Annotated in this window: 47 protein-coding genes and 1 riboswitch (2 of these 48 running past the window's edge); of the genes, 35 read left to right on the forward strand and 12 right to left on the reverse strand. The window is 67.1% G+C overall.

The annotated features are described in order from the left end of the window. From IAQ70_RS06820 to IAQ70_RS06885, 14 genes are all read left to right on the forward strand, one after another. On the forward strand, positions 1–2,027 hold the 3' portion of the coding sequence (locus IAQ70_RS06820; protein ID WP_190988560.1) for a transglutaminase family protein. The gene continues 541 nt to the left of window position 1, outside the view; the window shows 2,027 of its 2,568 coding nt (coding positions 542–2,568); its start codon lies off the left edge, out of view; the stop codon is at positions 2,025–2,027. Further along, the gene (locus IAQ70_RS06825; protein ID WP_190988561.1) at positions 2,024–3,559 is read left to right on the forward strand and encodes an RDD family protein; all 1,536 of its coding nucleotides are present in this window, start codon (positions 2,024–2,026) and stop codon (positions 3,557–3,559) included. Before IAQ70_RS06820 ends, IAQ70_RS06825 begins: the two co-directional genes overlap by 4 nt. Continuing rightward, positions 3,556–4,458: a PP2C family protein-serine/threonine phosphatase gene (locus IAQ70_RS06830; RefSeq protein WP_190988562.1), complete on the forward strand. Its 903-nt coding sequence runs from the start codon at positions 3,556–3,558 to the stop codon at positions 4,456–4,458. The genes IAQ70_RS06825 and IAQ70_RS06830 overlap by 4 nt, the downstream gene beginning before the upstream one ends. A 1-nt stretch (position 4,459) precedes the next feature. Beyond that, positions 4,460–6,019 carry an FHA domain-containing protein gene (locus IAQ70_RS06835; RefSeq protein WP_190988563.1) on the forward strand — a complete coding sequence of 520 codons (1,560 nt, stop codon included), beginning with the start codon at positions 4,460–4,462 and terminating at the stop codon, positions 6,017–6,019. Continuing rightward, positions 6,016–7,842, forward strand: a complete 1,827-nt coding sequence (locus IAQ70_RS06840) for a serine/threonine-protein kinase (protein ID WP_190988564.1) — start codon at positions 6,016–6,018, stop codon at positions 7,840–7,842. The genes IAQ70_RS06835 and IAQ70_RS06840 overlap by 4 nt, the downstream gene beginning before the upstream one ends. Before the next feature lie 64 nt (positions 7,843–7,906). Further along, the gene (locus IAQ70_RS06845) at positions 7,907–8,611 is read left to right on the forward strand and encodes a hypothetical protein (protein ID WP_190988565.1); all 705 of its coding nucleotides are present in this window, start codon (positions 7,907–7,909) and stop codon (positions 8,609–8,611) included. Beyond that, positions 8,608–13,053: an FtsK/SpoIIIE domain-containing protein gene (locus IAQ70_RS06850; RefSeq protein WP_190988566.1), complete on the forward strand. Its 4,446-nt coding sequence runs from the start codon at positions 8,608–8,610 to the stop codon at positions 13,051–13,053. The genes IAQ70_RS06845 and IAQ70_RS06850 overlap by 4 nt, the downstream gene beginning before the upstream one ends. A 122-nt stretch (positions 13,054–13,175) precedes the next feature. Next, positions 13,176–13,778, forward strand: a complete 603-nt coding sequence (locus IAQ70_RS06855) for a hypothetical protein (protein ID WP_190988567.1) — start codon at positions 13,176–13,178, stop codon at positions 13,776–13,778. Between the two features lie 175 nt (positions 13,779–13,953). Next, positions 13,954–14,217, forward strand: coding sequence for a WXG100 family type VII secretion target (locus IAQ70_RS06860; protein WP_190988568.1), 264 nt, complete (start codon positions 13,954–13,956; stop codon positions 14,215–14,217). A 138-nt stretch (positions 14,218–14,355) separates the two neighbouring features. Next, positions 14,356–16,689: an NAD-dependent DNA ligase LigA gene (gene ligA, locus IAQ70_RS06865; RefSeq protein ID WP_317983609.1), complete on the forward strand. Its 2,334-nt coding sequence runs from the start codon at positions 14,356–14,358 to the stop codon at positions 16,687–16,689. Next, complete coding sequence (locus IAQ70_RS06870) at positions 16,686–17,504, forward strand: inositol monophosphatase family protein (RefSeq protein WP_190988570.1); 819 nt, start codon at positions 16,686–16,688, stop codon at positions 17,502–17,504. The genes ligA and IAQ70_RS06870 overlap by 4 nt, the downstream gene beginning before the upstream one ends. Before the next feature lie 26 nt (positions 17,505–17,530). Next, positions 17,531–18,034 carry a GNAT family N-acetyltransferase gene (locus IAQ70_RS06875; protein ID WP_190988571.1) on the forward strand — a complete coding sequence of 168 codons (504 nt, stop codon included), beginning with the start codon at positions 17,531–17,533 and terminating at the stop codon, positions 18,032–18,034. 47 nt (positions 18,035–18,081) lie between these two features. Continuing rightward, complete coding sequence (locus IAQ70_RS06880; RefSeq protein ID WP_190988572.1) at positions 18,082–18,471, forward strand: RidA family protein; 390 nt, start codon at positions 18,082–18,084, stop codon at positions 18,469–18,471. Between the two features lie 125 nt (positions 18,472–18,596). Then, positions 18,597–20,330: an HNH endonuclease signature motif containing protein gene (locus tag IAQ70_RS06885; protein ID WP_190988573.1), complete on the forward strand. Its 1,734-nt coding sequence runs from the start codon at positions 18,597–18,599 to the stop codon at positions 20,328–20,330. A 21-nt stretch (positions 20,331–20,351) separates the two neighbouring features. Here the strand turns inward: IAQ70_RS06885 and IAQ70_RS06890 are convergent, their stop codons facing one another. Together IAQ70_RS06890 and IAQ70_RS06895 are read right to left on the reverse strand one after the other, a co-directional pair. Further along, positions 20,352–21,014 carry a response regulator gene (locus IAQ70_RS06890; RefSeq protein WP_190988574.1) on the reverse strand — a complete coding sequence of 221 codons (663 nt, stop codon included), beginning with the start codon at positions 21,012–21,014 and terminating at the stop codon, positions 20,352–20,354. Further along, positions 21,007–22,902, reverse strand: a complete 1,896-nt coding sequence (locus IAQ70_RS06895) for a sensor histidine kinase (protein ID WP_190988575.1) — start codon at positions 22,900–22,902, stop codon at positions 21,007–21,009. Before IAQ70_RS06895 ends, IAQ70_RS06890 begins: the two co-directional genes overlap by 8 nt. A 197-nt stretch (positions 22,903–23,099) precedes the next feature. On the opposite strand from IAQ70_RS06895, the gene IAQ70_RS06900 reads away from it, so the two are divergent. From IAQ70_RS06900 to IAQ70_RS06920, 5 genes are all read left to right on the forward strand, one after another. Beyond that, on the forward strand, positions 23,100–24,602 hold the full coding sequence (locus IAQ70_RS06900; protein ID WP_190988576.1) for a CitMHS family transporter: 1,503 nt from the start codon (positions 23,100–23,102) through the stop codon (positions 24,600–24,602). A 145-nt stretch (positions 24,603–24,747) separates the two neighbouring features. Next, positions 24,748–25,044 (forward strand): Asp-tRNA(Asn)/Glu-tRNA(Gln) amidotransferase subunit GatC, encoded by a 297-nt coding sequence (gene gatC / locus IAQ70_RS06905; RefSeq protein ID WP_190988577.1) that lies wholly within the window; start codon positions 24,748–24,750, stop codon positions 25,042–25,044. Positions 25,045–25,047: 3 nt separating this feature from the next. Then, complete coding sequence (gatA, locus tag IAQ70_RS06910) at positions 25,048–26,604, forward strand: Asp-tRNA(Asn)/Glu-tRNA(Gln) amidotransferase subunit GatA (protein ID WP_190988578.1); 1,557 nt, start codon at positions 25,048–25,050, stop codon at positions 26,602–26,604. Further along, the gene (gene gatB / locus IAQ70_RS06915) at positions 26,604–28,112 is read left to right on the forward strand and encodes an Asp-tRNA(Asn)/Glu-tRNA(Gln) amidotransferase subunit GatB (protein WP_190988579.1); all 1,509 of its coding nucleotides are present in this window, start codon (positions 26,604–26,606) and stop codon (positions 28,110–28,112) included. The genes gatA and gatB overlap by 1 nt, the downstream gene beginning before the upstream one ends. Before the next feature lie 194 nt (positions 28,113–28,306). After that, positions 28,307–28,942, forward strand: coding sequence for a hypothetical protein (locus IAQ70_RS06920; RefSeq protein ID WP_190988580.1), 636 nt, complete (start codon positions 28,307–28,309; stop codon positions 28,940–28,942). A 73-nt stretch (positions 28,943–29,015) separates the two neighbouring features. Here IAQ70_RS06920 and IAQ70_RS06925 read toward each other — a convergent pair whose 3' ends face one another. Beyond that, positions 29,016–29,927 (reverse strand): LysR family transcriptional regulator, encoded by a 912-nt coding sequence (locus tag IAQ70_RS06925; RefSeq protein ID WP_190988581.1) that lies wholly within the window; start codon positions 29,925–29,927, stop codon positions 29,016–29,018. A 138-nt stretch (positions 29,928–30,065) separates the two neighbouring features. Here IAQ70_RS06925 and tdh point away from each other — a divergent pair, with 138 nt between their 5' ends. The 5 genes from tdh (at position 30,066) to IAQ70_RS06950 (ending at position 35,758) form a co-directional block, all read left to right on the forward strand. Further along, positions 30,066–31,112, forward strand: coding sequence for an L-threonine 3-dehydrogenase (tdh, locus tag IAQ70_RS06930; protein WP_190988582.1), 1,047 nt, complete (start codon positions 30,066–30,068; stop codon positions 31,110–31,112). A gap of 8 nt (positions 31,113–31,120) precedes the next feature. Beyond that, positions 31,121–32,317 (forward strand): glycine C-acetyltransferase, encoded by a 1,197-nt coding sequence (locus IAQ70_RS06935; RefSeq protein ID WP_190988583.1) that lies wholly within the window; start codon positions 31,121–31,123, stop codon positions 32,315–32,317. Between the two features lie 44 nt (positions 32,318–32,361). After that, the gene (locus tag IAQ70_RS06940; RefSeq protein ID WP_190988584.1) at positions 32,362–33,606 is read left to right on the forward strand and encodes an NAD(P)/FAD-dependent oxidoreductase; all 1,245 of its coding nucleotides are present in this window, start codon (positions 32,362–32,364) and stop codon (positions 33,604–33,606) included. An 11-nt stretch (positions 33,607–33,617) separates the two neighbouring features. After that, the gene (gene hutI, locus IAQ70_RS06945) at positions 33,618–34,829 is read left to right on the forward strand and encodes an imidazolonepropionase (protein WP_190988585.1); all 1,212 of its coding nucleotides are present in this window, start codon (positions 33,618–33,620) and stop codon (positions 34,827–34,829) included. Between the two features lie 131 nt (positions 34,830–34,960). Further along, complete coding sequence (locus tag IAQ70_RS06950) at positions 34,961–35,758, forward strand: DeoR/GlpR family DNA-binding transcription regulator (RefSeq protein ID WP_190988586.1); 798 nt, start codon at positions 34,961–34,963, stop codon at positions 35,756–35,758. 37 nt (positions 35,759–35,795) lie between these two features. Here the strand turns inward: IAQ70_RS06950 and IAQ70_RS06955 are convergent, their stop codons facing one another. Next, positions 35,796–36,452, reverse strand: a complete 657-nt coding sequence (locus IAQ70_RS06955; RefSeq protein ID WP_190988587.1) for a histidine phosphatase family protein — start codon at positions 36,450–36,452, stop codon at positions 35,796–35,798. 218 nt (positions 36,453–36,670) lie between these two features. Between IAQ70_RS06955 and IAQ70_RS06960 the strand changes: the two genes are divergently transcribed. Then, on the forward strand, positions 36,671–37,450 hold the full coding sequence (locus tag IAQ70_RS06960; protein WP_190988588.1) for a CPBP family intramembrane glutamic endopeptidase: 780 nt from the start codon (positions 36,671–36,673) through the stop codon (positions 37,448–37,450). 115 nt (positions 37,451–37,565) lie between these two features. Here the strand turns inward: IAQ70_RS06960 and IAQ70_RS06965 are convergent, their stop codons facing one another. Next, positions 37,566–38,204, reverse strand: coding sequence for a VOC family protein (locus IAQ70_RS06965; RefSeq protein WP_190988589.1), 639 nt, complete (start codon positions 38,202–38,204; stop codon positions 37,566–37,568). A gap of 204 nt (positions 38,205–38,408) precedes the next feature. Here IAQ70_RS06965 and IAQ70_RS06970 point away from each other — a divergent pair, with 204 nt between their 5' ends. Next, complete coding sequence (locus IAQ70_RS06970) at positions 38,409–39,770, forward strand: bifunctional o-acetylhomoserine/o-acetylserine sulfhydrylase (protein WP_190988590.1); 1,362 nt, start codon at positions 38,409–38,411, stop codon at positions 39,768–39,770. A gap of 83 nt (positions 39,771–39,853) precedes the next feature. Beyond that, a riboswitch (SAM riboswitch) is annotated at positions 39,854–39,968 on the forward strand. A gap of 13 nt (positions 39,969–39,981) precedes the next feature. Continuing rightward, positions 39,982–41,097: a homoserine O-acetyltransferase MetX gene (gene metX / locus IAQ70_RS06975; RefSeq protein ID WP_190988591.1), complete on the forward strand. Its 1,116-nt coding sequence runs from the start codon at positions 39,982–39,984 to the stop codon at positions 41,095–41,097. Between the two features lie 199 nt (positions 41,098–41,296). Here the strand turns inward: metX and IAQ70_RS06980 are convergent, their stop codons facing one another. The 3 genes from IAQ70_RS06980 to IAQ70_RS06990 are packed head-to-tail and all read right to left on the reverse strand — an operon-like array spanning position 41,297 to position 44,145. Continuing rightward, complete coding sequence (locus tag IAQ70_RS06980; RefSeq protein ID WP_190988592.1) at positions 41,297–41,845, reverse strand: hypothetical protein; 549 nt, start codon at positions 41,843–41,845, stop codon at positions 41,297–41,299. A gap of 49 nt (positions 41,846–41,894) precedes the next feature. Then, complete coding sequence (locus IAQ70_RS06985) at positions 41,895–43,244, reverse strand: winged helix DNA-binding domain-containing protein (RefSeq protein WP_190988593.1); 1,350 nt, start codon at positions 43,242–43,244, stop codon at positions 41,895–41,897. Between the two features lie 52 nt (positions 43,245–43,296). Then, entirely contained in the window at positions 43,297–44,145 is an 849-nt protein-coding gene (locus IAQ70_RS06990) for an SGNH/GDSL hydrolase family protein (RefSeq protein WP_190988740.1), read from the reverse strand. Between the two features lie 95 nt (positions 44,146–44,240). On the opposite strand from IAQ70_RS06990, the gene IAQ70_RS06995 reads away from it, so the two are divergent. Continuing rightward, positions 44,241–44,891 carry an alpha/beta hydrolase gene (locus IAQ70_RS06995; RefSeq protein WP_190988594.1) on the forward strand — a complete coding sequence of 217 codons (651 nt, stop codon included), beginning with the start codon at positions 44,241–44,243 and terminating at the stop codon, positions 44,889–44,891. A gap of 104 nt (positions 44,892–44,995) precedes the next feature. On the opposite strand, the gene IAQ70_RS07000 is transcribed toward IAQ70_RS06995, so the two are convergent. Then, positions 44,996–45,229 carry an RNA-binding S4 domain-containing protein gene (locus IAQ70_RS07000; protein WP_190988595.1) on the reverse strand — a complete coding sequence of 78 codons (234 nt, stop codon included), beginning with the start codon at positions 45,227–45,229 and terminating at the stop codon, positions 44,996–44,998. Between the two features lie 32 nt (positions 45,230–45,261). On the opposite strand from IAQ70_RS07000, the gene IAQ70_RS07005 reads away from it, so the two are divergent. The 3 genes from IAQ70_RS07005 to IAQ70_RS07015 all read left to right on the forward strand — a co-directional run bounded on the left by IAQ70_RS07005 (position 45,262) and on the right by IAQ70_RS07015 (position 48,820). After that, positions 45,262–46,227, forward strand: a complete 966-nt coding sequence (locus IAQ70_RS07005) for a DMT family transporter (RefSeq protein ID WP_190988596.1) — start codon at positions 45,262–45,264, stop codon at positions 46,225–46,227. Between the two features lie 176 nt (positions 46,228–46,403). After that, positions 46,404–47,789 carry a glycine--tRNA ligase gene (locus tag IAQ70_RS07010; RefSeq protein ID WP_190988597.1) on the forward strand — a complete coding sequence of 462 codons (1,386 nt, stop codon included), beginning with the start codon at positions 46,404–46,406 and terminating at the stop codon, positions 47,787–47,789. A gap of 2 nt (positions 47,790–47,791) precedes the next feature. Then, on the forward strand, positions 47,792–48,820 hold the full coding sequence (locus IAQ70_RS07015) for a GNAT family N-acetyltransferase (protein WP_190988598.1): 1,029 nt from the start codon (positions 47,792–47,794) through the stop codon (positions 48,818–48,820). A gap of 117 nt (positions 48,821–48,937) precedes the next feature. Here IAQ70_RS07015 and IAQ70_RS07020 read toward each other — a convergent pair whose 3' ends face one another. The 3 genes from IAQ70_RS07020 to IAQ70_RS07030 form a co-directional block, all read right to left on the reverse strand. After that, positions 48,938–50,392, reverse strand: coding sequence for a short-chain fatty acid transporter (locus tag IAQ70_RS07020; protein ID WP_190988599.1), 1,455 nt, complete (start codon positions 50,390–50,392; stop codon positions 48,938–48,940). A gap of 167 nt (positions 50,393–50,559) precedes the next feature. Further along, positions 50,560–51,375: a DUF1295 domain-containing protein gene (locus IAQ70_RS07025; RefSeq protein WP_190988600.1), complete on the reverse strand. Its 816-nt coding sequence runs from the start codon at positions 51,373–51,375 to the stop codon at positions 50,560–50,562. Continuing rightward, positions 51,372–52,181, reverse strand: coding sequence for an alpha/beta hydrolase (locus tag IAQ70_RS07030; RefSeq protein ID WP_190988601.1), 810 nt, complete (start codon positions 52,179–52,181; stop codon positions 51,372–51,374). The genes IAQ70_RS07025 and IAQ70_RS07030 overlap by 4 nt, the downstream gene beginning before the upstream one ends. 81 nt (positions 52,182–52,262) lie before the next feature. Here IAQ70_RS07030 and IAQ70_RS07035 point away from each other — a divergent pair, with 81 nt between their 5' ends. The 4 genes from IAQ70_RS07035 to dnaG form a co-directional block, all read left to right on the forward strand. After that, complete coding sequence (locus IAQ70_RS07035; protein ID WP_190988602.1) at positions 52,263–53,732, forward strand: YibE/F family protein; 1,470 nt, start codon at positions 52,263–52,265, stop codon at positions 53,730–53,732. Between the two features lie 184 nt (positions 53,733–53,916). Continuing rightward, on the forward strand, positions 53,917–55,095 hold the full coding sequence (gene dusB / locus IAQ70_RS07040; protein ID WP_190988603.1) for a tRNA dihydrouridine synthase DusB: 1,179 nt from the start codon (positions 53,917–53,919) through the stop codon (positions 55,093–55,095). Then, on the forward strand, positions 55,079–56,377 hold the full coding sequence (locus tag IAQ70_RS07045) for a deoxyguanosinetriphosphate triphosphohydrolase (protein WP_190988604.1): 1,299 nt from the start codon (positions 55,079–55,081) through the stop codon (positions 56,375–56,377). Before dusB ends, IAQ70_RS07045 begins: the two co-directional genes overlap by 17 nt. Positions 56,378–56,393: 16 nt before the next feature. Continuing rightward, on the forward strand, positions 56,394–57,671 hold the 5' portion of the coding sequence (dnaG, locus tag IAQ70_RS07050; RefSeq protein ID WP_190988605.1) for a DNA primase. 648 nt of this gene lie beyond the right edge of the window; the window shows 1,278 of its 1,926 coding nt (coding positions 1–1,278); the start codon lies at positions 56,394–56,396; its stop codon lies beyond the right edge, outside the window.

Here is a 57,671-nt window from a genome sequence, read left to right on the forward strand (position 1 = left end):
TTGTCACCGGCATTGCCTTCAGCACCAGCGCCGCCTTCCTCACCGTTGAGCGCGGCATCGGACTGACCGTCGTCGCAATTGCCTGGGCCACCTTCCGCCGGGATGTGCTGCGCCGCAGGGACACCCGGAAGGTTTCGGTCAACCGGCCGGAGGCAGACGCTGCCACGGCTCAGCGGGCGAAGCTCCGCAGGCTCGGTACCGCCGCCGCCGTCATCGCGGCCAGCGTGGCCATCACTGCCGTGGCCGCGCCGCTGGTCACCGCCAGCAGCGACCGCAAGGTCCTGCGCAACGTGGTGGTCCCGCCCTTCGATCCCAAGGACTACATCACGCCCCTGGCAAGTTTCCGGACCTTCGTCAAAGACCAGAAGGACGACACCCTCTTTGTGGTCAAGGGGCTTCCCCGGGACGGCAGGGTCCGGCTGGGCGCCCTGGATGCCTTCAACGGCACCAACTACAACATGGACCCCAACGGTTCCGGCAGCTTCAGCAAGGTGGGAGACACGGCGTCCATCAACACCCTGGCTGACACGGCCAGTGTGGTGCCCACCAAGGACTACTCCATGGACATCACCATTGAGAATTACCAGGGCTATTTCGTCCCGGGTGGCCGGAAGACGACCGGCCTGAGCTTTGACCGGAGTGCGTCCGCTGCGGCCTCGGGCCTCTACTTCAACGCGGGCACGGACACCGCTGTCACCACCCAAGGCCTGTCGAAGGGCGATTCCTACAGCGTCCAGGTGTCCGATCCGCTCAAGCTTGAGCACGGCCAGCTGACCCAGTACGACTTCGCGAAGATCACCCTCCCGGATGCCCTTGAGGTCCCCCCGGTGGTTGGCTCCCAGGCCAATGACCTCTCGGCCGATGCGCCCACCCCCATTGACCGCGTGCGCCAGATCGAAGCGCATTTCCAGAAGACCGGGGCGTTCAGCAACGGGCTGGTCACTGAGGGCCAGCTCCCGAGCGTGTCCGGCCACAGCTCGTCCCGCATCCGGAACCTGCTGACCGCCAAACAGATGCTCGGCGACGACGAACAGTACGCCGTGTCCATGTCCCTGATGCTGCGGCACCTTGGTATCCCGTCGCGCGTCGTTATGGGTTTCTACCCTGATCCGACCAGCCCGGAGAACGGCGCCGGCGAAGTCAAAATCACGGGCAAGGACGTCCATGCCTGGGTGGAAGTTGCCTTCGACCGGGTGGGCTGGGTCAGCTTCGACCCCACACCGCCCAAGGACAACATCCCCATCCCGCCGGACCCGGAAAACAAGTCCAAGCCGAAGCCGCAGGTGCTGCAGCCGCCGCCCCCGCCGCAGGAGCCGGTGGACCTGCCTACGGATTCCTCGCCGGACGCGCTTGACGCGGATGAGAAGAAGAACAACCCCTGGCTGTTCTGGGGTGCCCTGCTCGGTGCATTGGGCGTCGCGCTGATCCCGCTGGTGATCCTTGCGCTGCCGCTGCTGCTGATCGCGCTCCTCAAATCACGACGCCGGAAGGCCCGTTTCACCGAGGGGCACCCCGCGCAGCGTGTCGGCGGGGGATGGAAAGAGGTCCTGAGCCTGGCTACAGACATGGGCGCGGGGATCGACACGCGTTCAACGCGGCGAGAAAGTGCGGCAGTGGTTGCAGAGGCCTTCCCGGCCACCGGACGGACCACCACCCTGCTGGCGAACCGCGCGGATGCCTCCATCTTCGGGGCGGGCCAGCCCACCGAGGACGAGGTCCGGGAGTACTGGGCCATCGTGGACGGTTCACTGACGGAGATCACCGGCACCGTGGGGTTCTGGCGCCGCCAGCGGGCCAGGTTCTCGCCCCGGTCCCTGCTGGCCGACGGCCGTGCCGCCCTGAAATCGCGCAGTGCACTGGGGCTGCTGCCGCCGTCGCGTCCCGCCAGGAATGCGGCGGCACAACCGCCCGCCGCCGGTAGGGTGGAGACCGGTCCGGACATTCCCGGCAGCACGGCGGCTGCGTCCGAGGCTGATGAGACTACCGTTCTGCGGAACCCTGGCAGGAAGAACCACCCTGAATCATGATGACCGAGCCCGAGCGCTGCCAGCGGTGCCAGCAACTGATCCGCGGCGGCGCCACTTTCTGCACGGCCTGCGGGGCTCCGCTGCCCAACAGATCTGCCCGCAGCGGACGCAACGTGGACCATGCCCAGCGCGCCTTGATGGAAAGCGAGGCGGCGCACGCAGGCCAGATTCCCGGTACTATCCCGGTAGTGCAAACGGCTCCAGGGGGAGGAACGGGAATGGCAGCCAATCTTGAGCTAATTCCGGCCACGGCCGGCAAAAGGCTTGGCGCCGCGGTACTGGACTGGCTGGCGCCGGTCGCGGTGTTGGTGGTGACCTTTGCCATCGGCTTTGCCGGCATCACCCGCACCCAAAGCGGCGGTTTCATCATCTACGACACAGCCTCCCTGGTCCTGTTCGGCAGCCTCGGAATGGGTCTGACCCTGGTGTACCTGGTGGTCCTCACGGGCATGGAAGGCCGCTCCGGTGCCACCGTTGGCAACCGGGCCATGGGTATCCGCAGTGCTGACCAGGACGGTTACGCCCCCGGTACCGGCGCAGTGTTCCTGCGTGGCCTGGTCACAGGGGCCGGGATCATCCTGGCGGTCTTGGCTGCGGTGCTGATCGTCATCTTCAAATGGTTTGACATCGCGCTGTTCATCCTCGGGCCGTTGGTTCTGGTTGGTGCCGGGTGGGCTGTCCTGGTGGTTGTTTCCAATACGTGGGACGCCAATGGCAGGCTCCGTGGCTGGCACGATACAGCGGCAAAAACCCTGGTCTTCGACGTCAACGCGGGCCGCAACCCCATCACCACGGGCGGGATCCAGGGCCCGTACAGTTTCGCGCCCCTGGACCTGCCGCCCGTGCAGCCGGTGGCTTCGCCGGTGGCGCAGCAGGCCGCCCCCGTCCAGTCGTACGCTGCACCCGCATCCGAACAGCACGCGCCCGTACCGCACGCGCCGGTCCAGTCGTACGCTGCACCCCCCGCACCCGCGCAGCCCGGATCCGCGCAGCCCGCACCCGCGCAGCCCGCACCCGCGCAGCCTTACACCCCCGCGCAGACGTACGCACCGCCGTCGTTCTCACCACCGGCCGCCAATTCGTTCCACCCGTCGGTACCTCTTGCGGCAACCCTTCCGGTTCCCGCTTCCGGCGCAGCGCATCCCGACGATGACCTTGACCGCACGCAGATGCGCGGCGGTGCGGCCGATGCGGCGCCGGTCGCCGTGCTGCGGATCAAGCTCGACGACGGCCGGGACTTCCAGCTGGACCGCAACGTCCTGGTGGGGCGGAACCCCGTGGGGCAGGCGGGGGAGCAGCAGGCCCAGCTCCTGGCGGTCACCGATCCCGGCCGCTCGATCTCCAAGACGCACCTCCACCTGCTGACCGACGGCGCAGGCGTCTGGGTGACGGACCGCAACTCCACCAACGGCAGCGCCGTCACCACGCCGGATGGCCGGCGGTCGCCCCTGCAGCCGGCCGTGCCCGCCTTTGTCAGCCCGGGATCCACCGTCCATTTTGGTGACCGCTCCTTCCACCTAGGACAGGCATGAACCCTCAGCCCGCCAGTGTTTCCCCCGACGCAGAAAACCGTCCCGGGCTCAGCCTGAGCTACGGCTACGGCACGGACCGCGGACTGCGCCGGGAGCTCAATGAAGACTCCTTCATCGCCTCGGACCCCGTCTTTGCCGTGGCCGACGGCATGGGCGGACACGAAGCCGGGGAGATCGCCAGCGGCATGTGCGTCCGTGCCCTGGCTGCCATGCCGCAGCTGGCCACCGGGGAGCGCAGCGTCACCGCTGCCGTGCTCCAGCAGTACTTGCTCCGCGCCGACAGCTCCATCCGGGAAGCCACGGGGGCGCGGGCCGGAACCACCCTGACAGGCGCTGTTGTGGTGGAGCAGATGGGGATGCCGTACTGGCTGGTCCTGAACATCGGCGATTCCCGGACGTACCGGCTGAGCCAGGGGCATTTTGCCCAGGTCAGCGTGGACCACTCGGAGGTCCAGGAACTCGTGGACGCCGGCGAAATCACGGCCGCGCAGGCCACCGTCCACCCCCGCCGCCACGTGGTCACCCGGGCCCTGGGCACCGGCGACGAGACGGAAGCGGACTACTGGCTGCTGCCCGTTGAGGAAGGCGACCGGATCCTGATCTGCTCGGATGGCCTCACCGGTGAGCTGACGGACGATCACATCCACCGCATCCTCAGCACCGTTGCCCACCCCCAGGACGCCGTGGATGCCCTGATCCAGGCCGCCCTCCGCAACGGGGGCCGCGACAACGTCACGGTCATTGTGGTTGACGCCAGGAACGTCATGAACGACGCCGGCATTGCCACCACCGCCCCCCGGCCCACCGTTGATGCGGAAGTGGAGGTCACGCTGCCCAGGGCACAAATTGTTGACGCCAGCCGGGCGGCCGCGAACGAAGACGAAAGCGGGAAACACTGAGATGGCCACCGCCAACTACACAGCGGGCTCCTGGCTGGGCGTCCTCCGCTCGCGCACTGCCGTCTTCCTGGGCCCCGGCACCCCGCCGGCCCTCGTCCAGTCGCTCTGGGACCTGCTCGGGGAAGCTCCCGAAGTGCATGAAGTTCTCCATGCGGTCACCAGCAGCTTCGGTGTTTCCCTGGCAAAGATCCCGTCGTTCGGCATCGTGGATTTCCGCGATGCGCTGCGGGTCTTCCTCCGCGGTGACCTGGACCTGACCGTACAGCTGCCCGGCGGCCCCGTGGAACTGAATGGACGCGATGTCACCACCTGGACTGAGCGGCGCTTCGACCTGCCCGAGTGGTACCGCCTGACCGTCGCGGGCGGCACCCAGCCCGGGACTGTCTTGCCGCTCACCGAAGGCGTGGTCCTGCTGCAGTCGCTGACTGTGGCAGTAACCGGTGCCCCGGCTGCGGCACGGGAAATCATTGCAGGCAGCGGAGCCACGGAACGCGAGGTCTCGGCTGAGACGGTGTTGGGTCTCACGGACGATGACTCCCACTATGCCGCGGAGACAGCTGAGCCTGGGCAGGAGGCCCAGGGCGAACCTTCGCCGGACGTCGAGTCCGTGGCCCCTGCCGACCAAATGCCCGCCCACGAGCTGACCGGCACGTACGACCACCTGTGGGAAAAGACTGTGATCCGCAGCATCGAGGACGCAGCCGTACGCGACGAGCCGGAGGAATCCGAAGCCGGCGCACCTCACCCGGCAGCACCTGAAACTGACGCCGGGCCGGACTTACCAGCACCGGCCACCCCTCCTCCGGCCACACCCCTTCCGGCCACACCCACTCCGGCCACCCCGCCTCCAGCCGCCGTGCCGGCTCCAGGCCCCGCGGGCGGTCTCATTGACTCGGTCCCGTGGCGGACCGGCGGGAGCAGCGTTCCGGCCGTGCAGGTTCAGCCGCCGTTCGACCTGCCCCAGGTGCCCGTCCCGGCCAGCGGTCCAGCCGTCGATCCCGAAGAGTTCGCCGGAGACCATGACGGCCAAACCATCATGAAGAGCGATCTTGCCGGCATGGGCGCCCACCCGGAACCGGTCCAGGAACCGGTATCCGGCGCCGGACTCCTGGTCCTGGCCCTGGTCTGCGACCGCGGCCACGCCAACCCGCCCACCCACGCCCAGTGTGCCGCGTGCGGTTCCCCGCTGCCGCCGGACGCAGTCCGGGTTGCCCGGCCACGGCTCGGGAGGATGCGTGTCTCCACCGGTGAGCTGGTGGATCTTGACCAGTCGCTGGTGATCGGTCGTCAGCCTTCCGTGTCCCGCGTGCAGGGCGGCGTGATGCCGCGGCTCGTCCAGGTATCCAGCCCCGGCGGCGACATTTCACGCTCGCACGTTGAGGTCCGGCTCGAGGGCTGGCACGTGATGCTGTGCGATCTGAAAGCCACCAACGGCACGGTCCTGGTCCGCGAGGGTCAGCAGCCGCGCCGCCTGGCCCAGAACGAGATGGCGATCCTGCTCGACGGCGATATCGCGGAACTGGGTGACGACATCTCATTGCGTTTTGAGGAGATTCTTTGAGTTCCAAACGGCCGGTTGCGCCGCCGCCCCCTATTCCGGGGTTCACCTACATCAGCCTGCTCGGCTCCGGCGGGTTTTCCGACGTCTACCTTTATGAACAGGACCGTCCCCGGCGCAAGGTGGCCGTCAAGGTCCTCCTCTCGGACCTGAAGACCGAGGGCGCCCGGCGCCGGTTCGAGTCCGAGGCCAACCTGATGGCCCAGCTCTCGTCCCACCCGTACATCGTGACGATTTTTGAGGCCGAGGTGACCGAGGCCGGGCACTCCTACCTGGCCATGGAGTACTGCTCCCGGCCCAGCCTTGATGTCCGTTACCGCCGCCAGCGCTTCAGTGTTGACGAGGTCCTCGCTGTCGGCATCCAGGTGGCCTCCGCCGTCGAGACCGCCCACCGCGCCGGCATCGCCCACCGGGACATCAAACCCGCCAACATCCTGGTGACCGACTACAACCGGCCCGCCCTGACGGACTTCGGAATCTCGGGCACCCTGGGCGGCGACGCCGATGAAGACGCCGGGATGTCCATCCCGTGGTCGCCGCCGGAGCAGTTCACGGACGGCCCCGTTGACGGGGTGATGGTGGATGTTTGGGCGCTGGGCGCCACTCTCTACACCCTGCTCGCCGGCAGGTCGCCGTTCGTGATGCCGGGCACCGACAATTCCCAGCGTGAACTGATCTCCCGCATCACCAACTCGCCGCTGCCCCGTCTGGGCCGGGCCGACGTGCCCGAGTCACTGGAACGCGCGCTAGCCACGGCCATGGCCAAGCCCGCTGCCTCCAGGTACTCCTCGGCCCACGCCTTCGCCCTGGCCCTGCAGCGGATCCAGGCCGAACTGAACCTCTCGGTCACGCCCTTTGAAGTGCTCGAAGAGGCCCATCACGATGACAGCCACCCTGACGACGGTTACGAGGAGACCCGCGTCCGCAGCATTGCGGCGATCGATCCCGAGCGGACCGGCAGCGCCCCAACTTTCCCGGCACGCACCCGGCCCCAAGGCCCGGACGCCGGCGCCCCGCCGTCGGGCCTTCCCGCAGGAGGATTTGCCCCGGCAGCTGCGGCCGCGTCGGTGCCCCGGCCACAGGTTCCGGGCAGTCTGTTCACCGGCCCGCAGGACGGCCAGGGTGCCGGCACCCAGGTTGGGGGCCCGGCCGGCAGCAGCCCGGCCGGTAATGCCGTTGGGGATCCGGCGGGAGAGTGGGCCCATGCCACGATGCTCCGCGGCAGCGGGCCAGCCGACTACGGCTCGGTGCCCGACGCAACTGTCCAGCGCCCTGGCCTGCTCCCCGCCCAGACAGCACAGCAGGCCGTACGCCGGACGGGCCGCGCGGAACCGGAGATCGATGCGACCATCAGCCGTCCCGCGGCCGCGCCGGAAACGGCACCGGAGAGCGCTCCTGACCACGGCAAGCGGAACCTGTGGCTCGCCCTCGCCGGCGGAACCGTACTGGCTCTGGCCATCATTGTGGGGATCGTGCTGGCGTCATCGGCACCGGAGCCGAAGGTGGCCGGGACCGGCCAAATCAGCAAGCCCCCGGCGGATGCCCTGGATAACGGGACCGTGCCCGACGTCGCGGACCTGGTTGGAACAGTAAACGCCGGCAAGGCCACCTTCACCTGGACCAACCCGCAGCCGAAACCCGGCGACGCGTACAAGTGGAGGGTCTATGCCCCGGGTGGAAGCGGCGAGTACCAGTCCGCTGCCGAGCCAACCGCCCAGGTCGCGCTGAACCCGGCGGAACCCACCTGCATCCAGGTGATGATCGTCAGGAGCGACGGCGCGTTCTCCCCACTGGAAGATGACTCGATCGCCTGCATCCGCCAGTGACCGCACGGCAGACCGGAAACGAATAGCGAACGCGGGCCACGCCCGACGAGGAGAGGCACAGAACATGGGGGATCTGGCAATAGATTTCTGTGGTGAATGGTACGAACCGGCCGATGAGGAGATCTTCAACATCGGCCGGGAAGGCGATCTCGAGGTGGACGACAACCCGTACCTTCACCGCCAGTTCCTGCAGGTGGCCCGCTACGACGGGATCTGGTGGCTCAGCAACGTGGGCAGGATGCTGTCCGCCACTGTGGCCGACGGTTCCGGCGGCATGCAGGCGTGGCTGTCCCCGGGCGCACGCATACCGCTGGTATTCAGCCACACGAACATCATTTTCACTGCCGGCCCCACCACCTACGAGTTCGCGGTGCACCTCAAGACGCCGTCCTTCCGCCAGCAATCACGCGAAGACGACAGCAACGGCGACACCACCATCGGCCCGGTCGTCTTCACCGACTCCCAGAAGGCACTCATCGTGGCGCTGGCCGAACCCATGCTGCGGCGCGAAGGAACCGGGTTCAGTGCCATCCCGTCGTCGGCCGCGGCCGCCAAGTCCCTGGGCTGGGCCCTCACGCGGTTCAACCGGAAGCTGGATAACGTCTGCGACAAACTTGACCGCGTCGGCGTTGTGGGCCTTCGCGGCGGCGGCGGAAAGCTGGCCACCAACCGGCGTGCCCGGCTCGTCGAACACGCTGTCACCACCCACCTGGTGACGGTCGAGGATTTGAATCTTCTGGAAAAGATGAGGGGCGTGGACGAAGGATGAGGATCCGGCTGACACTCCGCCGGAACCCGGCGGAAACCAAGGACCTGGCCGTCACGGTGGACGGCCTGGCCACCGTCGCGGACGTCGCCACTCAGTTGTGGGTCGCGGACCCCGACAGGAAGGGATCCCCGGCACCGGACAACCTTTCGCTGCGCATCGACGAGGCCTTTGTGGGCGGCGGAATCCGCGGCAACGTCCTGACCCGGACGGACAACCTGCTGGAGTCGGGGCTGCGCCCGGGCTCCGTGGTCTCGCTGGCTGAAGTCAGCGCACACTTCAACGCTCCCGGCGCCAACCGCGGTCCCGCCGCCGCGACGTTGCGGATCCTCTCCGGGCCCGACGTCGGACAGGAGTTTTCGCTGCCCTCCGGCACCAGCTACATCGGCCGGGACCGGGACGTTGACATCCGGCTGACGGACCCGCTGACCTCCAAACGCCACGCCCGCATCACGGTGGGCGAAAGCGTGGAGATCGTGGACACCAACTCCGCCAACGGCCTGCTCATGGACGGCCTTCCGGTCACCAGGGCCACGCTCAACTCGTCGGACACCGTCACGCTGGGGGAGACCACCGTGACGGTGGTGCCGCTGGGGCACAACCACGCGGCAGCGCCGACGTCGCCCCTTGTCGACTTCAACCGCTCCCCGCGCGTTGTTCCCCGCTTCGACGCGCCCAAACGCGTGCCCCCCGCCGGGCCTAAGCGGCCGGACCACCAGGCCTTCCCGTACATCATGCTGATGGCGCCGCTCCTGATGGGCGGCGTGATATTTGCGGTCACCCAGAACATGCTCTCGGTGATCTTCATGATGATGATGCCGCTGTTCATCGTGGGCCATTACGTGGACCACAAGATGCAGGCCAGGCGCCAGCAGAAGGAGCAGCTCAAGCAGTTCCGCGGTTCCATGGCCGCCTTCCGGCAGGACATCACCGAACTGCAGCATGTGGAACGGGCGGTCCGCCTCCAGGAGGCGCCTTCGGTGAGCGACACCGTGGATTCCATCTACAAGCTGGGCCCGCTGCTGTGGACCCACCGCCCGGAGCACCTCGGGTTCCTGGGGCTGCGGTTCGGGCTGGGCACCGGTCCGTCCCGCATCATGTTCGAGGAACCCAACAACAACGACACCGAAGCCGAATACATGCGCGAGATCCAGGACTGCCTCAAGCAGTTCCGGGACATCGAAGGCGTGCCCGTGGTCTCGCAGCTGCGCACGGCAGGGGCCTTCGGTGTGGCGGGAGCACGGGGCCTGGTGGACGACGTTGCCCGCGGCATGGTGCTGCAGTTTGTGGGGCTGCATTCGCCCGCAGAGGCTGTGGTTACCGCCATTACGTCGGCGCAGTCGCGGTGGCGCTGGGACTGGCTGCAGTGGCTGCCCCATGTGGGTTCGGGCCACAGCCCCCTCAACGGCGACCACCTTGCCGCCGGTTCCGCCAGCGGGTCTTCCCTCGTGGCCCGGCTGGAGGACCTGCTCGATGCGCGGGAAGCCATGGCCAAGCGCTCGGCCCCGGAACACCGTGGATCCGTGGACCCTGCCAAGGACGAGGTCCCGGCTCCGGTGCTGCCCGCGGTCTTGGTCATCGTTGAGGACGACGCCCCTGTTGACCGCGGCAGGCTGACCCGCCTCGCGGAACGCGGACCGGACTCCGGCGTCCACGTCATGTGGGTGGCCACCGACATCCAGGCGCTCCCGGCCGCCTGCCGCGACTTTATGGTGGTGGACGGGGACAACGGCACCACCACCGGGCAGGTTCGGCTGGGCCGGCACACCTATCCCGTCAGCTGCGAAAGCCTCGACGCCGAACTGGCCGCCCAGCTGGCCCGCATGCTGGCCCCCGTGGTCGACGTCGGCAAGCCGGTCACGGACGATTCCGACCTGCCGCGCGCGGTCTCCTATGCCGCCCTGATCGGCAAGGACTTCCTGGACAACCCGCAGGCCGTCGCGGAGCGCTGGGAGGAGAACAACTCCGTCCATGCCTCGGCCGTGCCCAACCGGAAGGACAACGGAACCCTCCGTGCCCTGGTGGGTTCCAAGGGCATCGAACCCCTGTACCTGGACCTGAAGAACGAGGGCCCGCACGCCCTGGTCGGAGGCACCACCGGTGCCGGCAAATCCGAATTCCTGCAGTCCTGGGTCATGGGCATGGCCGCGGCGTACAGCCCGGACCGGGTGAGCTTCCTCTTTGTGGACTACAAAGGCGGGGCCGCGTTCGCCGACTGCATCAACCTGCCCCACACTGTGGGTTTGGTGACCGACCTCTCCCAGCACCTTGTCCGCCGCGCGCTGACGTCCTTGCGGGCGGAGCTGCACTACCGGGAGCATCTGCTGAACCGGAAGAAGGCCAAGGACCTGCTGGCACTCCACCGCGAGGCCGATCCCGAGGCCCCGCCGTACCTAGTCATCATCGTGGACGAGTTTGCCGCGCTGGCCACCGAAGTGCCGGAGTTCGTTGACGGCGTGGTGGACGTGGCAGCCCGTGGCCGGTCCCTGGGCCTGCACCTCATCCTGGCCACGCAGCGTCCCGCCGGCGTCATCAAGGACAGCCTGCGCGCCAACACCAACCTCCGGGTGGCCCTGCGCATGGCTGATGAAGACGATGCGACAGACATCCTCGGGGTGCCTGACGCCGCCTACTTCGACCCCGCCATCCCCGGACGCGGCGCTGCGAAGACCGGACCCGGCCGGATCCAGGGTTTCCAGACGGGCTACGCCGGCGGCTGGACCACGGAGAAGCCCCAGCGCCCGCAGATAGACATCGTGGAGATGGCGTTCGGGTCCGGGCAAAGCTGGGAAGCGCCCGCCCCGGAGAAGCCCGTCAAGGAAGCCCCCGCCGGCCCCAACGACATTGCCAGGATGACCACGAACATTGTCCGCGCGGCAGAGTCGCTGGCCATCCGGCCGCCCCGCAAGCCGTGGCTCGACGAGCTCGCCACCACCTACGATTTCTCCAAGCTGCCCAACCCGCGGACCGACGAGCGGCTGCTGCTGGGTGTGGCGGACGATCCCACCCGGCAGGAACAACCCACGGTGTTCTACGAACCGGACAAAGACGGCAACATGGCCATCTACGGGACCGGCGGTTCCGGCAAGTCCGCGGCCCTGCGCGGAATCGCGATCGCGGCCGCCGTCACGCCCCGTGGCGGCCCCGTGCACATCTACGGGATTGACTGCGGATCCTCCGGGCTCAAGATGCTCGACGAACTCCCGCACGTGGGCGAGATCATCGACGGCGACGACGTGGAACGGGTTGGCCGGCTGCTGCGGCTGCTGCGCGACATCGCGGACGAACGGTCCGCGCGCTACGCCGACGTCCGGGCCTCCACCATCGTCGAGTACCGGTCGTTGGCTGACCGCCCGGACGAGAAGCGCATCTTCGTCCTGCTCGATGGCATGTCAGCGTTCCGCGAGACCTACGAGTACAGCAAACTGTCCTCGCTGTGGGACATCTTCCTGCAGCTGGCCACCGACGGCCGCCCCCTCGGAATCCACCTCGTCATTACCGGTGACCGGCCCAACTCAGTACCCGCGTCGCTGCTTGCCTCCATCCAGCGCCGCCTGGTGCTGCGGCTGTCTTCCGAGGACGACTACCTGTCCATGGACGTCCCCAGGGATGTGCTCAGCTCCGCGTCACCGCCAGGACGCGGACTGCTCGGCGGCCTCGAGGTGCAGCTGGCCGTCCTCGGCGGGAACTCCAACCTGGCCCTCCAGGCACGCGAGGTCCACAAACTCAGCCAGGCGATGCTGCGCCAGGGACTGGACCAGGCGCCAAAGATCCAGCGGCTGCCGGAACAGGTGGACCTGGACCTGCTGCCGGCGGGCAGCCCGGACCTCCCGGTCATCGGCGTCGACGACGAAACGCTGCAGCCGGCCGAGATCATGGCGAAAGGCCCGCTGCTCCTGGCCGGGCCGCCGGGAGCCGGGCGTACAGTGGCGCTGGTCAGCCTGGCCTATGCGCTGCGCCGGTCCAACCCCGATACGGAACTGGTGTACATCGGCTCGCGCCGGTCCGCGGTGGCGTCACTGCCGCTCTGGAACCGTTCAGTGGTGGGCGCCGACGACCTGTCCGAGATTGTGGAAGACCTGATGGAGCACGCCAGCGGAAACCCGGGCAAGGTGGCCATCTTCATCGAAGGCCTGACCGAGTTCACGGACACGGTGGCTGAATCGGGCGTTTCGCAGCTCGTGACGGCATCCATCAAGGCTGACCAGTGGGTGATCGGCGAATCCGAGACGTCAACCTGGTCCTCCGCCTGGTCCCTTGCGCAGCCCTTCAAGTCCGGCCGCCGGGGACTGCTGATGAATCCGGGAGACATCGAAGGGGACAGCCTGCTGAGCACGTCGCTGGGCCGGGTGAGCCCGCAGTTCATCCCGGGCCGCGGTTACATCGTGGGACGCGGAAAGGCGCGCAAGCTGCAGATCGCCCTGCCGCCTGAAAACAGGGACTGAGGCCAGCCAGCACCGGGGGCCCGCAGATCCAAGGATTTGCCCGCCCCCGGCGCGTTGTAGAAGACTACCGGCAACACTAGTTCGCCGCGGAGGGATGCCGCGCGCCGTCCGCAAAGGTAGCTATGATCCGATCCTCTTCCGCACCCCGCGGCGTTGCCGCGGCCGCCATCGCGGTGCTGGCGCTCACGGTCGGCTTGTCGGCGGCTGCTCCCGCTCATGCCGATGACGGCGACACGGGCCCGGGCTGCGGGGTTGTGTGCGGGCTTCTCCCCGGGGAGCAAGAGACGCCGCCGACCGATCCCGGCACAGGGAAGCCGACCGAGCCGCCGTCGGCCACTCCTACTCCTGCACCACCGCCGGCGGAAACCGCCCCGGTTCCCATGGCTCCGCCCGCTCCGGCCGAGGCGGCTCCCGTACCCGCTGCGGTGCTACCCGTTGCCCCGGAGCCCACGGTTTCTGCAGTTGAGGAAACGCCGACGCCGGAGGCCACCACCATCGCCGCGTCACCTTCCGCGGCTTCCGCGAGCCCGTCGGCCGCATCGAACTGGGACACCCCGGTCACGAAGTCGGCAAAGCCCACCCAGGCGGCCGCAGTGTCCCGGAACGATGGCTCCGGGCTGTTTGGCGGCCCCGGGCTGCTGCCCATCATGGCGGGCGTGCTGCTGGTGGGAGTCGCCGGCCTGGCGTTCGCCTGGTGGGGCCGGAACCGGCTCTCCTCGCACTGACTGCTTTTTGGCGTTCCCGCACTTGGGGCTGATGGGGAGTGGTGCATGGGCAGCGGTGCCCATCGACGGGTTTCCTGGGCCGGGATAGGTTTGGGGCAATGGATCTTCCGGATGAGCCGGGGGCCGCTGGGGATGCCGACCCGGGTCGGATCCAACTACTTATGAGGAGAAACTGATGGCTATTTGGGGCGCAGATGTAGAGCAGCTCAGGACTCTTGGCACGAAGCTGCAGGCCGGTGCTTCGGAGATCGAGCAGCAGCGGAGCAACCTCACCCGCCTGCTGGACAGCACCGTCTGGGAGGGCCCGGACGCGAAGCACTTCCGCAGCGAATGGTCCGGCACCCACACCAGTGCCCTGAACCAGGTCGTCCAGGCGCTGAAGGATGCCGGCCAGAAGGCCACGAGGAACGCCAGCGAGCAGGACCAGGCTTCACGCTAGGCCGGCCTTGTTTGACCGAGGGCCCGGACACACTGCCCGGGCCCTCGGGTGTTAAGTGTCGGAGGGGTAAGGCAAGATAGGTCTGTGAGCACAGCAACGGGCCCCGCAGAGGACACAGCCGCCAGCAATGAGAACGCGATAGAACAGGAAGCCGTCCCTTCCGAATCGGTCCGCGAAGAATACGAGAAGCTGGCTGACTCGGTCAGGAAGTACCGCTTCGCGTACTACCAGGAGGACGAAGCCCTGGTCTCGGACGCCGAATTCGACGAACTGTTCCGGCGGCTGGAGGAGATCGAGGCGCTGCACCCCGAGCTCATTGCCAACGACTCCCCGACGCAGGAGGTTGGCGGGGAAGTCTCAGCCGCGTTCGCCGCCGTCGAACATCTGCAACGGATGTACAGCCTCGAGGACGTGTTTTCCCTGGAGGAGCTGGAGGCCTGGCTCGCCAAAGCCGAGGCCAGCATCACCAAAATGGGGGACACGGTCGGTCCCGCGTGGCTGACCGAACTCAAGATCGACGGCCTGGCCGTCAACCTGTTGTACCGGGACGGGAAGCTGGTCCGGGCCGCAACCCGGGGTGATGGCACCACGGGCGAGGACATCACCCACAACGTGCTGACCATCAAGGAAATCCCGCAGGAGCTGACCGGCAGCGGATTCCCGCCTGAGATGGAAGTGCGCGGCGAGGTCTTCATCCCGTCCAAGGCCTTCGCGGAATTCAATGAGGCGCTGATCGAGGCCGGCAAAGCACCGCTGGCCAACCCCAGGAACGCCGCGGCCGGGTCCCTCCGCCAAAAGGATCCTGCGGAAACGGCCAAGCGTCCGCTGCGGATGTTCGTCCACGGGATCGGGGCGCGTGAAGGGCTCGAAACCCTGAGCCAGTCCCAGACCTACGCGTTGCTGGAAAAGTGGGGCCTGCCGGTCAGCCCGTACTTCGAGGTTCTCGGGAGCCTGCAGGAAGTGCTTGCGTTCATCAAACGCTACGGCGACAAACGGCACAGCCTGATGCACGAAATCGACGGCATTGTGGTCAAGGTGGACGACCTCGCCACCCAGCGCGCCCTTGGATACACCACCCGGGTGCCGCGGTGGGCCGTGGCCTATAAGTACCCACCGGAGGAAGTCCACACAAAACTGCTTGATATAGCAGTCAACGTGGGACGCACGGGACGCGTTACCCCGTTCGGGGTGATGGAGCCGGTGAAGGTGGCCGGGTCCACCGTGGGCATGGCCACCCTGCACAACCAGGACGTTGTGAAAGCCAAGGGCGTGAAAATCGGCGACATTGTGGTGCTGCGCAAGGCCGGCGACGTGATTCCCGAGATTGTTGGCCCCGTGCTTGCCCTGCGTGACCAGCAGCAACCGCCGGTACGGGACTTCGTGATGCCCACCGAATGCCCGTCGTGCGGAACCCCGCTTGCACCCGGCAAGGAAGGGGACGTCGATATCCGCTGCCCCAACGCCCGGTCCTGCCCCGCGCAGCTCCGCGAACGGGTCTTCCATCTCGCCGGCCGCGGCGGATTCGATATTGAGGCCCTCGGCTGGGAGGCTGCCATCGCGCTGACCGCCGGACCCGGTCCGGACCCAGCCACCAACGGTGGAAGGGTGGAGCCGGCTGGCGAGGGCATCCTGAGCGGTGAGTCCCGGCTGTTTGAACTGGCGGCCGATTCAGGACTGGATGAGCTGCGGAACAAGCTGGCCGACGTGAATGTCTGGCGGGAGAAGCGCGCCAAGGGTGTAGGTACGGGAACGTGGGATCTGGTCCCGTACTTCTGGACTAAGGCCACGGCCAAGTCTCCGTCGAAGCCCACGGCCACCACGGAGAAGCTGTTCAAGGAGCTCGAAAAGGCCAAAACCCAGCCCCTGTGGCGTGTCCTGGTGGCGCTGTCCATCCGGCACGTCGGCCCGCGGGCTTCCCGCGCACTGGCCACCGCGTTTGGCAGCATGGACGGCATCCGGAACGCCTCCGAGGAAGACCTTGCGCACGTGGACGGTGTGGGCCCCACCATCGCGGCGGCACTCAAGGAATGGTTTGCCGAGGACTGGCACCTCGAGATCATTGACCGTTGGGCTGCGGCCGGCGTCCGGATGGAGGACGAACGCGACGAGTCAACACCCCGGACCCTGGAAGGGTTGACCATTGTGGTCACCGGCTCCCTGCCTGACTTCAGCCGGGACGAGGCGAAGGAAGCGATCCTCACCCGGGGCGGCAAGGCAGCGGGTTCTGTCTCCAAGAACACCAGCTATGTGGTGGCCGGGGAGAATGCCGGCACCAAACTGGACAAAGCCGAGCAGCTTGGCATTCCCGTGCTGGACGAGGACGGCTTTCGGGAGCTCCTGGCGAACGGTCCCGCCGCGGTTTTGGACGGCGCCGCTGAATCCGTTAACATCCCCGGACGGGAAAACGCTGCCGAATTTCACGAGCCAGCCGAACCCGGCAACATTTCCGAATTTCGAGAGGTATCAGAATGAACCAGTCAGATCTCACCATTGAACTCCTTGCGGTGGCCAAGCAGGCGGCCGCCGCGGGCGCCGCGGTCCTGGCGTCACGTAACGGCGACGCCTTGGACGTGAGTAACAAGGGTGACGCCGGGGACTGGGTCACCGCCTTCGACGTCGCCGCGGAAAACGCGGTCCGGAACATCATCACGGCCGCCCGGCCGCAGGACGTCATCACGGGGGAGGAACACGGCACCACGCAGCCCGCTTCCCCCAGCGGCTATCGCTGGTCCATCGACCCGCTGGACGGAACCACCAACTTCATCAGGAACATTGTCTACTACGCCACCTCCGTAGCAGTCGCGGATTCCGACGGCGTCTGGCTGGCCGGCGTCGTCAACGCACCTGCCTTGGGCCGCGTCTATCACGCTGCCCGCGGCCACGGCGCGTGGCTCGAAGAGAGCGGCCGGCTGACCGCGCTCCAAGGACCGGTGGCGGGCCGCAGCGGCCAGATCCTGGCCACTGGCTTCAGCTACGATCCCGCAATACGCGTTGAGCAGGCAGCGATGCTGGGTGATCTTATGGACGGGTTCGCCGACGTCAGGCGGCTGGGCTCGGCGGCGTTGGACCTGTGCCTCGTGGCGGACGGAACCCACGACGCCTACGGGGAACGCGGCCTGAACGAACATGACTACTCTGCCGGGGCGCTGATCGCGGAGGAAGCGGGCTGCTGGGTGAGGCGTCCCCGCCTGGACAGCCCCCTCGACGGCGGGCCCACGGACGCGGACCGGCTTGCCGCCTGGACCTGCGCCGGAACCTTGGAGCTGGCCGGAAAGTTTCCGCTCTGACCCCGTCCCGGCACTAGCATTGTCAGGTGCAGCCGCAAATTAGCATCCGACCCGCCGTTGAGGCAGACTTCGACGCCATCGCCAGGATCACCGCAGGCTCCTACCTCGCAGCGGGATACTTTGACAGCGCGGACCACCCGTACATGCAGCAGATCCGGGAGGTCGCGGCGCGTGCAGCGAAAGCCACCATCTGGGTTGCCGAGCGGGACGGGCAGGTGGTGGGTTCTGTGACGTTGGCGCTCGCGGGCGAACCGTACGCCGACATCGCCCTTGCGGATGAGCTGGAGTTCCGGATGCTCGTGGTCGATCCCGCTGTGCAGCGCAGCGGTGCGGGGCTGGCCATGGTGAAGGCCATCATCGAGCACGCGAAGTCGCTGGATGGGATCCACGGAGTGGCGCTGACCACCGGCGCGACATGGGAGAGCGCGCACGGCCTGTACCGGAAGACGGGTTTCCGGCGCGTCCCGGCACGCGACTGGCTGGTTCCCGGCACCGACATAAAGCTGCTGGTTTACCGGCTCGATGTCTAGCCGCCCTAAAGTGGTGCCGACTCATTTTCAGCACTGAAAGGCCCACCATGCGCAAAACATTCGGCACCGGCTCCGTCTGGGAACAGACCCTCGGCTACTCCCGGGCCGTCCAGGTGGACAACACGCTTTACATTTCGGCCACAGCCGCGAGCGGTGAAGAGGGCATCGTGGGCGAGGACTTCTACACTCAGACCCAGTTCATCCTCCAGAAGCTCGGAACTGTCCTGGCCGACGCCGGGTTCAGCTTCGGGGACGTGGTTCAGTCCAAGCTGTACCTGACGGACATCACCAAGTGGGAAGAAGCCGGCCGGGCCCACGGCGAAGTTTTTGGCGAGATCCGGCCCACCCTGTCCCTGGTGCATGTCCTGCCGTTCCTGGACCCCAAGATGCTGGTGGAGATCGAGCTCGTCGCCCAGCAGAGCGCCGACTCACGGTAGGAAGGGAGCCGGCCTACCCGGGGCAGGGGAAACCGGCAGTAGCGCCCGCGACTGTTTCTGCAGGGTTATCCACATAGGCGTACTGCCTCCGGCATGTTGCCCGGCGCCTCTGTGATGCTGGAGGCATGGAAAGCGCAACGGCTCCGGAGACGGCGGAGGACCTGGCCCACCGTGGTTCGGACAACGTCGATCCTTCGCGCTCCGCGCCGGCCGGTGGCGCTGACCTCCTGCGTCAGGAGTACGACGAGTGTTTGGGCGCTTTGGCGGAGATCCGCCGTGAGGAAGCGATGTTGGCGGCGCGGAAAGCCCGGAGAGTTGCCCGGTGCGCCGAGATTGTCCGGGCCATGGCCCCTCCTGGCATGTCGCTGCAGGAGGAGGGTGCCCAGGAGATGGCTCTGGTCGCGGAGTTGGCGGGTGTGCTGACGGTCGGTGAGCCGGCCGCCTCCAATCTGCTGGCCGAGGCCCGCGAACTGACCACTGCCTTGCCGCTGACGTTGTCGGCGCTGCAAGCCGGGTCCATGTCGTGGCAGCACGCCCGGATCATGGTGGACGAGACCAGCGGTCTGGGTCCTGAGGGGGCACGGGCGTTGGAGGCGCACTTCCTGGACCCGGAGGCGGCGAACCGGGCGCGGGGCTGCCCGGCGGGTGAGATGGTGGCCGGCCGGTTCCGGGCGAAGGCCCGGACCTGGCGGGAACGGCACCACCCGGTCAGCATCGAACAACGCCACGCAAAAAGTGCCCTGGATCGGCGCGTGCTGTTTTCCCCTGACCGGGACGGCATGGCCTGGTTCTCAACCTATTTGCCGGCGGATACCGGGTCAGGGATCTGGGAACGGGCCACCACAGCGGCCCGGGCCATGCAGGGCCGCGACGAGCCCCGTACCCTCACCCAACTCCGGGCCGATATCGTCGCCAAGTGGCTCCTCGGCGGCCACGGCATCCCCGGCCAAGTCGACGGCACCGCGGCACATGTCGCCGGCGCCACCGCGGACAGCGGTAGCCTCACAGGCAGACTAGGCGCGGCGACAGGCCAGCCATCCGCGACCAGCCGCAGCACGGACGGCAGCTCGGCCGGCCTGACCGTTGGCCTGATAGCGACAGAGTTTGCTGGCCACCATGACGCAGACGGCGGCCCCAGCAGCGGTGTCCCGTCGCCGCGGGCCCAGGTCCTGATCACCGTCCCGGTGATGGCTTTACTGGGCGTGACGGAGGAGCCTGCGATGCTGGACGGGTACGGTCCGATCCCGCCGTCGATGGCCAGGCAACTGATCGCCGACGGCGCCGCCTCCTTCCACCGCGTCCTCATTGATCCCCGCGACGGCGCACCCTTGGAAATCGGGCGGACCAGCTACCCGGTCACCAAAGCCCAACGCCGCTGGCTCAGACTCAGGGACGGCAAATGCCCGTTCCCGGGCTGTTCCAACCAATCCCTGGACAACGACGCCGACCACGTCCTCGCCTGGGCCCACGGCGGAACCACCGGCATCTCGAATCTCGGCCAGCCATGCCGCCGACACCACAGGCTCCGCCACACCACCGGCTGGACACCCACCGGGGCAACAAAGCACGAACCGCCGGGCTGGATCTCACCCTCAGGCCGGCACTACCAAAGCGAACACCCCGACTGGGAACAACCAACCTGGCCGGACGGGCCACTCACATGGAATGCAGGCGTGTCTGATGAGTTAGGGGGTCCCGAGGATTTAGGCGTGTCTGATGAGTTAGGGGGTCCCGAGGATTTAGGCATGTCTGATGAGTTAGGGGGTCCCGAGGATTTAGGCGTGTCTGATGAGGTAGGCGGTCCCGAGGATTTAGGCGTGTCTGATGAGTTAGGGGGTCCCGAGGATTTAGGCGATTGAGGAAATGAGCCGCGGGGATGGCTACTGCGCAGGCAGCCCGTAGCGATGTTCCGGCCGTCCGGTGGTCCCGTACCGGAGTTGGATGTCGACGGCGCCGTCGTCGGCCAGTGACGACAGGTACCGCTGCGCCGTGGCCCGGGAAACCCCGACGCGGGTGGCCACCTCCGCGGCGGAGTACTGCTCGCCGGCAACCAGGGACTCCAAAACCGCCGCCTCGGTGGCGGACCGCGGTTTGGCCGCTGGCGTCACATCGCCGGGGATCAGCGCCCGCTTGGCCCGCTCCACTGCGCCCTGGTCCAGGACCCCCGGATGGCCCAGCAGCCTGCGGTAACGGGCATAGGAGCGCAGCTGCTGCGACAGCGATTCTGACGTAAACGGTTTGAGCAGGTACCCCAGGGCCCCGCGCCGAAAAGCTTTGCGAAGCGACTCGGAGTCCGAGGCCGCACTGAGGATGATGGTGTCCACGTCGAGTTGCTGCAGCAGGTCCAGCCCTGACGCGTCGGGAAGGTACACGTCCAACAGCACCAGATCGGGGCGTAGGCTATGGATCGTCTGCAGCGCAAGAGATGCCGTACCGACGGGCGCCAGGGCCAGGAATCCCGCCACCGAATCGACGTAGGCGGCGTGCAGCTTGGCCACGTGGAAGTCGTCGTCCACGATCAGCACGCGGAAGTCCTCAGGCATCGTCATCCTTTTCCGAAGTGGTCATACGGCCTGCAGGCCCGGTGTGAGTTCCGTCGGCGGCCCCGGTGTAAGTTTCGTCAGTGTGAGTTTCGTCCGTGATGCCCGAGACAGTTCCTGCCGTAGTGCCCGGCAAGGAGGCCATGAACACGGCCCCTGGTCCACCGGGTGAGCCCGTTTCCAGAACCTTGAGGTCCCCTCCTCGACGCCTGGCCAGTTTCCGGGCAAGTGCAAGGCCGAGGCCCTGCCCGCCGCCATTCGGGAAGCGACGCTTCCGGCGGCCTCCTTCCAGACCGGCACCGCCCAGACCGCCCCCATCGAGAACAGCGCCATCCAAACCAGCGGCGTCCATACCGGCCCCGTCTAGCCGGGCGGCCGTCGCCGTCGTATAGCCCTCCGCGAAGACGCCCTCGGCATCCGTCCCCGGAGCCAGCCCGTCGCCCGAGTCGGCGACGACGATGAGGAGGGTCCCGCCGTCGTCGTGCGGTTCGTCCAGCACCTCCACCTCCACCCACCGGTCCGTGGCGGAGCCTGCCACTGCGGCGTTCACCGCGTTGTCGATCAGGTTGCCCAGAACGGTGGTCACGTCCTGCGGCTCGGTAACCTGTCCGCGGACCAGGGTTTCGGGCCCGATCCGCAGGGTGACACCGCGTTCGTCAGCTTCCACCCCTTTGGCCCCAATAAACGCCTGAAGGTAGGGGTCCTGGAGCAGCTCGGCCTGGTCCACCGGGAATTTCAAGGGTCCCGTAGCAGCAAGTCCGGCCAGATAGTCGCGAGCCTGCTGGTGCTGCCCGATGCTCATCAGTCCGGCGATCGTGTGCAGCTGGTTGGCAAATTCGTGGCGCTGGGCGCGGAGGGCCGTGGACATGGTGCCCACGGCGTCGAGCTGGCGGGTGAGGTGCTGCAGCTCGGTGCGGTCCCGGAGCATCACCACCCAGCCTAGGTCGTCCCGGCGGTGAAGTGCCTTGCGCGCACTGGCCACCAAGACACGCCCGGCGGCCACGAGCTCAATGGCGTCAGCCTCCTCGGCGTCTGCCCTGGTCAGGGCTTTCAGCTGGCCGGGCACGGGCGCATTGGCCCACGACGCCCCCGCGAGGTCCGGCAGGTCCAGAAGGCGCTGCGCGGCTGCGTTGAAGACGCTGACTCTGCCATCGGCCGAAACGCCGATGACGCCGTCGTCCACCCCTTGCAGGACGGCCACCTGGTCGTGGACAAGGGTGCTGATCTCCTCAGGCTCCAGGCCCATGGTGAGCCGCCGCAGCCGGTGCCGCAGCAGGAAGGAAGCCAGGACGCCGGCCAGCAGCGCCCCCGCCGCGGTGAGGGCGACCGGTCCGATGTCCCGTTCCAGGCTCTGGCCCACAGTTTCCATGGAGTACCCCACGCTGACCTCGCCCACCACCGTGTCAGTCCCCGGCGCGTAGACGGGTACCTTGGCCCCGGCCGACGGACCCAGTGTGCCGGTATTCCGGGTGGTGATGTCCTGGCCGGCGAGGGCCTCGGTGGGGTCCGTGCTGACCTTCTCACCCAAGCGGGCGGGGTCGGGATGCGCCAGGCGCAGGCCGGTTTCGTCGGTGATCACCACAAACAGGGCTCCCGTCCGGATCCGCGTCGCCTCGGCGGCGGCCATCAGGGGTCCGGCACGGAGCTCGGCAGGCGGGGGAGTGCCCTCACGCTCACTGATGGCCAGCACGTCGGCCCGCACCGACGGGTCGGCGGCCACCGCCCGTGCCAGGGTCAGCGCCTGGTTTTCGGCCTCGCGGCCCACCCGGTCGTACGTCAGCCACGCGTGGACGGCCGTGCTCAGCAGCACCACCAGCAGGACCACGCCGAGCTGCAGGAACAGGGTCTGGGTGGTGAACCGGATCGGCGGCGTGCGCCAGGAACGCGGCATGGTCCTCCTCTCGTGCGGTAGTGCGTCTTGTCGGGCGTTGCACCTCGCCCCGGTCGGTGAGCAGAATGCGCTAAATGCTCCGAATAAGCAGTATGCCAATCAATTGAGCCAAAGGCACGGCCGTGACGGCGGCCACTCTACAGTCTGTAGCACGCGTCACACCGCTGTGCCGCTGTTCACAAAGAAGGAGCCCAGCCGTGCTGGTATTACTTGGATTCGCCATGATCGCGGTGTTCATGGTCCTGATCATGACGAAGAAGTTGACGCCGGTGCTGGCGCTGATCATCGTCCCCACCGTTTTTGGCCTGTTCGCAGGTGCCGGCCTTGGCATTGGCGGCATGGTCATGGACTCGATGAAGTCCATGACGTCCACCGCCGCCCTGCTGATGTTCGCCATCATGTACTTCGGCCTGATGATCGACGTCGGGCTCTTTGATCCGCTGGTCCGGTTCATCCTCCGCAAGCTCGGCAACGACCCCGCCAAGGTTGTCCTCGGCACGGCCCTGCTGGCCGCCGCAGTTTCCCTGGACGGCGATGGCTCCACCACGTTCATCCTCACCACCGCCGCCATGCTGCCGATCTACCTCCGGCTGAAGATGAGCCCCGTGGTCCTCACCGTCGTGGCAGGCCTGGCCAACGGCACCATGAACATCGTCCCGTGGGGCGGGCCCACGGCCCGCGCCGCGAGTGCCCTGAAGATCGACGTCAACGACGTCTTCGTCCCCATGATCCCGTCGCTCATCGCCGGGCTCGCAGTCGTCCTGGTCTTCGCCTGGGTCCTCGGACTGCAGGAGCGCAACCGCCTCCGTGCCACGGCACCGGAAATCTGGGGAACGCCGTCCTCGGCAGCACCTCTCACCGCCGAAGCGTTCGACGGCGGCACGCCTGCAGCCGGCAGCGGCGGCTTCCGCAATGGTTCAGTCGGCAGTGGTTCCGGCCGCGGTCCCGCACCTGTTCCCGCAACGGGAGGCCCCGCCGTCGGCGGTTCCCCGATCGCGGTCCTGGAACGAACCGAAGACCTCATGGAGGACCGCGACACCGGCATGGCGGGCACCGCCCTGGACCCCAATCGCAAGTCCCTCCGGCCCAAGCTGCAGTGGTTCAACCTGACCCTCACCGTTGCCGTCATGGGCATGCTCATCGCCAACCTCGTGCCCCTGCCGTACGTCTTTATGGTGGGCTCCGCCATCGCCCTGCTGGTGAACTTCCCCCACGTCAAGGACCAGGCCGCGCAGATCGTGGCCCACGCACCCTCAATTGTTGCCGTGGTCAGCATGGTCATGGCTGCCGCGGTCCTGACCGGCGTCCTCACCGGCACCGGCATGGTGGACGCCATGTCCGCATGGCTGGTTCAGATCATCCCGTCCAGCATGGGCCCGCTCATGGCCGTCATCACCGGCGTCCTCAGCATCCCCATGACGTTCTTCATGAGCAACGACGCCTTCTACTTCGGCGTGCTGCCGGTCCTGAGCGAAACTGCCGCCCACTACGGCATCAGCGGCGCCGAGATGGCCCGTGCCTCCATCACCGGACAGCCGTTCCACATGCAGAGCCCCCTGGTCCCGGCCATCCTGCTCCTGGTGTCCCTGGCCAAGGTTGACCTCGGCGACCACCACAAGAAGGTCCTGTGGCGCGCCGCAGTGGTTTGCCTCGTCATGTTGGGTGTGGCAATGCTGACCGGAGCCATCGGTATCGGTTAGTCTTATGCTGCCTGTGCCCGGTCCCCGTGACCGGGGCCACGGCACCGAGGTGCCCGTCTGACGCCCGCTGGGGGTCGTCAGACGGGCATCGACGTTTCCCCACTAGACTGGTTCGGAAAACAATCCGAACTTGCAGGGGAGATCCATGGCTGCGATCAACCGTGACGACGTTGCGCACCTCGCGCAGCTCGCTCACATCGAGATGAATGCTGAAGAGCTGGACAGGATGGCCGGCGAACTTGCCGTCATCGTTGATTCAGTGAAGTCCGTGAGTGAAGCCGCCGGTGATGACGTCCCGCGCACCTCCCACCCGATCCCGCTGACCAACGTGTTCCGCGAGGACGTTGTGGGCCATACATTCACCGCGGAGCAGGCACTCTCGGGCGCTCCGGATTCCGATGAGAACCGTTTCAAGGTCCCCGCAATCCTGGATGAGGCATAAACCATGACTGACACCAACGAACTCATCCGCCTCTCCGCCGCGCAGCTGGCTGAGAAGCTCCGCGCCGGCGAGGTCACCTCCGTCGAGGTCACGCAGGCGTTCCTTGACCGGATCGCGGCGGTCGACGGCGGCGAACGCGGTGTGAACGCGTTCCTGCACGTCAACACGGAAGAGGCGCTCGCGGTCGCCGCTGAAGTGGACGCCATCCGCGCCGCCGGCGGCGCCGCAGCCGAGGAGCTCAACGAACTCGCCGGCGTGCCGATCGCGGTCAAGGACCTCATCGTCACCATCGGCCAGCCCACCACGGCCGGCTCCAAGATCCTCGAGGGCTGGCACAGCCCGTACGACGCCACCGTGGTCAAGCGTCTGCGCGCCGCCAAAATGCCGATCCTGGGCAAGACGAACCTGGACGAGTTCGCCATGGGGTCATCCACCGAGCACTCCGCGTACGGCCCCACCCGCAACCCGTGGGACCTGGACCGGATCCCGGGCGGTTCCGGCGGCGGTTCGGCAGCCGCCGTCGCCGCTTTCGAAGCGCCCCTGGCCCTCGGCACGGACACAGGCGGCTCCATCCGCCAGCCCGGCGCCGTCACGGGCACCGTGGGCGTCAAGCCCACCTACGGCAGCGTGTCCCGCTACGGCGCCATCGCCATGGCCTCTTCCCTGGACCAGATCGGCCCGGTCTCCCGCACCGTGCTGGACTCCGCGCTCCTGCACCACGTCATCGGCGGGCACGACCCGTTTGATTCCACTTCGCTGCCGGATCCCCTGGACGACCTCGTCGCGGCTGCGCGCGTGGGCAACGTTGAGGGCCTGAGGGTCGGCATCATCAAGGAACTGCACGGCGAGGGCTTCCAGGCCGGCGTCGAGAACCGTTTCAATGACTCCTTGGAGCTGCTCAAGGAAGCCGGCGCGGAAATCGTTGAGGTGTCCTGCCCCAACTTCCAGTATGCCCTCGGCGCCTATTACCTGATCATGCCGTCGGAGGCCTCCTCCAACCTGGCAAAGTTCGACGGCGTCCGGTACGGCCTGCGCGTCCTCCCCGAGGACGGGCCCATGACCATCGAACGCGTCATGGGTGCTACCCGCGCCGCCGGCTTCGGCGACGAGGTCAAGCGCCGCATCATCCTGGGCACGTACGCCCTGAGCGCGGGCTACTACGACGCCTATTACGGCTCGGCCCAGAAGGTCCGCACGCTGGTCCAGCGCGACTTCGATGCCGCATTCACAGTGGCTGACGTCCTGATCTCGCCGACGGCCCCCACCACTGCCTTCAAGCTGGGGGAAAAGCTCAACGACCCGCTGGCCATGTACCTGAACGACATCGCCACCATCCCGGCCAACCTCGCCGGCGTCCCCGGCCTGACCCTCCCCGGCGGCCTGGCCGACGAGGACGGCCTGCCGGTCGGCATCCAGCTGCTGGCACCGGCCCGCCAGGACGCCCGCCTGTACCGGGTGGGCGCTGTCCTTGAATCGCTGCTGGAGGCAAAGTGGGGCGGCCCGCTGTTGGCCCAGGCCCCGGAACTGGCCCCTTCGATCGAAACCCAGGAGGCAAAATAATGAGCACTGACGCAACCCTGAGCTTCGAAGAGGCCATGGAGAAGTACGATCCTGTCCTGGGCTTCGAGGTCCACGTCGAACTCAACACCAAGACCAAGATGTTCTCCTCGGCCCCGAACGTGTTCGGTGACGAGCCGAACACCAACGTCAACGAGGTGGACCTGGGCATGCCCGGCGTGCTGCCCGTGGTGAACAGGACGGCGATCGAGTCCTCCATCAAGATCGGCCTTGCCCTGAACTGCAAGATCGCCGAGTCCTGCACGTTTGCCCGGAAGCAGTACTTCTACCCGGACACGCCCAAGAACTTCCAGACGTCCCAGTATGAAGACCCGATTGCCTACGACGGTTACCTGGACATCGAGCTCTCCGACGGCACCATCTTCCGGGTTGAAATCGAGCGCGCCCACATGGAAGAGGACGCCGGCAAGCTGACCCACATGGGCGGATCCGCCGGCCGCATCCAGGGTGCCGATTTCTCGCTGGTGGATTACAACCGCTCCGGCGTCCCGCTGGTGGAAATCGTCACCAAGCCGATCGAAGGGGCCGGTTCCCGCGCTCCCGAGCTGGCCAAGGCGTACGTCGCCGCCGTCCGCGAGATCGTCAAGAACCTCGGCGTATCCGACGCGAAGATGGAACGCGGCAACGTGCGCTGCGACGCGAACGTCTCGCTCCGCCCGCACGGCCGTGAACGCTTTGGCATCCGCTCCGAGACGAAGAACGTCAACTCGCTGCGCGCCGTCGAACACGCCGTCCGTTACGAGATCCAGCGGCACGCCGCCGTTTTGGACTCCGGTGAGCCGGTGGTCCAGGAGACGCGCCACTGGCACGAGGACACCCGCACGACGACGTCGGGCCGGGCCAAGTCCGACGCCGACGATTACCGCTACTTCCCGGAGCCGGACCTGGTTCCGATCGTGGCGTCCCGCGAATGGGTGGAGGAGCTCCGGGCCACCCTGCCCGAGCCGCCGGCAGCCCGCCGCAAGCGCCTGCAGGCTGACTGGGGCTACTCGGACCTCGAATTCCGCGACGTGGTCAACGCCGGCGTGATGGACGAGATCGAGGAAACCATCGCCGCCGGCGCCTCGGCGACCGTGGCCCGCAAGTGGTGGATGGGCGAGATCGTTGGCCGGGCCAAGAACGCCGACGTCGATCCGGGCCAGCTGGGCGTGCAGCCTGCCACCATTGTGGAGCTGAACCGGTTGGTTGAGGACGGCAAGATCAACAACAAGATGGCCACGGAGGTTTTGGACGGCGTGCTCGCCGGCGAAGGCACCCCGGCGGAGATCGTTGAAAAGCGCGGCCTGGCTGTCGTTTCCGACGACGGCCCCCTGCTGGAAGCCATCGACGCCGCCTTGGCTGCGCAGCCCGACGTCGCGGAGAAGATCCGTGGCGGCAAGCTGCAGGCCATCGGTGCGATCGTGGGCGGGGTCATGAAGGCCACCCGCGGCCAGGCCGACGCAGCCCGGGTCCGCGAACTGATCCTGGAAAAGCTGGGAGTGGAAGGCTAAGCCACCCGGTCTTAACCCAACTGGGTCGCAGTAGATGTCGTTTTGAACGCTCAAAACGACATCTACTGCGACCCAGTTTGGCGTTTGGGTACTTACTTTCCTGCTCCGCAAAGTACGCGTATTCAACCGGCTGCCGCGGTCCTACACTGAAGAATCAGGGCGCCGGTGCCCTGGGGTGCAGTAGGAGGTGGGTCATGCCAGTTCGGGAGCCGTTGAGGCTGCGCAAGGCAATGCTGGCCGGCGTGGTGGCGCTGGCGCTGACCGGGGCGGGCTCAGCCATTGCCTGGTCCGCCTCTGACTCGCCTACACCGACGCCGTCGGCCTCGGAGTCTGCACCGGGGAAGTCGGACAACGCGCCGGGCAAAGAGAAGCCCACAAAGTCACAGCGCCCGCAGCACCTGCACAGCGAAAGCGTAGTGAAGAAAGCGGACGGAACCTTCGAAACGGTACTGATCCAGCAGGGCACGGTGGAATCCGTCAGCGGCACGTCAGTCACCGTGAAGAGCGAGGACGGTTTCACCCGGAGCTACTCGGTCAACGCGGAAACAAAAATTACTAAGTTTCCGGCGCCTGCCGCGGATGGCTCGCCGGCAAGGGGCGACGACGGCAAGCGGCTTAAGCCCACAGCCGGGACTATCGCAGACATCGCCGCGGGTGACGCCGTCCGGATCTCGGGCGTGAAGACCGGAGACCAGGCCACCGCACAGCGGATCGTCGAAGGCGCCGGGACCGGTTCTGGCGAAGGGATGGGGATGGGCAAGGGGCTTGGCCTGGGTAAGGGACACGGCAAGGAATCAGGCAAAGGCCACGGGCGAGGGCTCGAAAAGTAAGTAGCAGCGGATGTCGCTTTGAGCCCCCATAACGGCATCTGCTGCTACCCAGTTGGGCCAGCCACGCGCAGAGTCAGCTGTCCTCCACCAGTCCGGTCATGATCGCCTGCAGCGCCTCGCACACAATCATCACCGACCGGCGTTTAAGGTTCTCCGGGCGCGCCAGGATGTCGATCCGCCGCCGGGTGCTGATGCCTTCGAGCGGCCGCAGCACAATGCCGGGGTTCAGCACCGGCCGCGCGGTATGCCGCGGCAGCAGGCCCACCACGCCGCCCGCCGCCACCAGCGCGGCGACAGTGGAGTAGTCGTTGATCCGGTGGACGATGTTCAGTTCCTTGCTGGAGACGGCCGCGACGGCGGCCAGCACGTCCGCGGGGGAGTACCCCGTGTGGCTGGTCACCCAGGGTTCGCCCACGACGTCGGCCGCTGTGACCGTGTCCTGCCCGGCGAGGCGGTGGTCCGCGGGGAGGGCCACATCCAGGGGCTCGTGCGCCAGCGGGATCACCGCCACCCGTTCCGCCGGCCAGCGCGGGCTGTGGTCCATCCGGTGCGCCAACACCAGGTCGTAGCGCGCGGTGAGTCCGGGGAAGTCCTGCTGGGCCACGTCCTCGTCGGAGAGCTGGATCCTCGGCTGGCCCGGGGCGTCGAGCAGCCGCGCCAGCGGAGCAAACAGCGCCTGGCCCGCACTGTGGAAGCCGCTGAGCGTGACCGGAGCAACCGGCGAGCCGTGATACGCGCCGATCGCCGTCCGGGCATCTGCCATCGCACTGACGACGGCGGCCCCGGCATCTGCGAGCACCTGGCCGGCCTCCGTGAGCACCAGGTTCCGCCCCTCCTTCCGGGTCAGCGGAACCTCGACGTTGCGCTGCAGCAGGGACAGCTGCTGTGACACGGCCGACGGCGTCACCATCAGGGTCTCGGCGACTGCCTTCACACTGCCCAAAGCACCGAGCTCACGAAGGATCTCCAGCTGATGAATTTCCATCCAATCAGTCTACGCATTAGCCAAGTCTTCATCGTCGATTGAGAAAATACTGCTTGTGCTAACGCTTTGGAATGGCTCTAATGAAGGAAAGATTCCGCCGCGCAGGAAGCGCGGCGACAGCCAAGAGTCAGGAAGCCCATGAAGGCCCTCTACAAGTCCGGCGCCCACGCAGGGTTCGAGCTGGTTGACCGCCCGGAGCCCGAAGCTGGGCCCACCGACGTCAAGATCCGCGTCATGACCACCGGCATTTGCGGCACGGACCTGCATATCCAGTCCTGGGATGCCTGGGCCCAGAGCATGATCGAGGCGCCGCTGATCGCAGGCCATGAGTTTTACGGTGAAGTGGTGGAAATCGGCGACGGCGTCCGCGACGTCAAGGTGGGGGACCGGGTGTCCGGCGAGGGCCACGTGGTCTGCGGGATCTGCCGCAACTGCCGTGCCGGCCGCCGGCAGATGTGCATCCACACCGTCAGCGTGGGTGTGCAGCGGGACGGCGCCTTTGCCGAGTATGTGGTCATCCCCGAGACCAACGTCTGGGTCCACCACGATCCCTCCATCACTCCGGAGCTCGGCGCGATCTTCGATCCGTTCGGCAACGCCGTGCACACAGCCCTCAGCTTCCCCCTGGTGGGCGAGGACGTACTCATCACGGGCGCCGGCCCGATCGGCCTGATGGCCATCGCCGTCGCCCGCCACGCCGGGGCGCGGAAGATCGCCATCACCGACGTTTCCCAGCCTCGGCTGGACCTGGCCCGCCGGCTCGGCGTGGACCTCGCCATCGACGTCTCAAAGACCCGCGTCCGCGACGCACAGCGTGAACTCGGCATGCGTGAAGGCTTCGACATCGGCATGGAAATGTCCGGCCACCCCACCGCACTGCCTGAGATGATCGACAACATGAACCACGGCGGCCGCATTGCCATGCTTGGCCTGCCCAGCCAGGACATCACCATCGACTGGGGCAAGGTGGTGACGCACATGCTGACCCTCAAAGGCATTTACGGCCGGGAAATGTATGAGACCTGGTACGCCATGAGCGCCATGCTGTCCTCCAACCCGGTGCTGCACGCGGGCATCTCGGCGGTGGTCACAGACAGGCTTCCGGCACGGGAGTGGGAAAAGGGCTTTGACATTGCCCGCGCCGGCGTCGGCGGAAAAGTTGTCCTCGACTGGACCGAACTCTAAGGAGCACCATGTACACCTCCATCAAGGACCAGCTGCAGACCGAGCTGGACGAAATCCGCACCGCCGGGCTCTTCAAGACCGAACGCAGCATCAACTCCCCGCAGTCCAGCCACATCACCGCCGGGCAGATCGGGCAGCCGGGCGCCACGGTCCTGAACTTCTGCGCCAACAACTACCTGGGCCTGGCCGACCACCCGGAGATCATTGCCGCGGCCAAGGACGCCATGGACGCCCGCGGCTTCGGCATGGCCAGCGTGCGTTTCATTTGCGGCACCCAGGACCTGCACCTGGAACTTGAAGCCCGCGTGTCCAGGTTCCTTGGCACCGAAGACACCATCCTGTTCTCCAGCTGCTTTGATGCCAACGGCGGTGTCTTCGAGTCCCTCTTCGGGCCGGACGACGCCATCATCTCCGACGCCCTGAACCATGCCTCCATCATCGACGGCATCCGGCTCTGCAAAGCCCAGCGGTTCCGCTACGCCAACCAGGACATGGCAGACCTCGAGGCCAAGCTGCTTGACGCGAAAGACGCCCGGCGCAAGATCATCGTCACCGATGGTGTCTTCTCCATGGACGGCTACCTTGCGCCGCTGGAGGCCATCTGCGACCTCGCCGAGAAGCACGGCGCCCTGGTGATGGTGGACGATTCCCACGCCGTCGGCTTCATGGGTGCCACCGGTGCCGGAACCCCCGAGCACGCAGGAGTCTCCCACCGCGTGGACATCTACACCGGAACGTTCGGCAAAGCCCTGGGCGGTGCCTCCGGCGGCTACGTGTCCGGGCGCAGCGAGGTGGTGGCCATGCTCCGGCAGAAGGCCCGGCCGTACCTGTTCTCCAACTCGCTGGCCCCCGCCATTGTGGCCGCCACCATCAAAGCACTGGACCTGGTGGAGAATTCGGGCGAACTGCGGACCAAACTGTTCGAGAATGCAGCGCTGTTCCGGCGCCGGATGACGGAGGAAGGTTTCGATCTCCTGGACGGCGAGCACGCCATTGTCCCGGTGATGTTCGGCGATGCCGTGATGGCCGCCCAGGTGGCGGACCAGATGCTCCAGCACGGTGTCTTCGTCACCGCGTTCAGCTTCCCGGTGGTCCCGCGTGGCGCCGCCCGCATCCGTGTGCAGCTCTCAGCCTCGCATTCAGCGGACGACGTCGAAGCGTGCGTGGGTGCCTTCGTCACCAGCCGTGCGGCTGTAGCGGGCTGAACCGTCCCCTGCCGCCGGCGAACCAGTAATGATTAGATGGAGCCATGGCAGCCCATTATGACGTCCTGATCGTCGGCGGCGGCATCGCCGGCCTCTCTCTTGCAGCAGCGCTCGCCGGCCGGTGCAGCGTGGCCTTGGTGGAAGCGGAACAGGAGATGGCGTATCACTCGTCCTCCCGCTCCGCCCGCCAGCTGATCCCCAGCATGGGCCCCGCCGTGGTCCAGGAACTGACGCTCCGGACCCTGGACCTCATGGCCGCCCGGGACGCGGAACTGCCCACGCCGGTCCTGTCGCCGCGGAGTTTTATGCTCATCGGAACCGAGGAAGCCGTCCGGGCCGGGGCCAGCGGCAACATGAAGTCCATTACCCACGCCGAGGCTTTGGAGCTTTGCCCTGCGCTGGTGCCGGAATCCTTCACGGCCGCCGGCCTGGATACGGGGTCGTACGGCTGCGACGCCCCGCTGCTGCTGGCCGACCACCGGGCGCGCGCCGAAGCAGCCGGGGCGGACATCATCACCGGAGCCCGCGTGCATTCCGCCCAGCGGCTCGGCACAGGATGGCAAATCGGCGCCGGTCAGGAAGCCTTCGAGGCCGCCGTGATGGTCAACGCCGCCGGCGCCTGGGCTGACGAGCTCGCGGTGATCAGCGGCGTGGAGAAGCTGGGGCTGCAGCCGTACCGCCGCACTGCGGCGATTGTCGACGTCGAACGCTCCCTTCCCGAACACGGGCCCATGGTGGCGGCAGCTGACAACTCGTTCTACTTCCGCCGTGAGGGCGACGGCGTGCTGATCTCGCCGTCGGAAGCGGTCCCCAGCGGCCCTGAGGATGCGCAGCCGCGGCCGGGTGACATCGAACGCCTGATCGCGAAGCTCAACGAGGTGACCACGCTCGGGATCGGCGGTGTCCGGAGCGCGTGGACGGGGCTCCGGACGGAAGCGGCCGACGGCGTCCCGGTAGCAGGCTTCGACGCCGAGGCCCCCGGGTTCTACTGGCTCGCGGGGCAGGGCGGGTACGGCTTCCAGACTTCGGCGGCAATCGCGGAGTTGGCCGCTGCACAGATTCTGGCCGGGCAGGCCCCGGCACACAGCGCAGGGCAGGCCCCGGCACACAGCTCAGGGCAGGGCGCAGGACGCAGCGCAGGCCAGGGCGCAGGGCACAGCGCAGGCCAGGGCGCAGGGCACAGCGCAGGGCAGGGCACTGCACAGGCCACAGCGCCGGACGCCGCTTACCGTCCGGAATCCCGGACGGCGGAGGCACTGGCCGCCACACGCTGGTCCATCCGGCGCTGAAGAATGGTCGTATGAGTACCCTGATCACCAATATCGCCGAATTGATGACCCAGGACCTGGAACACCGGGTCCTGAAAAACGCAGCGCTGGTGATCGAAGGGGAGCGGATAGCCTGGCTGGGCGCCGCAAGGGACGCTCCCGCGGCAGATGATGCTGTGGATGCCGGCGGCCGGGCAGTGCTGCCGGGTTGGGTGGATTCGCACACGCACCTCGTCTTCGCCGGGGACCGCACCGCGGAGTTCGAGGCACGCATGGCGGGGGAGTCGTACTCCGCCGGCGGCATCGCCGTGACGGTGGACGCCACCCGGCGCACGTCAGACTATGACCTCACCAAACTGGCCCTGGCCCGCGTCGCCGAGGCCGTCTCCCAGGGCACCACGTACCTCGAAACCAAGACAGGCTACGGACTGGATGTGGAGCATGAGGCGCGCAGTGCAAGGATCGCGTCCACGGTGGCTGACGAAGTCACCTACCTCGGCGCACACCTGGTCCCCGCCGGCTCCGATGCCGATGCCTACACCGGCCTGGTCTGCGGGCCCATGCTGGACGCTGTCCGGCCCTACGTCCGCTGGGCGGATGTGTTCTGCGAGGAGGGCGCCTTCACCGCCGAACAGTCCCGCCGGGTGCTGCAGGCCTGCCGGACTGCCGGACTCGGAATCCGGGTTCACGGCAACCAGCTCGGCGTCGGCCCGGGCGTCCGGCTGGCGGCGGAGTTCGGGGCGGCGAGCGTGGACCACGTGAACTACCTGGCGCCCGCTGACGTCACGGCGCTCGCGGACAGCTGGTCCGGCTGGAATCCGCAGACCGGCACGGGCCCACGGGGGACCGTTGCCACCTGCCTGCCCGCGTGTGACCTGTCGACCCGGCAGGCGCTGGCCCCCGGGCGCGAGCTGCTGGATGCCGGCGTGCAGGTGGCACTGGCCTCCAACGCCAACCCGGGCACCTCGTACACCAGCTCCATGGCGTTCTGCGTGGCCACCGCCGTGCTGCAGATGCGCCTCAGTGTCCACGAGGCGGTGCGCGCCGCCACGTACGGGGGGGCGCTCGCACTGCACCGGGAAGCAGGGAACGACGCCGACGGCGAACGCGCGGTGGGATCCCTCGCCGTCGGACACCGTGCCGACCTGCACATGTTGAACGCGCCGTCCGCCACGCATCTGGCCTACCGTCCGGGCATGCCGCTCACGTACGCTGTGTGGCGGGCCGGGGCTCGCGCACGCTAGGCGCGGGCACGCACTGCGTAGCCCGCTGTGCGTAGCCCACGGCCTCGCCAAAATGACGTCACGTGATCGTTTGGGTCTGATATGATCATAAAACGTCACATTTTAGTGATCGTTTGACGCTGAAAGGCCCCATGACCCGCACCGACCGACTGACGGCCATCCTGGACATTCTCGCAAAAACCGGCCAGGTAGAGGTGGAGGAGATCGTCACCCAGCTCGGCGTCTCACCTGCCACTGCGCGGCGGGACCTGGACAGCCTGGCCAACCGGCGGCTGCTGACGCGGACCCGGGGTGGTGCCACCATCGGGGCGCTGGCCTATGACCTGCCCGGACGCTACAACCGTGACGACCATGCGGAGGCCAAGGAACAGATTGCCCAGGCTGCGTCGGCCCTCATTTCACCGGGCGCGGTGATCGGGCTTTGCGGCGGCACCACCAGCACCGCGCTGGCCCAGATCCTGGCAACCCGCGAAGACCTCAACGCTCCCGCGAACCAGCCGACGCTGACTGTGGTCACGAACGCGATCAATATCGCGTCTCAGCTGGCTGTCCGGCCCAACATCAAGGTCATGGTGACAGGCGGCATCCTGAATCCGCGCTCGTACGAGCTGGTGGGGCCTTACACGGACATCATCATGCAGAAGGTGGTCCTGGACATCGCCTTCATCGGTGTGAACGGCATCGACCCTGTGGTGGGGCCCACCAACACCGGCGAAGGCGAAGCATCCGTCAACGCCCTCCTTGCCAGCCGGGCCCGGGTTTCCTACGTACTGGCCGACTCCTCCAAAGTGGGTGTCCGGGCGTTCGCGACGATGGACGGCTACGAGTTCAGCCGGCTGATCACCGACGCCGGCATTTCCGCCGAGGACAAGGCAGCGTTTGAGGCCAACGGCACCGAGGTGATTGTGGCGCCGCACGGGCAGCGGTAACCCATGCGGCAACAGTGGGAATACATGCAGGCGCCTGCTAGTACATTACGGGCGGCGCATCCAGGACGGTCTCGTCCACCCGGCGGTCCACCCACTGGGTGAAGGGAATGTCGAGTTCGTACTTGCCGAGTTCAGTGCGCACCAGGGTGCGGACCTCGGCGTTGTTCGGATTGTTGAGACTTTCAAAATACTCCACGGACCAATGGAACCAGCGCATGCAGAACAGTCTCATGGTGAGGCCGTGGGTCACCAGCAGGGCATTCGGCGCGTAGTCCGGCTTGGACCAGTGCCGGTGCAGGGTCTCCATGAAGGAGGAGATCCGGTCGTAGACGTCTGAGCCGGACTCGCCCTCGCGGAACCGGTAAAAGAAGTGGCCGTAGGCGTTGCGGAGTTCTTTCTGGTCCTCGATCTCGCCGCTGATCTGGAAGTTGGCCCAGTCCTGTTCACGGAGCCTCGGCTCTTCGATGACGCGCTCCGTGAGGTCGCCCAGCTGGAGGGCCTCCAAGGTTTGATACGCGCGCAGGTAGGGCGACACGTAGACACACACCTGCCGGCCGTCCAGCTCCCGGCGGATCTGTTCGCCGGCCGCAGTGGCCTGAACCAGGCCCTGGGGAGTCAGGGGAATCCGGTAGTCCGGGATCCGGTTGTAAATGGTCGTATCCACGTTCGCCGCGGATTGGCCGTGACGGATCATGATGATTTTCCCTGGCTCGCTCATAAGGCCCAAGCATAGGACTCAGGTCATCGGAGCGAATGCGGGACCGCCCCCGGCGCGGCGCCTCCCACGCGCCAGGCGCACGCGGCAAGCCCATGCACAAAGGCCCCCGCGCTCTGCGGGCGCCCTCATGGGAGGCGCGCTTGCTGGCATCCCATAACCAGCAAAGAATCAGTTACTGCAGGCAAGATGGAACCATGTTGGTTCCCTCCCGCCGTCGGCTGCGGTTTGAAGTCTGGATTGTGCTGGGGCTGTCCCTGGGGCAGTCAGCCGTTTATTCAGTGGTGCAGTTGCTGGACAAGATGTCGCGGGCCCCGCTGGCGGAGGGGACTTCCACGCTGAACCAGTCGCGGAGTCCGCGCGAATACTTTGATCTCACGTACCAGCTGCTGGACATCGTTTTCGCGTTGGTGCCGGTGCTGCTGGTCATCTACTTCCTCACGGACCAGCGGCAGGCGGCCGCGGGCGGGAGCACACGCGGCAGCTCGGCCTTCCGGAAACTCGGGTTCAACTTCGCGCGGCCCGGCCGCGACCTGCTGCAGGGCCTGGGGCTGGCGGCGCTCATCGGGATTCCGTCCCTGGGCCTCTACGCCGCGGGCCGTGCGCTGGGGATAACCACCGCCATCATTCCCAGCGCGCTCGACGCCCACTGGTGGACCATCCCCGTCCTGGTTCTCTCCGCGCTGCGGCATGCCGTGGTGGAGGAGGTCATCGTGGTGGGCTACCTCCTGGACCGCTTGGGCAAGTTCGGTTGGAGCGTTCCGGTGGCGATTCTTACCAGTGCCGTGTTGCGGGGCAGCTATCACCTCTACCAGGGCTTCGGGCCGTTCATCGGCAACGTCGTGATGGGGCTGGTGTTCGCCTGGCTCTACACCAGGACGAAGCGGGTGATGCCGCTGGTGGTTGCCCATGCGCTGCTGGACATTGTCGCGTTTGTGGGCTTCAGCCTCTTCGGCAGGGCCGTGGGCCTGGGCTGAAAAGTGATTCGGCCGCCGTCAGCGGGTGGCGGCATTGGCACCCGCTGATGGCGGCCGAAGATATGGGTCCGGGCGGCACTGCCCGGGAGACCGGAAACCGGTCAGGACGGAACGGCTAGATGGTGACTGCTCCCGTGGCAGTTTCGAAGGTCACGGACAGGATGCCTGGCGTCCCCTTCGGAGCCACCCACTCAACGGCTACATCCTCCAGCGGTTTCTCAACCGGCTCACCCAGCCATTGCGTCACGCGCTCAGCAGAACCTGCAATGGTCAGGCAACTCATCTTGACGTTGCTTTCGTAGGCGTTGGACGGGTGGAGGGCGGGATCGCCTTCCCACTTCAGCATGTAGGGAACCTGCGGGTCCGCAATGAGGCCCAGAATGCCGATCTGCTTCCAGACCAGCTCGCGGCCGTCCGGGAACTTTCGGTTTCCGTTGACGGCGGCGCGGCCCAGGCGGTCTTCGAAGGGGGTGAGGTCGTCCACTTCGACGCACCAGCCCATCCAGCCGCCGCCGGCTTCGGAGCGGGCCCGGACAGCCTGCCCGAAGGGAGCCTTGTCCGAGGCGGGGTGGTTCAGTACCTCCACAACTTCCAGGTATTTGTGGCCGGCGAGGGGAATGATCATGTTCCGGGTTCCGAAACGGGGATGCACTCCACCCTTCACGGCTTCAACGCCGAGGGCAGACGAAATACGTTCGGTGGTGGCAGCGAGGCCATCTTGTTCACAGGCGTAAGAGACGTGATCCATGCGCATGCCATCATCTTGGCACTTTGTGATGTCCCTCTCAGCTAAGGGTGTCCTTACCGTGTTTTTTGTGTCGTTCCGGAGAGGAAATGTCCCCTGCGGCGCCGACCTCGCCCCTACCGACCACCTTCGTCATAATCCTGTCACCGGTCAGGCGGCCTTCCTAGACTGAACGCACACGTGCAGTGCCACACCTCGTCAAAGGAGTCCTGAATGTCGAACGGATGGTCTTTCGAAACCCGCCAGATCCACGCTGGACAGGAGCCGGACAGTGCAACCGGTGCCCGCGCCCTGCCGATCTACCAGACGACGTCGTTCGTCTTCCCCAGCGCGGAAAGCGCCGCCAACCGGTTCGCCCTCGCAGAACTCGCGCCGATCTATACACGCATCGGCAACCCCACGCAGGACGCCGTGGAACAGCGGATCGCCAGCCTGGAGGGCGGGCTCGGGGCCCTGCTGCTGAGTTCCGGACAGGCAGCGGAAACCTTTGCCATCCTGAACATCGCCGAAGCCGGGGACCATGTGGTGGCCAGCCCGAGCCTCTACGGCGGCACCTATAACCTGCTGGCGCACACGCTGAAGAAGTTCGGCATCTCCGTCACGTTTGTGGCGGACCCGGACAACCTGGACCAGTGGCGCGACGCCGTCCAGCCCAACACCAAGCTCTTCTTCGCCGAGGTGGTCTCCAACCCGCGGCAGGACGTACTGGACATCGAAGGCGTCTCGCAGGCCGCGCACGACGCCGGTGTGCCGCTGATTGTGGACAACACCCTGTCCACGCCGTACCTGATCCGCCCGCTCGAATGGGGCGCGGACATTGTGGTCCACTCCGCCACCAAGTACCTGGGCGGCCACGGGTCGGCCATCGCCGGCGTGATCGTGGACTCGGGCAAGTTCGACTTCGGCAATGACCCTGAGCGGTTCCCCGGCTTCAACACCCCGGATCCGACGTACAACGGCCTGGTCTACGCCCGGGATCTGGGCGCGGACGGAGCACTCGGCGCCAACCTGTCCTACATTCTGAAGGCCCGCGTCCAACTGCTTCGCGATCTGGGCTCCGCCGTGTCCCCGTTCAACGCCTTCCTGATTGCCCAGGGGCTGGAGACGCTGAGCCTTCGGGTGGAACGGCACGTGGCGAACGCCGTCGAAGTAGCGCGCTGGCTTGAGGCCAGGGACGACGTCGAATCGGTCGCCTACGCCGGCCTGCCGTCCAGCCCGTGGTACCAGCGGGGACTCAAGTACGGGCCCAAGGGCACCGGCGCGGTAGTCGGCTTCAACCTGGCCGGCGGCGCGGAGGCAGGCAAACGCTTCGTGGACGCCCTGGAGCTCCATTCCCACGTGGCCAACATCGGGGACGTCCGGTCGCTGGTCATCCACCCGGCTTCCACCACGCACAGCCAGCTCTCGGCCGAGCAGCAGGCCATTGCAGGCGTAACGCCGGGGCTGGTCCGACTTTCCGTGGGCATCGAGCACATCGATGACATCATCGCCGACCTCGAAGCGGGCTTCCGGGCAGCCAAAAGCGCGGAAGAGGCCGCCGGAACGGGGGAGGACACAGCGGGCAGCCGGCAGTAAGCCGCCTCAGGAGTCAATTCCGTGAAGTCACAACCGGTCACACGCTTAGCCAGAAGCCGGGGCTGTTTCGTACACTCGAACCAGGTCATGAGTGCCAGCGACAGCCCCGGCTTGCTGGCCGGCAACCCTCTTCCGTGGTGGGGTGCCCCGGGTGAGGACCTGGCCAGCCGGTCAATTGACGGCGGGCAAGCGCGTAGAAGAGGTCCTTACCATGACGATCACCATCTCCCGAACGGCAGCTCCCGGAAACGGCGTGGTCCGCTATGCCACCATCGGTGGCCTGGAACTCGAAGCCGGCGGTTACCTGCCGGACGTCACCCTGGCGTATGAAACGTGGGGAACCCTGAACGCGGACGGCTCCAATGCCGTCCTGATTGAGCATGCCCTGACCGGCAGCACACACGTGACGCGCGGCGACAGTGACGAGCCCGGCTGGTGGGAACAGCTGGCCGGACCCGGCGCGCCCGTGGACACGGACCGCTTCTTTGTGGTTTCCATCAACATTGTGGGCGGCTGCTACGGCTCCACAGGCCCGTCGTCGGAAGCTCCCGACGGAAGGCCATGGGGGTCCCGGTTTCCGCTGGTAACCCTGCGCGACACGACGGCGGCCGAGGCCCGGCTGGCGGACCAGCTGGGCATCCAGAGCTGGTTTGCCGTGCTGGGCGGCTCCATGGGAGGGGCGCGCGCCCTGGAGTGGGCGGTCACGTTTCCGGAACGGGTGCAGCGCTGCGCTGTCATTTCCGTGGGGGCCGCGAGCACGGCTGAACAAATCGCCTTCGCGCAGGCGCAGACCCTGGCCATCCGCCAGGACACCAACTTCAACGACGGCGACTATTACGGCGGACCGCTGCCCGAGGACGGCCTCGCCCTGGCCCGGCGCATTGCGCACATCACATATCGCTCGGCTGAGGAATTCGACGGCCGGTTCGGACGCTCGGCGCAGGTCCCCGAATCGCCGCTGAAGGCTGCGGCGCTGGGGGAGCGCGGCCGCTACCAGGTGGAAAGCTACCTGGACCACCAGGGCAAAAAGCTGGTGGGCAGGTTCGACGCGAACAGTTACATCGCGATCACCGACGCTTTGATGAGCCACGATGTCACGCGCGGGCGGGGTTCCCTGGACGAGGCCCTGGGCCGCGCCACTGCCAGGTTCTTTGTGGCCGCAGTGGACAGCGACCGGCTCTACTTCCCGTCCCAGTCCCGCGAGCTGGCTGACGCGTTGCCCGGGGATGTTGATGTCCACGTCATCGAGGCCCCGATCGGCCACGACGGCTTCCTGACCGAGATCGGCCAGCTCGGCAGCCAGTTGCGGAGCACGTTCCTGGTCTAGCGCGGACGCACCCGCGTCGGCGGGTCTGTTCCTGGCGACCGTGGTCCTGGCCACCGTGTTCCTGATCCCGGTGTTCCTGGCCACCGTGTTCCTGATCCCTGGTGTTCCTGATCCCTGGTGTTCCTGGCCGGACAAGGATCTGCGTCTAAGACATGGTTTGCGTCCAGCGGGGGCCTGGCGCGGTTCCAGACGTGACGGTTCAGCCGTTCATGATGTCGGAGCGGCGCTTCATGTACTCCTCCATGGCGAGCTCGCCATTGCTGTACTGCTGGTCCAGTTCGGCGAGCTTCCGGGCGCGGTAGCCCTGCGGGGCCGACGGCGCCGGGGGAGTTGCCGGGGCGGGAGCCTTTGGTGCTTCTGCGTGCTGCCCTGGCTGGCCAAACTGCTGAGGCTGTCCATACTCCTGGGGCTGGCCATACTGTTGTGGCTGTCCGTACGGCGGGAACTGCTGGCCGGGGAACTGCTGATTCGCGGGCGGGATCGGCTGCATGGGCGGCAGCGGCTCGCTCGGCGGGAGGGGCTGCGGGCTCATGATCTCCCGGTAGCCGCCACTCATGTAATCCTGCTGCGTGTAGCCGTCGCGGGGCTGCTTGCTCTGCGTCCCGGGAAACTGACCAGGATACTGGCCGGGGTAGCCTCCGGAGAAGCCCTGCCCCTGGTTCCGTTTGTTGACAGACTTCCGGTACATCCGCATCGCCATCGGTATCACGAACGACAGGATGATGATCCAGAAAAACAAGCTGTTCACGGTGTAGTGCCTCTCATATGTGTCCCTCCAGCTTAAGCCCCGGGGCCGCCTAAGTCCTCGAACCCACCCAGACGGCCGGGATTCCCAGGAAGGCCCCATACCGTTCCACGGCGCTGTGAACGGCGCCCTCCACGGCCTTGCCCTCTAGCGCGCCCGGATCCGAAGGGCCGGCCAGGCGGATCTCCAGCTCGCAGCGGCCCGGAAACAGCGTGTGCCGCCAGGAGCCTGCCATCCGCCCGTCCAGCAGCACAACGTGCATCGGCGCGCCGCCCAAGGGGAACGCCGGGGCGCTGCCGCCAAAATAGTGCCGCGTCGCGGAATAGCCCATGACGTATTCGTCGTAGCACTGGATCAGGTCGATCCGGGGAACTGCCCCGGCCGATCCGCCGTCGCGCTCGGTAGCCCCCGAAGCAGCACTGCGGCCGGAAGCAGCCGCGCCCCCGGAAGCAGCCGCGCCCCCGGAAGCAAGCCTGCCGCCGGAAGCGGCCGCTGCGCCGGAGGCAAGCCTGCCGCCGGAAGCGGCCGCGGCGCCGTCCGTACCCGCCTGGAAATAGTGTTCGACGCCGTCAATCGCCACCGTCTCCAACACCGCCGGAGCGGAGTCCAGGACCCGCGCCAGGCCGTGACGGACATCGGTCATCGTGACGCCGGACCAGTCGGCGCAGTCCTTGACCGTGGCTGGACCCCGGCTCGTGAAGTACCGCCGGGCCAGCTCGTCGAGCGCTTCCTCCCGGGGCAAAGGCTCGACCGGTCCGGCCGGCACGCGCTCGTCGAAAAGGGCGTATGTCTGTTTCAAGGCCCCGCCCGGACTACGCACGGGCGATCCGCTGGCCAACACGCCGCTGATTTCGGCGTGCATGATCAGGTATGCCAGTCCCAGGCCAGATGCCGCGAACCCGGCACGCTGCAGCTGCTCCGCTAACTGTTCCCGTGTGAGGTGCCGGCCGCCCCGAACCGCATCGGCCAGGACCCGGCCGCTCCGTTCCGCGGCGGCCGCATCGATTCCAGTGCGGCGGTAGGTTCCGGCGTTGGCCCGATGGAGCCGGGGTGCCGACAAAGCCCGCAGCCAGCGAAGATCATCCCGGTGCACAAAATGCCAGGTGGGCCGCAAAATATGGGTGCGAAGGATACGGCCGTCTGAAACCGCCTGCTCCACATCCGCTGCAGTGGTGGTAGCTGAAGCGGTGGCGGCAGCGGCGGTGGCGGCAGCTACAGCGGTGGCAGCTATCGTGGCGCCGGACTCACGGAGGGTGCGTTGCGCCAGGCTCCACCGGGCGTAGGGAAATTCCTGGGCCTGGACGGCCAGGAGGTGCCGGACGACGTCGTCGGGCGACTGAACCCGCGACCCCCGCAGCAACTGGGCGTCAAGCCGGCGACACACCACCTCTTCCTGTTCCATGGCGGCTGCGTTTCCCTCCCGGGTTCCCTGCGACGGGCGCTTGCGCCCGTGGCTAGCGACGGGCTTCGGTGGTGCCCAGCGGACCCTCACCCGAACCCAAGGGGACGCCCGGGCCGAACACCGGCCCCGGCGTCGGGCGCTTGGCCGTAATTCCGTCACCGGAGGAGCGGTTACGCAGCCGCCGGACCACCCACGGGACGAAGTATTCGCGGGCCCACACGAGGTCTCCGCTGCGTGCTTCCCGCCAGGTCCGCGGCGGCAAGGGCTTCGGCATGCGGGGTTCGAGCGTGTGGCTGACGTTGAGCGAATCGAGCACCATGGCGGCGATGGTGTGATGGCCCAGCGGCGAAAAGTGGAGCCGGTCCACGTCCCACATCTGCGGATCGTTGAGCTGTTTCAGCGACCACATGTCCGCGATGACGGCGTCGTGGCGGGCGGCCACGGTGCGCAGGTTCTCGTTGTAGATGGCCACCTTGCTACGGATCCGGCCCAGGACCGAGGAACCTGTGTCCGGTCCGTTGAACAACACCACCGTGGCACCGCCCATCGAAAGGATCTGGACCACAGAATCGAGCTTTTCGGCGAGGGCATCCGGGTCGCCGCCGGGCCGGATGAGGTCGTTGCCGCCGGCGGAAAGGGTGACCAGGTCCGGCTTGAGTGCGAGGCAGGCAGCCAGCTGCTGGTCCACGATCTGCTGCAGGAGCCTGCCCCGGACGGCGAGATTGGCGTAGGCGAAATCATCCTGGCCGCGGCCCAGTTCCTCGGCCACCCGGTCCGCCCAGCCGCGGAACCCGCCCGGGCTTGAAGGTTCCGGGTCCCCGATGCCTTCGGTAAACGAGTCGCCCATGGCCACATAGCGCCTCCAGGGGTGGGCCTGCGTAGCAGGGAGGTGGTTCTGCATGGCTCTTGCGTCAGTCACGGTCCTATCCTGCCCTTTCGTTCTCGAGCTACGCCACCGTAGGTAGTTACCACTGGGTAACTGTAAGAATGGAAACCATGACTGACGCCGAAGTATTTCCTGCCCCTGTTGTTATGTGGTCCCGGCCCGAGGACCAGCGCCCGGGCCGGCCGCTGCTCGTGCTGCTCCATGGCTACGGGGCCAACGAACATGACCTGCTGAACCTGGCCGACATGCTGCCCCAGGACTTCGTTGTTGCTTCGGTCAGGGCGCCACTCGCTACAGGTCCGGGATTTATGTGGTTCCCGCTCACGAACACCATCGACTACTCCCTGGAAGCGGTCAAGAAGGCAGCCAGCTATGTGCAGGAGTGGATCGACGCAATCAAGGCCAACCACCCGTCGGTGACGCTGCTCGGCTTCTCCATGGGAATGGCCATGGCCACCACGTTGCTCCGGTACAGGCCTGCGGACTATGCCGCCGTCGTCGGGCTTTCCGGTTTTGTGATTAACGCCGACGGCGATCCCGACTTCAGGGACAGCGAACTGGACGGATCCGTCCCCCTGTTCTGGGGCCGCGACCAGCAGGACCCGGTGATCACCCCGGACAAGATCGACTACACCATGGGCTGGGTCCGCAAGCACGTCCACCTCACCAAAGTCCTCTACACGGGCATGTGGCACGGCATCAACCAGCAGGAGATCGGGCACGTCTCCGAGTTCCTGACGCATGAGGTGCTGAACAAGTGAAGTGCTGACCGCGCAACGCACGACGGCGGCCCGGGGCACAGTGCCGCAGGTCGCGTTGTCATCGCAAGAGGTCGCCGCCCCGCCCGCGCGTTTGCGTCGGGTTTTCAGGCCTCCGGGGCAACGACCTTCACGGTCTGGCCATTGGCGGTTACGGTGTCGCCGTTGTGGAGCTGGCGGCCGCGCCGTTCATCGATCTCGCCGTTGACCTTGACGAGGCCGTTCTTAATGAGCTCGGCAGCCTCCACACCGTCTTCCACCAGGCTGGCGAGCTTCAGGAGCTGGCCAAGGCGGATCATGCTGTCACGGATGGGGATCTCTTCGATGTCCTGGTTGCTCATACAGCAATGATGCCTGACGTAAGGTGAATTCAATGACCCACACCCCGCGCCTGCCGCTGCTCGCTGGCCTCCCACTGGCCGTCGGCGCAGGGCTGGCCATTCCGGTCCAGGGCCGCATCAACGGTGCCCTCGGGGTCCGGCTCAACGACGGCATCGCCGCGGCGGTAGTGAGCTTCAGTACGGGTCTGATCCTGATCGCGGCCATCGCGCTGCTGCTGCCCAAGGGCCGGGCCGGGCTGACGCGCATTGTCCCCGCCCTCCGGAAACGCAGCTTTCCCCGGTACTACGTCCTCGCAGGCGGCGTGGGTGCCTTCTTCGTTTTTGCCCAGTCCACCACTGTGGGCCTGCTCGGCGTGGCCCTGTTCACCGTGGCCACCGTCACCGGACAGACCCTTAGCGGCCTCCTGGTGGACCGGCTCGGGATCGGCCCGGGCGGCAAGCGCGGCATCACGGGAGTCCGCATCATGGGGAGCGTGTTGACCATCATTGCCGTGGCCTGGGCCGTGTCCCCGCGCTTTGGCAACGCCGCCGATGCCGGTTTGCTGCTGCTTCCCCTGATGCTGCCCCTGGCGGCGGGATTCCTGATGAGTTTCCAGCAAGCCATGAACGGGACCGCAACCCTCCACTACGGCACGCCCATCGCGGCGACGCTGGTGAACTTCGTCGCCGGCGGCATCCTCCTGTGGATGGTATGGGGCATCAAGGTTGCCGTCGCGGGTGCGGGCAATCCGCTGCCCGGGGAGTGGTGGTATTACCTCGGCGGGCCCATGGGCTGTATCTTCATCGGGCTGGCCGCCGTGCTGGTCCGCGGCCTGGGCGTCCTGGTCACGGGCCTGGGCATGATTGCCGGCCAGCTGGTGGGCTCGCTGATCCTTGACCTCGTGGTCCCCGCCCCCGGCTCCGTGGTGGCGCTGCCCACCATCCTGGGGACCATCCTGACCCTGGCTGCGATCCTGGTGGCTACACTTCCCTGGCCGCGCGGCGCCTTCCGACGGTAGCGCGCCGTCCCGCGGCATGGCCGGTAGGCTAGGACACGCAGTCCTCTGCACCTTATTTCCTGCACCCTGCTTCCTTCGTCTGCCCGCCCGCACCCAGCGGGACCGCACACCCGTGCGTCAGGGCCAAAATAACCGCGGACCGCACCCAGCGGCCCTGTAGAAACTGGAGTTCCACCATGGCACCAAAGTCCGTTCTCGACCAGGTCATCTCCCTCTCCAAGCGGAGGGGTTTCGTCTTCCAGGCCGGTGAGATCTACGGCGGTTCGCGTTCTGCCTGGGATTACGGGCCCTTGGGTGCCGAGCTGAAGGAAAACATCAAGCGCCAGTGGTGGCAGTCCATGGTCCGCGGCCGCGAAGACGTGGTTGGCCTGGACTCCTCCGTTATCCTGCCCCGCCAGGTCTGGGAAGCGTCCGGTCACGTGGAGGTTTTCTCCGATCCGCTGGTGGAGTGCCTCTCATGCCACAAACGCTACCGCGCTGACCACCTCGAGGAAGAGTACGAGGAAAAGAAGGGCCGCCCCGCCGAGAACGGCCTGAAGGACATCGCCTGCGCCAACTGCGGCACCCGTGGTGAATGGACCGAGCCGCAGGAATTCTCCGGCCTCCTCAAGACCTTCCTGGGCCCGGTGGCCAACGAGGAAGGCATGCACTACCTGCGCCCGGAAACGGCCCAGGGCATCTTCGTGAACTTCAGCAACGTGCTCACCACGTCCCGGAAGAAGCCGCCGTTCGGCATCGGCCAGATCGGCAAGTCCTTCCGGAACGAGATCACCCCGGGCAACTTCATCTTCCGCACCCGCGAGTTCGAGCAGATGGAAATGGAATTCTTCGTCGAGCCCGGCACGGACGAAGAGTGGCACCAGTACTGGATGAAGGAGCGCATGTCCTGGTACACCGGACTGGGCATCCGGGAGGAGAACCTGCGCTTCTTCGAGCACCCGCTGGAGAAGCTCAGCCACTACTCCAAGGGCACCACCGACATCGAATACCGCTTCGGGTTCCAGGGCTCGGAATGGGGCGAGCTCGAAGGCATCGCCAACCGCACCGACTTTGACCTCTCCACGCACTCCAAGGCATCCGGCCAGGACCTGAGCTACTTCAACCAGGCCACCAACGAGCGCTACACGCCGTACGTGATCGAGCCCGCCGCGGGCCTGACCCGGTCCTTCATGGCCTTCCTCGTGGACGCCTACACCGAAGACGAGGCACCCAATGCCAAGGGCGGCGTCGACGTCCGCACTGTCCTGCGCCTTGACCCGCGCCTGGCCCCGGTCAAGGCAGCCGTGCTGCCGCTGAGCCGCAACGAGGACCTGTCGCCGAAGGCCAAGGACCTGGGCGCCCAGCTGCGCAAGAACTGGAACATTGACTTCGACGACGCCGGCGCCATCGGCCGCCGCTACCGCCGCCAGGATGAAATCGGCACGCCGTTCTGCATCACCGTGGACTTCGACACCCTCGACGACCAGGCCGTGACCATCCGCGAGCGGGACACCATGAGCCAGGAACGCGTCTCCCTGGACAAGGTGGAAGGCTACCTGGCCGCCCGCCTGATCGGCGCCTGAGCATGGCCATCGAATACCGCGAATGGCGTGAGGGCGACGACCTGGCGCTGCTCGAAATCTGGGGCGGCCCGGAGACCGAACAGGCCAGGCAGTTCCGCGGTGCCCTCACCGTTTCCTCAGCCGGGACGGACGGCACCCCGTGGCGCCGCTGCATCGTGGCCGAGGACGTTATCGACGGCGTCGGCATCCCCGTTGGGGCCGGCGTGGTCTACGAGGCATCGCTGCACCCGGATCGGCTGTGGGCCTACATCGAAGTGGCGCGGGACCACCGGCGTGCCGGCATCGGCGCCACGCTCCTGACCATGCTGCGCCGCGAAGTTGAGCAGGCGCCGTCGGGCGTCTTCAAGCTGCGCGCCAAGGTACAGCCCGGCAGCCCCGGGGCCGCGTTCGCCGAGGAGTACGGGCTGAGGCCCATCCAGCGCTCGCGGCTGGTGGTGGTGGAACCCGGCGCCCTGAAGCTGCCGGTCTTCCCTGCAAAGAACGACGGCGGCCGGCCGGCGAACGACGAAAACGCCGGTTCCGATGTGGTCATGGACCTCGCCACCGGCTCCGTTGAGCTGACCGACGTGGTGGGCCGTTACTACACTTCCATCCACGGCTGGGATTCGCCCGGCGTGCTGTCGGTGGGCCAGGTGCAGAAGCTGTTCCTGGACGACCTCACCGGAGCCCACGGCGCCATTGTGCTGCGGGCCGAGCCGGCATCCGCCTTCGGCGCCGGGGTTGCCCCCAGCAAAAAGGGCCGCATCCGGGCCTTTGCGGTGAGCTACGCTGCGCCTGCCCAGGACCCTGCGGGGGGAGCCCCCGCCGAGGGCAACCAGGCGACGGACGTCTTTGTGGGCCACGAACCCGCACTGGATGCCGACGACGCCGCGGCCGCGGTCCGCGACCTGCTCGCGCTCCTCGCGTACCAGCACCCGGTCATGCTGGAACTGGACGATTCGATGACAGCGCTGCGCTCCGCCGTCGAGCCTTTGCTGGAAAGCGGCAAGGCGCACCAGCAGGGGGCCGACACCCTGGTCGTCTCGGACTGACCGTTCCCCGCCAGGGAACGTCCCGTTCCCCAAGTAAGTAGCGCCATCCGTCGTTGTGAACCCTCACGACGACAGATGGCGCTACTCAGTTAAAGCGTGCCTCCTAAGGCAGGGTGGTCACGGCACTGTGGTGCCGGCCGGGAACACCGGCGGGACGAACTCAAACGTCATCCCGAGCAGCCACACCAGCAGCAGCACCACCGGCAGGTGGAACACAAACTGCAGGAACGTGAACCCCACCAGGTCACGGGCACGCAGCTTCAGCACTGCCAGGAGCGGCAGCATAAAGAACGGGTTGACCAGGTTGGGCAGTGCCTCGGCGATGTTGTAGATCTGCACCGTCCAGCCGAGGTTCATCTGGACATCGGTGGCGGACTGCATCACGTACGGCGCCTCAACGAGCCATTTGCCGCCGCCCGAGGGAACGAACAGTCCCAGCAGGGCGGTGTACAGCGCAATGACGACGGCGAACGCACCACCGCCGCCGATGTCCGAGAAGAACTCGGCCAGGTGTGAGGACAGGGTCATGCCGCCGTGGCCGGTGGCCCTGGTCAGGATGGCAGCCATCGCGGCGTAGAGCGGGAACTGGACCAGGATGCCGGCGGTCGCGGGGACGGCCTTGTTGACGGCCTGCAGGAAGTTCCGCGGCGTGCCGTGCAGCACCAGGCCCAGGATCAGGAAGACCAGCAGGTAGCCGTTGAGGCTGCTGACCACGGTCAGGAACGGCTTGGTGACAAACTGCGAAATGAGCCAGCCAAGGGTCAGCAGGCCCGCCAGGATGGGCAGGATCATGCTGTACTCCAGCCATTCGCCCGGGCGGGAGCGTGGCGCCGCCGGGGCGGGTTCGTCATCGAGGTCCACGCCGAGGTCCTCAGCGGTCCGGATGGACCCGCCCCGGGGTGCGGAAAAATGCGCGATCACCGTGGTGAGGGCCACCAGGATCGCCAGGGTCACCAGGGACTGCCAGGTGAAGATGGTGGTGCCGAAGTCCAGCACGCCGGTGATCTTCAGCAGCGCCGGGGGCAGTGATCCGGCCGTGGCCTGCAGCTGCGCGGCGGAGGAGGACAGGCCCAGCGCCCAGACGGCTCCGAGGCCCATGAAGGCGGCCGCACCGAGGGCCCGGTAGTCCACGGTCAGGTCCTTGCGCCGGGCGATGGCGCGTGCCAGCAGGCCGCCGAAAATCAGGCTGAGCCCCCAGTTGAGGAAGGAGACCGACATGGACATCAGCGCCACAAAGCTCACGGCCGAGCGGGCCGTTGCCGGCATCAGGGCGAGCCGGTTGATGAGTTTGGCCACGGGCGGGGATGTCGCCACCACGTAGCCGGTGAGGACCACCATCGCCATCTGCAGGGTGAAGGCGGTCAGGTCCCAGAAGCCGTTGCCGAAGGAGTCGGCGATGGACTGGGGTGAGGCGCCGATGGCCAGCGCCGCGACGGCGATGAGGACAACTCCGGCCAGGGCGAAGATGTAGGCGTCCGGGAACCATTTCTCCGTCCACGCCGCCATCCGCTGGGCTACCCGGGCGAGCCCGCGTTCTTCAGGGCCGCGGTTGGTCAGGACTGCGTCTGCCACAGGAATACCTCTCCATTGGGTTCAGTAATACCCCAAGGAGTCTAGCCATGCGGCGGGCTGGTTAGCCGCCCGTCCGCCGCTGCCCGGGGCCGGACCCGCCCGTCGCCCGCCGTGGCCTGGTCAGGCGGGGTCGGCCGGGTGTGGTCCTGGGCCGCCCACTGGCTTGGTCAGGAAGCTCCGGTCCTGCGCCGGCGGGGCGGGAGCGGCAGGAATCCCGACGTCGACTCCAGGTATTCCTGATAGCCCGGCCGGCCGGACATTGCCTTCTCCGCGAGGGGCTTGCCGGTCTTGGCCGTCAGCGTCCAGACCATCAGGGCCGGTGACAGTACGGTGAGGATGCCCGGCCAGGAGTCTGCGGCAATGAGGAAAAGTCCTGTCCAAACAGCAGCATCACCGAAGTAGTTTGGGTGCCGGGTGTACCGCCACAAGCCGGTGTTCAGCACCGTTCCGCGCCGCGCCGGATCCTTCTTGAACCGGGCCAACTGCCAGTCGCCCACGGTCTCAAAGACGAACCCTGTGACCCACAGCAGGATGCCCAGGACCGCAACCCAGCCCACGGCACCCGCGGCGAACATCCCCACCTGCAAAGTCAGGGACACAAAGTACATCACCACGCCCTGCGGCAGGTAGACACGGCGCAGGGCATAGGCGTTCCGTGAGCCCGGTGCTGGCTTCAGCAGATCCTTGTAGCGCGGGTCCTCATGCCCGTCCCGCGCCCGCCAGCCAATATGGACTCCGAGCCGCAGACCCCAGGCAGCCGTCAGCAGGACAAGCAGCAGGCGCCGCGTGTCGTCACCCTGCCCGGCTGAAAGGAACCAGGAGACCACCGCCACCGCCACGAATCCCGGGCCCCAGGCAACGTCCATCACCGAGTGCCTGTGCTGCCGGACGGCCACAACAAACGTCACGGCCAGGACCACCGCCACCGCCAGCGCCGTCCATGGCAGCGAAGCGGCAAATTCCGGCCACGGAAACGGGGTCACAGGCTGACCTGGGCAGCGGACTCCGGCAGGATCCGGTCCAGTGTGCCGGATGCCGGGTAGGTGAAGCCGGTGCGTTCGGCGAAGGACTTCATCACAAATCCTGTGGCCAGGGTGTGCCATAGCCGCACCCGGCGGATCATGAAGTGGCCCGCGCCGTTGAGCGAAACGTACTGCATGGACGCCGCCGCAAGGGCGGCGCGGCGGGCAAACTTCAGGGACTGGGCCGGGCTGGTCATCCGGTCTCCCGTGCCGTGGACGATCAGGATTTTTCGCCCGGCAACCCGCTGGGCAGGTGTCTCCGGTCCGAGCCACGGGGCCAGGGCCACCACGGCCTCCACCTGCGGGTCGTCGGCCGCGCAGACGGCGGTAAGTCCGCCCATGGAGTGGCCCACCAGATAGACGGGAACGCCGGGGTGCTGATCGCTAATCTGCTGGAGGGCCCAGCGGGCGTCGTGGAGCGCCGACATGGCCTGTCCGTTCCAGCCCCGCACACTGTTCCGCAGGGACCAGACAGCCAGCCCGTAGTCCTTACCCGCGCGGTGCAGGTGGCGGGCGAACGGCAGCATCCGCAGCGGGCTCAGGTGCCTGGCTTCCACCGGCTCATAGCTGTGCGCCTTGCCGCCGTGCAGCACCAGGGCCACGCCCCTTGTGGGGCCGGTGGCTTCCAGCACGGTGAGCGACGCCTGCTGCGTGGTTCGTACTGCTCCTGACGGGTGTCCGGCGCTGCCTTCGCTGATGCCTCCGGCGCCGCTGCCTGCCCCGCCGGCGGGGGGAGTGCGGCTGCCCTCGGTGCTGCGGTCCGTCATGCCTGGGTCCTTCCCGCTTCCTACCATTTATCAACCCTAAGGTGCCGGACGTAGAGTTCAAGGTATGAGGATTAGCTGCTGATGGGATCCGGTCACTCCCACGCTTCAACAGGTCATTCGGAGCCAACTGCAGAAGCGATTGCCGCCCGCCGGAAGGCGAACCGCATACTTGCCGCCATCCTGGTGCCGCTGACGCTGCTGACCCTGGCAGGCATGGCCATGCTTTGGCCATCCGGGTCCAAGGAGGGGATTTCGCTCGCCAGCCCGTACTCGGCAGCGCCCGGAGTGAGCTTCGATACCGGCAAGATCCAGAGCGTGGTGGAAGAAAGCTGCACGCAGGGCTCCCCGGCCGGCGTTCCCTCCGGCCAGCCTGCCCCGCAGGGGTCGGACTGCATGTTCGCCTTCACCCAGCCTGACCAGGGCGGCAGCCCGGTCAAGGTGGTGATCAACCCGGAGGTGGCGAAATCCCACGGTGTGAAACCCGGGGACCAGATCAGGTACCTGAATCTTTCCAATGCACCGGGGGCCGCGGCGTCGCAGGGGTCTCCGGCCTACATTTTTGTCGACTTCGTCCGGACGCTGCCCATCGTGATGCTGGCGCTCCTCTACGCGCTGGTGGTCATCACGGTGGCGCGCTGGCGCGGGCTGCGGGCGCTGCTCGGATTGGTGGGCGCGTACTTCGTCCTGGCCGGATTTATGCTGCCCGGCCTGGTGGAGGGAAAACCGCCGTTGCTGCTGGCACTGGTGGGGTCAACGGTGATCATGATCGGGGTCCTCTATTTTGCCCACGGCTTCTCCGCCCGGACGTCCACGGCACTGCTGGGCACCATGTTCGGGCTGGGCATCACAGCGCTTCTGGCCGCCTGGGCCACCGACGCCGCCAACCTCGCCGGAGTGGGCAGCCATGACGCCACCACCCTGATCAACACTTCCGCCAACATCTCCATTTCCGGGGTGATCCTGTGCGGGCTGATCATCTCGGGGCTGGGTGTGCTGAACGACGTCACCATCACCCAGTCGTCGGCCGTCTGGGAGCTTTACGAGCTTGCCCCCGGCACCAGCGCCCGAAAACTGTTCACGTCCGCCATGCGGATCGGCCGCGACCACATCGCCTCCACCGTTTACACCATCGCGTTCGCCTACGCCGGCGCAGCCCTGCCCATCCTCATCATCGTGATGCTCTACAACCGGCCGTTGGGGGACACCCTGACCAGCGCGGAGCTTTCCGAGGAAGTCATCCGCACGCTCGTCGGCTCCATCGGACTGGTGCTCGCCATTCCGATGACCACCCTGATCGCGGTGCTGGTGGTCAAGGCCACGGGCGTCCGGCCGGTGGCCCGTCCGGACGCCGGATCCGGGGACGCCGTGGAAAGGCGGGCGCCGGAAATCAACCCGGACGACGTCGGCGATACGGGCGCGCTGTCAGCGGCAGCCGAGGCTGGCCGGTCCCGCCGTGCAACGCTGGCAGGTGCGCGGCCGGGCGGGCCGGAGAATGCGGGATCGGGCGCGGCGCCGGAAACCCGCAGGGGCCGCCGCGCGGACCGCAACTAGTCCTGACAGGGCGGTTGTTGACACCAGCGGGCGGACCGTGGCCGGCCCTCGACCGCCCATCGACTGACCCTGCACGGGGGTGTTGACACCTGCGGGGGACCGTGGCTGGCTCTCTACCGCCCACCAACTGACCCTGCACAGTGCCGATTCCCGCCGATTTGCCCGCCTTTGCGACAATGGACAGGTGACTGTTACCGCAACCCCTCCCGCCCCCAAGCTGGAACTCCCGCCCCTGAAGCTGGGCAACATCACGGTGGACACCCCCGTGATCCTGGCTCCCATGGCGGGCATCACCAACTCCGCTTTTCGTCGTTTGTGCCGTGAATACGGTGGCGGGCTGTACGTAGCGGAGATGGTCACCTCGCGTGCCCTCGTGGAGCGCACCCCCGAATCCCTGCGGATCATCTCCCACGACGACGACGAAAAAGTCCGCTCCGTCCAGCTCTACGGCGTGGACCCCGTCACCGTCGGCCAGGCGGTGCGCATGCTGGTGGACGAGGACCGGGCAGACCACATCGACCTGAACTTCGGCTGCCCCGTTCCCAAGGTGACCCGGCGCGGCGGCGGCTCCGCCCTGCCCTGGAAGATCGACCTGTTCACCTCCATCGTCCAGACGGCGGTCAAGGAGGCGTCCAAGGGCAACGTCCCGCTCACCATCAAAATGCGCAAGGGCATCGACGATGACCACCTGACGTACCTCGACGCAGGCCGCATCGCCCGCGATGCCGGTGTCGCCGCCGTCGCGCTTCACGGCAGGACAGCCGCACAGTTCTACTCCGGCACGGCCGACTGGTCCGCGATCGCCCGGCTCCGCGAAACCCTGCCCGATATCCCGGTCCTGGGCAACGGGGACATCTGGTCCGCCGAGGACGCCGTCCGCATGGTCCAGGAAACCGGGGTGGACGGCGTTGTGGTGGGCCGCGGCTGCCAGGGACGGCCGTGGCTGTTCGGTGACCTGATGGCTGCCTTCGAGGGGAGCGATGTCAGGCACAGGCCGGACGTTCGGAAGGTGGCGGACAGTGTCTACCGGCATGCCGAACTGATGGTGGAGACGTTTGCCGATGAGGGCAAGGCGCTGCGTGAGATCCGCAAGCACATCGCCTGGTACTTCAAGGGCTACGTCGTGGGCGGGGAGCTCCGGACCAAACTGGCACTGGTAACCAGCCTGGAGGTCCTCCGGGAGACCCTCAACCAGTTGGACCTGGATTCGCCGTACCCCGGCGTCGACGCCGAAGGTCCGCGCGGACGGGCAGGTTCGCCCAAGAAGCCCGCGCTGCCGAAAGACTGGCTGGAATCCCGGGCCCTGAACGATGCACAGTCCAAGGACATCTCCGCCGCGGAGCTGGATGTTTCCGGTGGCTGAAACGCGCACCACAGCGCCGGTCCTGCCCGGCTACGAGGCCCAGGACTCCGCCCGCTGGGTGGAGGAACCGCCCAAGAGCACCTACCGGTCCGACTTTGAGCGCGACCGCGCCCGCGTGCTGCATTCCTCGGCGCTCCGCAGGCTTGGCGCAAAGACCCAGGTAGTGGCTCCGGACACCGACGACTTCGTCCGCACCCGCCTGACCCACAGCCTCGAAGTGGCGCAGGTGGGCCGGGAGCTGGGCCGTGCGCTGGGCTGTGATCCGGATGTGGTGGACACCGCGTGCCTGAGCCACGACCTGGGGCACCCGCCGTTCGGACACAACGGCGAGTCCGCCCTCAACGAGGTGGCACATGCCATCGGCGGGTTCGAAGGGAACGCCCAGACACTCCGCCTGCTGACGCGCCTGGAGCCCAAGGTGTTGGCCAGTGACGGCCGCCCCGCAGGACTGAACCTCACGCGCGCCAGCCTGGACGCGGCGTCGAAATACCCTTGGTCGGCGCTTGACGCGCCGGTGATCCACGGGCAGCGCACCAGCAAGTTCGGCGCCTACGAGGACGACCTCCCCATCTTCAACTGGATCAGGGAAGGCGCCCCGGCGCGGCGGTCCTGCCTCGAGGCCCAGGTCATGGACCTGGCCGATGACATTTCCTATTCGGTGCACGACGTCGAGGACGCGATCGTGGCAGGCCACTTCCAGCTGCGCTGGATGGACAACCCTGACCACCGCGCCCGGGTGGTGGGCTACGCCAAGCAGTGGTACCTCCCGCACAATGATCCCGCCGCCATCGACGCTGCCCTGGCCCGGCTCGAAGCCACCGACGTGTGGGTCCGCGAAGCCGACGGCAGCCGCAAATCCATGGGCGCCCTGAAGAACATGACCAGCCAGCTGATCGGCCGGTTCTGCCAGAGCGCCCTGGAGACCACCCGTGCCCTCTACGGCCCGGAAAACCTCACCCGGTACAACGCCGAGCTGATGGTCCCGGACGGGACAGTGATGGAGATCGCAGTCATGAAGGGGCTGGCCACCACGTTCGTGATGACCACCGAGCACCGCCAGCCCATCTACGAGCGCCAGCGCGAAGTCCTGCACGCCCTGGTCACCGCCCTGAACGCCACGGGGGACCGGCACCTGGAGCCGATGTTTGCAGCGGACTGGCGGGACGCGGCCGACGACGGAGCGCGCCTTCGCGTGGTCATCGACCAGGTGGCGTCACTCACCGACGGATCGGCGCTGGCCATGTACGAACGGCTCGTGGGGAGCCTGCCGTCGCTTTGGTGAGGACTAGGATGGCTCTGTGGCTGGCCTGATCAAACGTGAAGACATTGACGAAGTACGCCAGCGCACGGACATCAAGGAAGTGGTTGACGGCTACGTCACGCTCAAGGGTGCCGGGCTGGGAACCTACAAAGGACTGTGCCCCTTCCACGACGAGCGCTCGCCGTCGTTCACCGTCCGTCCGCAGGTGGGCAGGTACCACTGCTTCGGCTGCGGCGAAGACGGCGACGTCATCGCCTTTGTCCAGAAGCAGGATCACACCTCCTTTCACGAGGCAGTCGAGAAGCTGGCCGCCCGCATCGGGTACGAGCTGCGCTACGAGGACGGCGGCACCGGCCCCAACCGTGAGGAAGTGGGCAAGCGCCAGCGCCTCCTGGACGCCCACAAGATCGCCGACGAGTTCTTCCGCGCCCAGTTGCTGACGCCCGGCGCCGCCGAGGGGCGGAACTTCCTATACCACCGCGGCTTCGACCGTGCAGCCTCGGAGCAGTTCGGGGTGGGTTACGCGCCGCAGGGCTGGGACGCCCTCCTGAAGCACCTGCGCGGGCGCGGCTTCACGGACGCTGAACTTAAGCTGACCGGGATGTTCTCGGAAGGCAACCGGGGAATCTACGATCGGTTCCGCGGCCGCCTCATTTGGCCCATCCGCGACATCGCCGGCGACACCATCGGCTTCGGTGCCCGGAAACTCTACGAGGACGATCAGGGGCCCAAGTACCTCAACACCCCCGAAACCACCCTGTACAAGAAATCGCAGGTGCTCTACGGGATCGACCTCGCCAAACGGCATGTCGCCAAGGACCGGCAGCTGGTGGTGGTGGAAGGCTACACGGACGTCATGGCCTGCCACCTCGCCGGAATCCCGACGGCGGTGGCTACCTGCGGCACCGCGTTCGGCACCGAGCACATCAAGATCGCCCGGCGCCTGCTGTCCGACGACGGCAGCGGCGGCGAGGTCATCTTCACCTTCGACGGCGATGCCGCCGGGCAAAAGGCCGCGCTGCGTGCCTTTGAGGAGGACCAGCGCTTCGTGGCGCAGAACTATGTGGCCGTTGACCCCACCGGCGCCGATCCCTGCGACCTCCGCCAGACCAAGGGCGACGCTGCCGTCCGCGACCTGATCAACAGCCGGCGTCCGCTGTTTGAATTCGCCATCAAAGCTACGCTGAAGCGCCACAACCTGGACACCGTGGAGGGCCGGGTGGCGGCCCTGCGCGAAGCTGCTCCGGTGGTGGCCCAGATCCGGGACGCCGCCATCAGGCCTGCCTATGCCCGTCAGCTGGCCGGCTGGCTCGGC

The sequence above is a fragment of the Pseudarthrobacter sulfonivorans genome (genome assembly GCF_014712225.1).
Lineage (GTDB): Bacteria > Actinomycetota > Actinomycetes > Actinomycetales > Micrococcaceae > Arthrobacter > Arthrobacter sulfonivorans.

Bases quoted from the DNA above. Each gene is read 5' to 3' on its own strand.
- IAQ70_RS06990 (WP_190988740.1), bottom strand. From the start codon at position 44,145: ATGCAGAACCACCTCCCTGCTACGCAGGCCCACCCCTGGAGGCGCTAT.
- IAQ70_RS06970 (WP_190988590.1), top strand. From the start codon at position 38,409: ATGTCGAACGGATGGTCTTTCGAAACCCGCCAGATCCACGCTGGACAG.
- IAQ70_RS06850 (WP_190988566.1), top strand. From the start codon at position 8,608: ATGAGGATCCGGCTGACACTCCGCCGGAACCCGGCGGAAACCAAGGAC.
- IAQ70_RS07000 (WP_190988595.1), bottom strand. From the start codon at position 45,229: ATGAGCAACCAGGACATCGAAGAGATCCCCATCCGTGACAGCATGATC.
- IAQ70_RS06950 (WP_190988586.1), top strand. From the start codon at position 34,961: ATGACCCGCACCGACCGACTGACGGCCATCCTGGACATTCTCGCAAAA.
- IAQ70_RS06860 (WP_190988568.1), top strand. From the start codon at position 13,954: ATGGCTATTTGGGGCGCAGATGTAGAGCAGCTCAGGACTCTTGGCACG.
- IAQ70_RS07015 (WP_190988598.1), top strand. From the start codon at position 47,792: ATGGCCATCGAATACCGCGAATGGCGTGAGGGCGACGACCTGGCGCTG.
- IAQ70_RS06835 (WP_190988563.1), top strand. From the start codon at position 4,460: ATGGCCACCGCCAACTACACAGCGGGCTCCTGGCTGGGCGTCCTCCGC.
- IAQ70_RS07005 (WP_190988596.1), top strand. From the start codon at position 45,262: ATGACCCACACCCCGCGCCTGCCGCTGCTCGCTGGCCTCCCACTGGCC.
- IAQ70_RS06845 (WP_190988565.1), top strand. From the start codon at position 7,907: ATGGGGGATCTGGCAATAGATTTCTGTGGTGAATGGTACGAACCGGCC.
- IAQ70_RS06855 (WP_190988567.1), top strand. From the start codon at position 13,176: ATGATCCGATCCTCTTCCGCACCCCGCGGCGTTGCCGCGGCCGCCATC.
- IAQ70_RS06965 (WP_190988589.1), bottom strand. From the start codon at position 38,204: ATGCGCATGGATCACGTCTCTTACGCCTGTGAACAAGATGGCCTCGCT.
- IAQ70_RS07035 (WP_190988602.1), top strand. From the start codon at position 52,263: ATGGGATCCGGTCACTCCCACGCTTCAACAGGTCATTCGGAGCCAACT.
- IAQ70_RS06940 (WP_190988584.1), top strand. From the start codon at position 32,362: ATGGCAGCCCATTATGACGTCCTGATCGTCGGCGGCGGCATCGCCGGC.
- metX (WP_190988591.1), top strand. From the start codon at position 39,982: ATGACGATCACCATCTCCCGAACGGCAGCTCCCGGAAACGGCGTGGTC.
- hutI (WP_190988585.1), top strand. From the start codon at position 33,618: ATGAGTACCCTGATCACCAATATCGCCGAATTGATGACCCAGGACCTG.
- IAQ70_RS06880 (WP_190988572.1), top strand. From the start codon at position 18,082: ATGCGCAAAACATTCGGCACCGGCTCCGTCTGGGAACAGACCCTCGGC.
- IAQ70_RS06935 (WP_190988583.1), top strand. From the start codon at position 31,121: ATGTACACCTCCATCAAGGACCAGCTGCAGACCGAGCTGGACGAAATC.
- IAQ70_RS07030 (WP_190988601.1), bottom strand. From the start codon at position 52,181: ATGACGGACCGCAGCACCGAGGGCAGCCGCACTCCCCCCGCCGGCGGG.
- gatA (WP_190988578.1), top strand. From the start codon at position 25,048: ATGACTGACACCAACGAACTCATCCGCCTCTCCGCCGCGCAGCTGGCT.
- IAQ70_RS06985 (WP_190988593.1), bottom strand. From the start codon at position 43,244: ATGGAACAGGAAGAGGTGGTGTGTCGCCGGCTTGACGCCCAGTTGCTG.
- tdh (WP_190988582.1), top strand. From the start codon at position 30,066: ATGAAGGCCCTCTACAAGTCCGGCGCCCACGCAGGGTTCGAGCTGGTT.
- IAQ70_RS06830 (WP_190988562.1), top strand. From the start codon at position 3,556: ATGAACCCTCAGCCCGCCAGTGTTTCCCCCGACGCAGAAAACCGTCCC.
- IAQ70_RS06925 (WP_190988581.1), bottom strand. From the start codon at position 29,927: ATGGAAATTCATCAGCTGGAGATCCTTCGTGAGCTCGGTGCTTTGGGC.
- gatC (WP_190988577.1), top strand. From the start codon at position 24,748: ATGGCTGCGATCAACCGTGACGACGTTGCGCACCTCGCGCAGCTCGCT.
- IAQ70_RS06955 (WP_190988587.1), bottom strand. From the start codon at position 36,452: ATGATCCGTCACGGCCAATCCGCGGCGAACGTGGATACGACCATTTAC.
- IAQ70_RS06995 (WP_190988594.1), top strand. From the start codon at position 44,241: ATGACTGACGCCGAAGTATTTCCTGCCCCTGTTGTTATGTGGTCCCGG.
- IAQ70_RS06885 (WP_190988573.1), top strand. From the start codon at position 18,597: ATGGAAAGCGCAACGGCTCCGGAGACGGCGGAGGACCTGGCCCACCGT.
- IAQ70_RS06920 (WP_190988580.1), top strand. From the start codon at position 28,307: ATGCCAGTTCGGGAGCCGTTGAGGCTGCGCAAGGCAATGCTGGCCGGC.
- IAQ70_RS07010 (WP_190988597.1), top strand. From the start codon at position 46,404: ATGGCACCAAAGTCCGTTCTCGACCAGGTCATCTCCCTCTCCAAGCGG.
- IAQ70_RS06870 (WP_190988570.1), top strand. From the start codon at position 16,686: ATGAACCAGTCAGATCTCACCATTGAACTCCTTGCGGTGGCCAAGCAG.
- IAQ70_RS07045 (WP_190988604.1), top strand. From the start codon at position 55,079: ATGTTTCCGGTGGCTGAAACGCGCACCACAGCGCCGGTCCTGCCCGGC.
- IAQ70_RS06890 (WP_190988574.1), bottom strand. From the start codon at position 21,014: ATGCCTGAGGACTTCCGCGTGCTGATCGTGGACGACGACTTCCACGTG.
- IAQ70_RS06960 (WP_190988588.1), top strand. From the start codon at position 36,671: ATGTTGGTTCCCTCCCGCCGTCGGCTGCGGTTTGAAGTCTGGATTGTG.
- gatB (WP_190988579.1), top strand. From the start codon at position 26,604: ATGAGCACTGACGCAACCCTGAGCTTCGAAGAGGCCATGGAGAAGTAC.
- IAQ70_RS06895 (WP_190988575.1), bottom strand. From the start codon at position 22,902: ATGCCGCGTTCCTGGCGCACGCCGCCGATCCGGTTCACCACCCAGACC.
- IAQ70_RS06825 (WP_190988561.1), top strand. From the start codon at position 2,024: ATGATGACCGAGCCCGAGCGCTGCCAGCGGTGCCAGCAACTGATCCGC.